Origin of the sequence: Micromonospora sp. C51 (genome assembly GCF_018070435.1) — a bacterium.
In the GTDB taxonomy this organism is placed as follows: domain Bacteria; phylum Actinomycetota; class Actinomycetes; order Mycobacteriales; family Micromonosporaceae; genus Micromonospora; species Micromonospora sediminimaris.
On sequence record NZ_JAGPXQ010000013.1, the window covers coordinates 57,114 to 113,629 of the forward strand.

General features: G+C 71.6%; 54 protein-coding genes and 1 pseudogene (2 of these 55 cut by a window edge). 39 read left to right on the forward strand and 16 right to left on the reverse strand.

What is annotated here, in order from left to right; translation table 11 throughout:
- Positions 1 to 499: the end of an ATP-binding protein gene (locus tag KBX50_RS15990; protein WP_210937815.1), read on the forward strand. 731 nt of this gene lie to the left of the window's left edge; only the last 499 of its 1,230 coding nucleotides appear in the window; its start codon lies beyond the left edge, outside the window; it ends in the stop codon at positions 497 to 499.
- 56 nt (positions 500 to 555) lie between these two features.
- Positions 556 to 1,239, forward strand: a complete 684-nt coding sequence (locus tag KBX50_RS15995; RefSeq protein ID WP_093403456.1) for a response regulator transcription factor — start codon at positions 556 to 558, stop codon at positions 1,237 to 1,239.
- Between the two features lie 109 nt (positions 1,240 to 1,348).
- On the opposite strand, the gene KBX50_RS16000 is transcribed toward KBX50_RS15995, so the two are convergent.
- Positions 1,349 to 2,158, reverse strand: a complete 810-nt coding sequence (locus tag KBX50_RS16000; protein WP_210937816.1) for a hypothetical protein — start codon at positions 2,156 to 2,158, stop codon at positions 1,349 to 1,351.
- Between the two features lie 72 nt (positions 2,159 to 2,230).
- Between KBX50_RS16000 and KBX50_RS16005 the strand changes: the two genes are divergently transcribed.
- Positions 2,231 to 3,175 carry a Ppx/GppA phosphatase family protein gene (locus tag KBX50_RS16005; RefSeq protein ID WP_210937817.1) on the forward strand — a complete coding sequence of 315 codons (945 nt, stop codon included), beginning with the start codon at positions 2,231 to 2,233 and terminating at the stop codon, positions 3,173 to 3,175.
- 75 nt (positions 3,176 to 3,250) lie between these two features.
- Entirely contained in the window at positions 3,251 to 4,057 is an 807-nt protein-coding gene (locus KBX50_RS16010; RefSeq protein ID WP_210937818.1) for a sugar phosphate isomerase/epimerase, read from the forward strand.
- 21 nt (positions 4,058 to 4,078) lie between these two features.
- Here the strand turns inward: KBX50_RS16010 and KBX50_RS16015 are convergent, their stop codons facing one another.
- Genes KBX50_RS16015 through KBX50_RS16025 form a run of 3 tightly spaced genes read right to left on the reverse strand, consistent with a single transcriptional unit; the run spans position 4,079 to position 6,105 of the window.
- Positions 4,079 to 4,636 (reverse strand): CGNR zinc finger domain-containing protein, encoded by a 558-nt coding sequence (locus KBX50_RS16015; RefSeq protein WP_210937819.1) that lies wholly within the window; start codon positions 4,634 to 4,636, stop codon positions 4,079 to 4,081.
- An 18-nt stretch (positions 4,637 to 4,654) separates the two neighbouring features.
- On the reverse strand, positions 4,655 to 5,821 hold the full coding sequence (locus KBX50_RS16020) for a glutathionylspermidine synthase family protein (protein ID WP_210937820.1): 1,167 nt from the start codon (positions 5,819 to 5,821) through the stop codon (positions 4,655 to 4,657).
- Between the two features lie 2 nt (positions 5,822 to 5,823).
- Positions 5,824 to 6,105, reverse strand: coding sequence for a hypothetical protein (locus tag KBX50_RS16025; protein WP_307870971.1), 282 nt, complete (start codon positions 6,103 to 6,105; stop codon positions 5,824 to 5,826).
- 96 nt (positions 6,106 to 6,201) lie between these two features.
- Between KBX50_RS16025 and KBX50_RS16030 the strand changes: the two genes are divergently transcribed.
- The 11 genes from KBX50_RS16030 to KBX50_RS16080 all read left to right on the forward strand — a co-directional run bounded on the left by KBX50_RS16030 (position 6,202) and on the right by KBX50_RS16080 (position 16,307).
- Positions 6,202 to 7,122, forward strand: coding sequence for a proline dehydrogenase family protein (locus KBX50_RS16030; protein ID WP_210937821.1), 921 nt, complete (start codon positions 6,202 to 6,204; stop codon positions 7,120 to 7,122).
- Between the two features lie 91 nt (positions 7,123 to 7,213).
- Positions 7,214 to 8,014 (forward strand): alpha/beta fold hydrolase, encoded by an 801-nt coding sequence (locus KBX50_RS16035; RefSeq protein ID WP_210937822.1) that lies wholly within the window; start codon positions 7,214 to 7,216, stop codon positions 8,012 to 8,014.
- Positions 8,007 to 8,585, forward strand: a complete 579-nt coding sequence (locus KBX50_RS16040; protein WP_210937823.1) for a TetR/AcrR family transcriptional regulator — start codon at positions 8,007 to 8,009, stop codon at positions 8,583 to 8,585. The genes KBX50_RS16035 and KBX50_RS16040 overlap by 8 nt, the downstream gene beginning before the upstream one ends.
- Positions 8,586 to 8,656: 71 nt before the next feature.
- Complete coding sequence (locus tag KBX50_RS16045) at positions 8,657 to 10,069, forward strand: hypothetical protein (protein ID WP_307870972.1); 1,413 nt, start codon at positions 8,657 to 8,659, stop codon at positions 10,067 to 10,069.
- A gap of 42 nt (positions 10,070 to 10,111) precedes the next feature.
- Positions 10,112 to 11,500, forward strand: coding sequence for an efflux RND transporter periplasmic adaptor subunit (locus tag KBX50_RS16050; protein ID WP_210937824.1), 1,389 nt, complete (start codon positions 10,112 to 10,114; stop codon positions 11,498 to 11,500).
- Positions 11,497 to 12,207, forward strand: a complete 711-nt coding sequence (locus KBX50_RS16055; protein WP_210937825.1) for an ABC transporter ATP-binding protein — start codon at positions 11,497 to 11,499, stop codon at positions 12,205 to 12,207. Before KBX50_RS16050 ends, KBX50_RS16055 begins: the two co-directional genes overlap by 4 nt.
- Entirely contained in the window at positions 12,204 to 13,388 is a 1,185-nt protein-coding gene (locus KBX50_RS16060) for an ABC transporter permease (protein ID WP_210937826.1), read from the forward strand. The genes KBX50_RS16055 and KBX50_RS16060 overlap by 4 nt, the downstream gene beginning before the upstream one ends.
- A 225-nt stretch (positions 13,389 to 13,613) precedes the next feature.
- Positions 13,614 to 13,823 carry a helix-turn-helix domain-containing protein gene (locus tag KBX50_RS16065; RefSeq protein ID WP_007465625.1) on the forward strand — a complete coding sequence of 70 codons (210 nt, stop codon included), beginning with the start codon at positions 13,614 to 13,616 and terminating at the stop codon, positions 13,821 to 13,823.
- 220 nt (positions 13,824 to 14,043) lie between these two features.
- Positions 14,044 to 14,145, forward strand: coding sequence for a 30S ribosomal protein bS22 (locus tag KBX50_RS16070; protein WP_007465623.1), 102 nt, complete (start codon positions 14,044 to 14,046; stop codon positions 14,143 to 14,145).
- A gap of 117 nt (positions 14,146 to 14,262) precedes the next feature.
- Positions 14,263 to 15,336, forward strand: a complete 1,074-nt coding sequence (locus KBX50_RS16075; protein WP_210937827.1) for an NAD-dependent epimerase/dehydratase family protein — start codon at positions 14,263 to 14,265, stop codon at positions 15,334 to 15,336.
- A gap of 161 nt (positions 15,337 to 15,497) precedes the next feature.
- Positions 15,498 to 16,307, forward strand: coding sequence for a lysophospholipid acyltransferase family protein (locus KBX50_RS16080; RefSeq protein WP_247673833.1), 810 nt, complete (start codon positions 15,498 to 15,500; stop codon positions 16,305 to 16,307).
- Between the two features lie 63 nt (positions 16,308 to 16,370).
- Here the strand turns inward: KBX50_RS16080 and KBX50_RS16085 are convergent, their stop codons facing one another.
- From KBX50_RS16085 to KBX50_RS16095, 3 genes are all read right to left on the reverse strand, one after another.
- Complete coding sequence (locus KBX50_RS16085; RefSeq protein WP_210937828.1) at positions 16,371 to 17,231, reverse strand: DUF5667 domain-containing protein; 861 nt, start codon at positions 17,229 to 17,231, stop codon at positions 16,371 to 16,373.
- 283 nt (positions 17,232 to 17,514) lie between these two features.
- The gene (locus KBX50_RS16090; protein WP_210937829.1) at positions 17,515 to 18,462 is read right to left on the reverse strand and encodes an ECF subfamily RNA polymerase sigma factor, BldN family; all 948 of its coding nucleotides are present in this window, start codon (positions 18,460 to 18,462) and stop codon (positions 17,515 to 17,517) included.
- On the reverse strand, positions 18,459 to 18,605 hold the full coding sequence (locus tag KBX50_RS16095; protein ID WP_210937830.1) for a hypothetical protein: 147 nt from the start codon (positions 18,603 to 18,605) through the stop codon (positions 18,459 to 18,461). Before KBX50_RS16095 ends, KBX50_RS16090 begins: the two co-directional genes overlap by 4 nt.
- Before the next feature lie 450 nt (positions 18,606 to 19,055).
- Between KBX50_RS16095 and KBX50_RS16100 the strand changes: the two genes are divergently transcribed.
- The 9 genes from KBX50_RS16100 (at position 19,056) to KBX50_RS16140 (ending at position 28,558) form a co-directional block, all read left to right on the forward strand.
- The gene (locus KBX50_RS16100) at positions 19,056 to 20,636 is read left to right on the forward strand and encodes an AMP-binding protein (RefSeq protein WP_307870973.1); all 1,581 of its coding nucleotides are present in this window, start codon (positions 19,056 to 19,058) and stop codon (positions 20,634 to 20,636) included.
- Complete coding sequence (locus KBX50_RS16105) at positions 20,629 to 20,880, forward strand: glutaredoxin family protein (protein ID WP_093403479.1); 252 nt, start codon at positions 20,629 to 20,631, stop codon at positions 20,878 to 20,880. Before KBX50_RS16100 ends, KBX50_RS16105 begins: the two co-directional genes overlap by 8 nt.
- 37 nt (positions 20,881 to 20,917) lie before the next feature.
- Positions 20,918 to 21,580, forward strand: coding sequence for an HAD family hydrolase (locus KBX50_RS16110; RefSeq protein ID WP_210937832.1), 663 nt, complete (start codon positions 20,918 to 20,920; stop codon positions 21,578 to 21,580).
- A 343-nt stretch (positions 21,581 to 21,923) separates the two neighbouring features.
- Positions 21,924 to 22,694, forward strand: a complete 771-nt coding sequence (locus tag KBX50_RS16115; RefSeq protein ID WP_093403720.1) for a redox-sensing transcriptional repressor Rex — start codon at positions 21,924 to 21,926, stop codon at positions 22,692 to 22,694.
- Positions 22,691 to 24,019, forward strand: coding sequence for a glutamyl-tRNA reductase (locus tag KBX50_RS16120; RefSeq protein ID WP_210937833.1), 1,329 nt, complete (start codon positions 22,691 to 22,693; stop codon positions 24,017 to 24,019). The genes KBX50_RS16115 and KBX50_RS16120 overlap by 4 nt, the downstream gene beginning before the upstream one ends.
- Positions 24,016 to 24,987: a hydroxymethylbilane synthase gene (hemC, locus tag KBX50_RS16125; protein ID WP_210937834.1), complete on the forward strand. Its 972-nt coding sequence runs from the start codon at positions 24,016 to 24,018 to the stop codon at positions 24,985 to 24,987. The genes KBX50_RS16120 and hemC overlap by 4 nt, the downstream gene beginning before the upstream one ends.
- The gene (locus tag KBX50_RS16130) at positions 24,984 to 26,564 is read left to right on the forward strand and encodes a uroporphyrinogen-III synthase (RefSeq protein ID WP_093403485.1); all 1,581 of its coding nucleotides are present in this window, start codon (positions 24,984 to 24,986) and stop codon (positions 26,562 to 26,564) included. Before hemC ends, KBX50_RS16130 begins: the two co-directional genes overlap by 4 nt.
- Before the next feature lie 35 nt (positions 26,565 to 26,599).
- The gene (hemB, locus tag KBX50_RS16135; RefSeq protein ID WP_210937835.1) at positions 26,600 to 27,583 is read left to right on the forward strand and encodes a porphobilinogen synthase; all 984 of its coding nucleotides are present in this window, start codon (positions 26,600 to 26,602) and stop codon (positions 27,581 to 27,583) included.
- 468 nt (positions 27,584 to 28,051) lie between these two features.
- Positions 28,052 to 28,558, forward strand: a complete 507-nt coding sequence (locus KBX50_RS16140) for a helix-turn-helix transcriptional regulator (protein ID WP_210937836.1) — start codon at positions 28,052 to 28,054, stop codon at positions 28,556 to 28,558.
- Positions 28,559 to 28,579: 21 nt separating this feature from the next.
- Here KBX50_RS16140 and KBX50_RS16145 read toward each other — a convergent pair whose 3' ends face one another.
- Both KBX50_RS16145 and KBX50_RS16150 read right to left on the reverse strand, forming a co-directional pair.
- Positions 28,580 to 29,596, reverse strand: a complete 1,017-nt coding sequence (locus KBX50_RS16145; RefSeq protein WP_210937880.1) for a GNAT family N-acetyltransferase — start codon at positions 29,594 to 29,596, stop codon at positions 28,580 to 28,582.
- A 72-nt stretch (positions 29,597 to 29,668) separates the two neighbouring features.
- Positions 29,669 to 30,883 carry a lytic transglycosylase domain-containing protein gene (locus KBX50_RS16150; protein WP_210937837.1) on the reverse strand — a complete coding sequence of 405 codons (1,215 nt, stop codon included), beginning with the start codon at positions 30,881 to 30,883 and terminating at the stop codon, positions 29,669 to 29,671.
- A 56-nt stretch (positions 30,884 to 30,939) separates the two neighbouring features.
- Here KBX50_RS16150 and KBX50_RS16155 point away from each other — a divergent pair, with 56 nt between their 5' ends.
- Both KBX50_RS16155 and KBX50_RS16160 read left to right on the forward strand, forming a co-directional pair.
- Positions 30,940 to 31,158: a zinc ribbon domain-containing protein gene (locus KBX50_RS16155; protein WP_210937838.1), complete on the forward strand. Its 219-nt coding sequence runs from the start codon at positions 30,940 to 30,942 to the stop codon at positions 31,156 to 31,158.
- A 165-nt stretch (positions 31,159 to 31,323) separates the two neighbouring features.
- Positions 31,324 to 34,143: an adenylate/guanylate cyclase domain-containing protein gene (locus KBX50_RS16160; protein WP_210937839.1), complete on the forward strand. Its 2,820-nt coding sequence runs from the start codon at positions 31,324 to 31,326 to the stop codon at positions 34,141 to 34,143.
- A gap of 90 nt (positions 34,144 to 34,233) precedes the next feature.
- Here the strand turns inward: KBX50_RS16160 and KBX50_RS16165 are convergent, their stop codons facing one another.
- The 4 genes and pseudogenes from KBX50_RS16165 to KBX50_RS16180 form a co-directional block, all read right to left on the reverse strand.
- The gene (locus tag KBX50_RS16165; protein ID WP_210937840.1) at positions 34,234 to 34,770 is read right to left on the reverse strand and encodes a phospholipase; all 537 of its coding nucleotides are present in this window, start codon (positions 34,768 to 34,770) and stop codon (positions 34,234 to 34,236) included.
- Between the two features lie 185 nt (positions 34,771 to 34,955).
- The gene (locus KBX50_RS16170) at positions 34,956 to 35,681 is read right to left on the reverse strand and encodes a methyltransferase domain-containing protein (protein WP_210937841.1); all 726 of its coding nucleotides are present in this window, start codon (positions 35,679 to 35,681) and stop codon (positions 34,956 to 34,958) included.
- Between the two features lie 142 nt (positions 35,682 to 35,823).
- Positions 35,824 to 36,069, reverse strand: a pseudogene (locus KBX50_RS16175) (hypothetical protein); the annotation flags it as partial.
- A gap of 37 nt (positions 36,070 to 36,106) precedes the next feature.
- A complete protein-coding gene (locus tag KBX50_RS16180) occupies positions 36,107 to 37,744 on the reverse strand; it encodes an ABC-F family ATP-binding cassette domain-containing protein (RefSeq protein WP_210937843.1) in 1,638 nt (545 codons plus the stop codon).
- A gap of 60 nt (positions 37,745 to 37,804) precedes the next feature.
- On the opposite strand from KBX50_RS16180, the gene KBX50_RS16185 reads away from it, so the two are divergent.
- The 3 genes from KBX50_RS16185 (at position 37,805) to KBX50_RS16195 (ending at position 39,416) form a co-directional block, all read left to right on the forward strand.
- Positions 37,805 to 38,557 (forward strand): ROK family protein, encoded by a 753-nt coding sequence (locus KBX50_RS16185; protein ID WP_093403500.1) that lies wholly within the window; start codon positions 37,805 to 37,807, stop codon positions 38,555 to 38,557.
- 91 nt (positions 38,558 to 38,648) lie between these two features.
- A complete protein-coding gene (locus tag KBX50_RS16190) occupies positions 38,649 to 39,014 on the forward strand; it encodes a M48 family metallopeptidase (protein WP_093403502.1) in 366 nt (121 codons plus the stop codon).
- Between the two features lie 147 nt (positions 39,015 to 39,161).
- Positions 39,162 to 39,416, forward strand: coding sequence for a Smr/MutS family protein (locus KBX50_RS16195; protein WP_013736060.1), 255 nt, complete (start codon positions 39,162 to 39,164; stop codon positions 39,414 to 39,416).
- 4 nt (positions 39,417 to 39,420) lie between these two features.
- On the opposite strand, the gene KBX50_RS16200 is transcribed toward KBX50_RS16195, so the two are convergent.
- A complete protein-coding gene (locus KBX50_RS16200; RefSeq protein ID WP_210937844.1) occupies positions 39,421 to 41,799 on the reverse strand; it encodes a M28 family peptidase in 2,379 nt (792 codons plus the stop codon).
- 157 nt (positions 41,800 to 41,956) lie between these two features.
- Between KBX50_RS16200 and KBX50_RS16205 the strand changes: the two genes are divergently transcribed.
- The 7 genes from KBX50_RS16205 to KBX50_RS16235 all read left to right on the forward strand — a co-directional run bounded on the left by KBX50_RS16205 (position 41,957) and on the right by KBX50_RS16235 (position 50,856).
- On the forward strand, positions 41,957 to 43,207 hold the full coding sequence (locus KBX50_RS16205; protein ID WP_210937845.1) for a PP2C family protein-serine/threonine phosphatase: 1,251 nt from the start codon (positions 41,957 to 41,959) through the stop codon (positions 43,205 to 43,207).
- Positions 43,204 to 44,979 carry a CHASE3 domain-containing protein gene (locus KBX50_RS16210; RefSeq protein WP_374224648.1) on the forward strand — a complete coding sequence of 592 codons (1,776 nt, stop codon included), beginning with the start codon at positions 43,204 to 43,206 and terminating at the stop codon, positions 44,977 to 44,979. The genes KBX50_RS16205 and KBX50_RS16210 overlap by 4 nt, the downstream gene beginning before the upstream one ends.
- Positions 44,976 to 45,428: a response regulator gene (locus KBX50_RS16215; RefSeq protein WP_210937846.1), complete on the forward strand. Its 453-nt coding sequence runs from the start codon at positions 44,976 to 44,978 to the stop codon at positions 45,426 to 45,428. The genes KBX50_RS16210 and KBX50_RS16215 overlap by 4 nt, the downstream gene beginning before the upstream one ends.
- Positions 45,421 to 46,230 carry an inositol monophosphatase family protein gene (locus KBX50_RS16220; RefSeq protein ID WP_210937847.1) on the forward strand — a complete coding sequence of 270 codons (810 nt, stop codon included), beginning with the start codon at positions 45,421 to 45,423 and terminating at the stop codon, positions 46,228 to 46,230. The genes KBX50_RS16215 and KBX50_RS16220 overlap by 8 nt, the downstream gene beginning before the upstream one ends.
- Before the next feature lie 298 nt (positions 46,231 to 46,528).
- Positions 46,529 to 47,533 (forward strand): hypothetical protein, encoded by a 1,005-nt coding sequence (locus KBX50_RS16225; RefSeq protein WP_210937882.1) that lies wholly within the window; start codon positions 46,529 to 46,531, stop codon positions 47,531 to 47,533.
- Between the two features lie 36 nt (positions 47,534 to 47,569).
- Positions 47,570 to 49,123: a fused MFS/spermidine synthase gene (locus KBX50_RS16230; protein ID WP_210937848.1), complete on the forward strand. Its 1,554-nt coding sequence runs from the start codon at positions 47,570 to 47,572 to the stop codon at positions 49,121 to 49,123.
- A 71-nt stretch (positions 49,124 to 49,194) separates the two neighbouring features.
- Positions 49,195 to 50,856 carry a serine/threonine-protein kinase gene (locus KBX50_RS16235; RefSeq protein WP_210937849.1) on the forward strand — a complete coding sequence of 554 codons (1,662 nt, stop codon included), beginning with the start codon at positions 49,195 to 49,197 and terminating at the stop codon, positions 50,854 to 50,856.
- 9 nt (positions 50,857 to 50,865) lie between these two features.
- On the opposite strand, the gene KBX50_RS16240 is transcribed toward KBX50_RS16235, so the two are convergent.
- Both KBX50_RS16240 and KBX50_RS16245 read right to left on the reverse strand, forming a co-directional pair.
- Positions 50,866 to 51,537, reverse strand: a complete 672-nt coding sequence (locus tag KBX50_RS16240; protein WP_210937850.1) for a TrkA family potassium uptake protein — start codon at positions 51,535 to 51,537, stop codon at positions 50,866 to 50,868.
- The gene (locus KBX50_RS16245; protein ID WP_210937851.1) at positions 51,527 to 52,861 is read right to left on the reverse strand and encodes a TrkH family potassium uptake protein; all 1,335 of its coding nucleotides are present in this window, start codon (positions 52,859 to 52,861) and stop codon (positions 51,527 to 51,529) included. Before KBX50_RS16245 ends, KBX50_RS16240 begins: the two co-directional genes overlap by 11 nt.
- A gap of 195 nt (positions 52,862 to 53,056) precedes the next feature.
- On the opposite strand from KBX50_RS16245, the gene KBX50_RS16250 reads away from it, so the two are divergent.
- The 3 genes from KBX50_RS16250 to KBX50_RS16260 form a co-directional block, all read left to right on the forward strand.
- Positions 53,057 to 54,178 carry a glycerophosphodiester phosphodiesterase gene (locus tag KBX50_RS16250; RefSeq protein ID WP_210937852.1) on the forward strand — a complete coding sequence of 374 codons (1,122 nt, stop codon included), beginning with the start codon at positions 53,057 to 53,059 and terminating at the stop codon, positions 54,176 to 54,178.
- 548 nt (positions 54,179 to 54,726) lie between these two features.
- Entirely contained in the window at positions 54,727 to 55,932 is a 1,206-nt protein-coding gene (locus tag KBX50_RS16255) for a substrate-binding domain-containing protein (RefSeq protein WP_210937853.1), read from the forward strand.
- Between the two features lie 7 nt (positions 55,933 to 55,939).
- On the forward strand, positions 55,940 to 56,516 hold the 5' portion of the coding sequence (locus tag KBX50_RS16260) for an ABC transporter ATP-binding protein (RefSeq protein WP_210937854.1). The gene runs 167 nt beyond the window's last position; the window shows 577 of its 744 coding nt (coding positions 1–577); its start codon is at positions 55,940 to 55,942; its stop codon lies off the right edge, out of view.

Here is a 56,516-nt window from a genome sequence, read left to right on the forward strand (position 1 = left end):
CTCCGAGGTGATCGATCGCACCCGGACCGCCGCCGCCGCCCGCCGGATCGAGGTGACCGTCGAAGCGGAGCGCGGCCTGACCGTGTACGGCAGCGACAACCAACTCGCCACCGCGGTGGCGAATCTGGTGGAGAACGCCCTCAACTACTCCGGCGAGGACACGACGGTACGCATCGCCGCCCGGGCCGCCGGAGAGCAGGTCGAGATCGCGGTCACCGACCAGGGCATCGGCATCGCCCCCACCGACGTCGACCGCATCTTCGAGCGGTTCTACCGGGCCGATCAGGCGCGCTCGCGGGCAACCGGCGGTACCGGCCTCGGGCTGGCGATCGTCAAGCACATCGCGAGCAACCATGGCGGTCGGGTGGAGGTGGCGAGCACTCTTGGTGGTGGGTCGACGTTCACTCTCCGGCTGCCCGCTCGCCCGCCGGACGACCTGCTGGCGACACTGCCGCCTGCTGGGATCGAGGCCGGTCCGGCCGAGCTCCGGCAGGTCTGAACCGCACCTGGATCAGACCGGGCGCCGCCCGGTCCGACCGATGAAAGGAAACGCCGTTGAGTCGCGTTCTGGTGGTCGAGGACGAGGAGTCGTTCTCGGACGCGCTGTCGTACATGCTCCGCAAGGAGGGGTTCGAGGTCTCCGTGGCCGCCACGGGGACGTCGGCTCTCACCGAGTTCGACCGGACCGGTGCCGACATCGTCCTGCTCGACCTGATGCTGCCGGAGATGTCCGGTACCGAGGTCTGCCGGCAGCTGCGCCAGCGCTCGCACGTGCCGATCATCATGGTCACCGCTCGGGACAGTGAGATCGACAAGGTGGTCGGCCTGGAGATCGGGGCCGACGACTACGTGACCAAGCCGTACTCCCCCCGGGAACTGGTCGCCCGGATCCGCGCGGTGCTGCGCCGGCAGAGCCCGGAGGCACCTGAGTCGGGCGCGCCGACGCTCGCCGCCGGGCCGGTCCGGATGGACATCGAGCGGCACGTGGTGACCGTGGACGGCGGCGCGGTGCAGTTGCCGCTCAAGGAGTTCGAGCTGCTTGAGCTGCTGCTGCGAAACGCGGGCCGGGTGCTCACCCGGGGGCAGCTGATCGACCGCGTCTGGGGTGCCGACTACGTCGGCGACACGAAGACGCTGGACGTGCACGTGAAGCGGCTGCGCTCCAAGATCGAGCCGGAGCCTTCCACCCCGCGCCACATCGTCACGGTGCGCGGTCTCGGCTACAAGTTCGAGCCCTGATCGGACCTGAGCCGCGCCGGCTCGTGACTGCCATCGTTGATGACGATCTGTCACGTGACGGCTTACTCCGACGCCCCGGTCAGCAACCGGCGGGCGGGCGGGCGCCGCGTCAGGCGCCGTCGGCCGGGTGCGGGGCGACAAGCCCCTGCCGGGTCCGCGCCGCGCACAGCTCGGCCAGTCTGGCGTACGCCGGCTCGCCGATGAGCGCGGTCAACTCCGGGGCGTACGACAGGTACATCGGGTCGGCCCCGACGTGCGCGTCGGTGGAGGAGGTGCACCACCAGTCGAGGTCGTGCCCACCAGCACCCCAGCCACGCCTGTCGAACTCGGCAAGCGTGGACACCAGCACCTTGGTGTTGTCCGGCCGCTTCACCCATTCCTGATCACGGCGGATCGGCAGCTGCCAGCACACGTCCGGCTTGTACTCCAGCGGATGCGCTCCGTCGCGCAGCGCCTGGGCGTGCAGCGCGCAGCCGCCGCCGCCCGGGAAGTCGGCGTCGTTGAGGAAGACGCAGGGCCCGTCCGCTTCCCGGGTGGCGGTCCGCCGGGCCGGGTTCTTACCGTCGACGGTGTCGTTCTCGGTCCAGTTCTTGAACCCACGCCGATAGTGCTGCCAGGTCTGCGGGGTCAACCGCTTCACCGCGGCCCGTACCCGCGACTCGTCGTCGGAGTCGGTGAAGAACGCGCCGTGCGAGCAGCAACCGTCGGCCGACCGGCCGGCGATGATGCCGTGGCAGCCCTGGCCGAAGATGCACGTCCACCGGGACAGCAACCAGGTGAGGTCGGCCCGGATCAGATGCCGCTCGTCCGCCGGGTCGACGAACTCGATCCACTCCCGGGGGAAGTCCAGCGGCACCTCCCGGCTGCGCGGGTCGGTCGGGTCGTCCACCAGCACGCGGAGTTCGATCTGCCCTGTCACCCGGCCAGCGTACGCGTGGTGCGGCGGGCAGGTCGCCGAGTGACGCGAACCGGGTGGGCCTAGGGTTCTTCCATGCGATTGGGTGTCCTCGACGTCGGTTCCAACACGGTGCACCTGCTGGTGGTCGACGCCCACCGCGGCGCGCACCCGTGGCCGGCGCATTCGGAGAAGTCCGTGCTGCGTCTCGCCGAGCAGATCGGCCCGGACGGCGCGCTCCGCGAGGCCGGCGCGGACGCCCTGGTCAAGGCGGTCGAGGCGGCGCGTACGTCGGCCGCCGGCCTGGAGGTGGACGACCTGATCGCCTTCGCCACCTCCGCGGTGCGTGACGCCACCAACGCGGCCGACGTCCTGACCCGGGTGCGGGACTCCACCGGCGTACGGCTGGAGGTGCTCTCCGGCGCCGACGAGGCCCGGATGACCTTCCTCGCGGTCCGGCGGTGGTTCGGTTGGTCCGCCGGGCGGCTGCTGGTGCTGGACATCGGTGGCGGCTCGCTGGAGATCGCGGCCGGTATCGACGAGGACCCGGACGTCGCGGTGTCGCTGCCCCTGGGCGCCGGTCGGCTGACCCGCGACCGGCTCGGGGTGGATCCGGAGAGCACCGTCCCGCCCGGACCGGAAACGGTGGAGGACCTGCGGCAGTACGTCGACGCCCACCTCGATCCGGTGGTCGAGCGGATGACCGAGGTGGGTTGGGAACGGCCGGTGGCTACCTCCAAAACCTTCCGTACGCTGGCCCGACTCGCCGGCGCGGCACCCAGCGGGGCCGGGCTCTGGGCCCGACGCCGACTCACCCGGTCCGGGCTGCGACAGGTGCTCGGCTTCATCCGGCACATCCCACCGGCGCAGCTCGTCGAGTTGGAAGGGGTCAGCGCCGGGCGCGCCCACCAGCTGCTGGCCGGTGCCGTGGTCGCCGAGTCGGTGATGCGTCGACTCGGCGTGGACTCCCTGGACGTGTGTCCGTGGGCACTGCGGGAGGGCCTGATCCTCAGCCGGATGGATCGACTGGCTCCGGTGTGATCCCCGTCGTCCTCGCTGTCCGGTTTACGTACTCTCGTCAGGGTGTCCGGACGCGCGGCGGCTACCCTCGGTGGTGTGACTTCCCGCGTCCCGGTGCTCCTGTCCAGTTCCTCGGTCTTCCCTGAGCGGACCGCGGCGGCGTTTCAGCTGGCCGCGACCCACGGCTACGACGGCCTTGAGGTGATGGTGTGGACCGATGCGGTCAGCCAGGACGCGGGCGCGCTGCGTGGACTTTCCGATCACTACGGGGTGCCGGTGCTCTCCGTGCACGCTCCGTGTCTGCTGGTCACGCAGCGGGTGTGGAGCCCTGATCCGTGGGAGCGGCTCCGCCGGGCGGCGGTGCTGGCCGAGACGCTGGAGGCGCCGACCGTCGTGGTGCACCCGCCGTTCACCTGGCAGCGGGATTACGCGCGAGGCTTCGCCGAGGGGCTCGACCGGGTGGCCGGCGAGTTCGGCGGCCTACGGTTCGCGGTGGAGAACATGTACCCGGTACGGATGGCCGGCCGCCAGTTCGTCCCGTACGTGCCCGGTTGGGATCCCACCGAAGCCGGTTACGTCTCGTACACCCTCGACCTGTCGCACTGCGCGGCCTCGCACACCGACGCGTTGGCGATGGCCGACCGGATGGGCGACGGTCTGGCGCACGTGCACCTCGGTGACGGCACCGGCGAGGGACGCGACGAGCACCTGGTGCCGGGACGCGGCAACCAACCCTGCGCCGAGCTGCTGCGTTCGCTGGCCGGGCGGGGCTTCACCGGCTCGGTGGCGGTGGAGGTGACCACCCGGGGCGCGAAAAGCCGACAGGTCCGCGAGGCGGATCTGCGCGAGGCGCTGGCGTTCGCCCGTCAGCACCTCAGCACGCCGTCCCCGGTCGACGCCTGAGCGTCGGTCGGTCACGCCAGGTCAGGAGACCGGTGTCAGCGGATCCGGCTGGCTGGGCACGGCGGCCCGCTTGCGGGCCCGGTGGGCGGCCACGTGTGAGCGGGTGGCGCAGCGCTCCGAGCAGAACCGCCGGCAGCAGTTCGATGAGGTGTCCAGGTAGACGTTGCCGCAGCGGTCGTCGGCACAGACGCCGAATCGGGCGCTGCCGTACTCGCACAGCCACACCGACAGGCCCCACACCGCGCCGGCCAGATACTCCGAACTGACCGAGGCACCCCGGCTGGTCACGTGCATGTGCCAGTCGCTGGAGTCGTGCCCCGAGATGCGCGGCTGCACCGGGAACGCCTCCAGCAGGGAGTTCAGCTCGCCGACCGCCTCGACGTCCCGTCCCGAGGTGCCGTACTCGAAGACATCACGCAGTCGCTTCTGCGCGCGCCGGAAGGTCGGCAGGTCCCGTTCCGCGACCTCGTCGCGCATCCACTCCTGGTCGTCGCAGAAGATGGCGCGCAGATCGTCGAGGCCGTCCAGGCGCGCGTTGACGAGGTCAACCCCGGTCCGGGCGTACGCGTCGAAGTTCACGCCCCAACGGTAGACGACTCAACCCGGGCGTGGCGCATCGATGTAGTGCGGCAGGAACCGCGCGTAGCCGTCGGTGATCAGGCTCGCGCTCTCCCGCAGCCCGGCTCCCGCCGACTCCCCGTCGACGATCCAACTGCCCAGCACGAGGTGGCTCCCGGCGAACTCGGGCAACGCCCGGAACTCCTGGTAGCAGAAGCCCTCGTCGCCGTAGTCACCCGGATTGCTGATCTCCTCGCCGGGGGTGACGATCCGCACCGCGGCCCCCTCCCGGCCGAGTAGCGGCTTGGCCACGTACTCGGGCATCCCGCGCGGCGAGTCCAGGTACGCCGGCAACAGCAGCTCGTGCCCCGGGTACAACTCCCAGAGCACGGCCAGCAGCGCCTTGTTGGACAACAGCAGCTTCCAGGCCGGCTCGATCCAGGTGGTCGGGGTTCCCGGCTCCAGCGCCAGCGGGCCGTACGGCTCGGCGAGCATCCACTCCCACGGATAGAGCTTGAAGCAGGTGGTGACCGGGCGGTCGGCGCTGTCGACGAAGCGTCGGCCGTCCCAACCGAGATCCTGAATCGGCAGCAGCTCGACGTCCAGCCCCGCCTGGCGGGCGGTCTCGGCCAGGTAGCCGGCGGTCATGTGGTCCTCGCCGGTCTCCTCCTCGTTCGACCAGACCACGTGCACCCGCCGGTCGTACAGCTCGGCGCCGATCTTCGCCCAGCTGCCCACGAGCCGTTCGTGCAGGCTGTTCCATTGGTCCAGCTCCGGTCGGGTGTGCTCCAGCCAGTACCACTGGATGATGCTCGCCTCGACCAGGGCGGTCGGGGTGTCGGCGTTGTACTCCAGCAGCTTTGGCGGCCAGCTGCCGTCGTACCAGAGGTCGAAGCGGCCGTAGAGGGTCGGCGGCCTCTCCCGTAGCGAACGGGCGACCGCCTCGGCCGCCCACTCGGGGATGCCGAACTCGGCGTACCGGTTGCGCGCCACCACGTGTTCGGCGGCGGCCACCGACATCCGGTGCAGCTCCTCGGTGGCCTCCTCCAGCCGCAGCACCTCGTCCAGCTCGAAGGCGTACGTGGCGGTCTCGTCCCAGTACGACATCACCCCGCCGTCGGGCAGTTCCGTGTCGACGTAGACCAGGCCCTGCTCCCGGATGGTGGTGTCCCAGTCGGGGCGGGGCGTCGTCGTCTCGCGACGCACGCTCAGCCGCCGCAGGAGGCGAGGTGGGTGCCGAAGCCGCCGCGCTCGGGCACGGCCGCACCGACCGGCTCGGGCGCGGCACGGCCGGCACCGGTCTCGGCGGCGGGGGCCGGCACCCGCAGGGCGAGAGCCACCGTCTCCCCGCCGCCGGCCGGGCCGAGGGCGCAGTCGTCATCGTCGTCGTCGGAGGTCATGTTGCAGCCGGAGAGGGCGAGCGCCAGTGCGGTGATGGCGCCGAGCTGCACGGAGGCCGATCGAAGTCGGCGGCGAGGGCGTTGTTCCACGACATGGTTGTAACCGATGAACGCCATCCCGTCCGCCCCGGGCCCGGGGCGGACGGGGAACGTACCTGGCGGTCGGGTGGGCGTTACGCTCGGCTCATGCTCCGTTCCGTCATCCTCGCCGCCTCCCGGTCATCCCGGGTCGAGCGGCTCGTCGCGACGGCCCCGTTCTCCCGGGACGTCGTCCGCCGGTTCGTCGCCGGCGCCAAGACCGACGACGCGTTGCGCGCGACCCGCGAACTCGTCGACGACGGTCTCGCGGTCACCCTCGACAATCTCGGCGAGGACACCGTCACCGGTGAACAGGCCAACGCCACCCGGGACGAGTACCTCACGCTGCTGCGAATGCTCGCCGAGGCGAAGCTGACGCCCGCCGCGGAGGTGAGTGTGAAGCTCTCCGCGCTCGGCCAGGCGTTCGACGAGCAACTCGCCTACGACAACGCCCGGGCGATCTGCGCCGCCGCCGAGGCGGCGGGTACCACGGTCACCCTCGACATGGAGGACCACACCACCACCGACTCGACCCTGGACATCCTGGCCAAGCTCCGGAAGGACCACCCGTCGACCGGGGCGGTGCTGCAGGCCTACCTGCGGCGTACCGAGTCCGACTGCCGCGAGTTGGCGTCGGCCGGGTCGCGGGTGCGGCTGTGCAAGGGCGCGTACCGGGAGCCGGAGTCGGTGGCGTACCAGTCGGCCCGCGAGGTTGACAAGTCGTACGTCCGGTGCCTCAACGTCCTGATGTCCGGTGCCGGCTACCCGATGCTGGCCACCCACGATCCGCGTCTGATCGCCATCGGTGAGGACCGGGCGCGCTGGTTCGACCGTGACCCCGACCGCTTCGAGTTCCAGATGCTCTACGGCATCCGACCGGAGGAGCAGGCTCGCCTGGTCGGCGAGGGCTACACGGTGCGCACCTACGTGCCCTACGGCGACGACTGGTACGGCTATCTGATGCGCCGTCTCGCCGAGCGCCCCGCCAACCTGGCCTTCTTCGCCCGCGCGCTCGCCTCCAAGAAGTAACCCTCGTCCGCACCCGTACCGCCGATCGACCCGGTCGGCGGTACGCGGCGCAGCCTTGACGCCGTCGGCTAATGGCATTAGCCTTTTGGCTATGACAACTAGCTTGGTGGAGCGTGCCGGCGGTCGGATCGCATACGAGGTGCACGGGCAGGGGCCGCTGGTGGTGCTCTCGCACGGCATGGGAGAGAACCGGCACTCCTACCGGCATCTGATCCCGCTGCTGGTGGCGGCGGGCTACCGGGTCGCCTCGATCGACGTACGCGGGCACGGCGACTCCAGCGCCGACTGGCCGTCGTACGCCCCGGCGGAGGTGGGTGGCGACCTGCTCGCGGTGGTTCGCGACCTGGGTGGTGGTCCGGCCGTCCTGGTCGGCAACTCGTCCAGCGGCGCGGCCGTGGTCTTCGCCGCCGCCGACGCACCGGACCTGGTCAACGGCATCGTGCTGGTCGGCGCGTTCGTCAACCAGCCGGAGAACAACCCCTTCATCCGGCTGGCCCAGAGCGTGGTGCTGCGCAGTCCACGGTTGTTCGGCCTGTTCCACCGCACGTTGTTTCCCGTGCACCGCCCGGCCGACGACGCGCAGTACCGCCGGCAGTTGGTGACGGCGCTGCGCCGCCCCGGCCGGATGGCGCCCGTGCGCGGCGTGATCCATCCGGTGCAGCCGCACTGGACCGCCCGTGCCCCGCAGGTGCGTCAGCCGGTGCTGGTACTGATGGGCACGAAGGACCCCGACTTCCGCGACCCGGGTGCCGAGGCGCGGGCCGCCCGGCGGCTCTTTCCGGTCGCCGAGGCGCGGATGCTCACCGACGCCGGGCACTACCCGCACGCCGACCGTCCAGAGGCGATGGCGAACGAACTGGTCGGCTTCCTGGCGGCTGCCAACCATGCCTAGGGCCGGGCTCAACGCGCAGGTCGTGGTGCGCGAGGCGGCCCGGCTGGTCGACGAGGTCGGGTATCACCGGCTCACCCTCGCCGCGCTGGCGAACCGGCTCGGCGTGGCGCTGCCCAGCCTCTACAAGCACATCAAGGGCGCCGAGGCGCTCGCGCAGCAACTGTCCGCGCTGGCCACCGCCGAGATCGCCGACGAGATGACCACCGCCGCCGCCGGCCGGAGCGGCGAAGACGCGCTGCGGTCCGTCGCCGCCGCCTACCGTTCGTACGCCCGGCGGCACCCCGGTCGCTATCCCGCCACCCAACGGGTACCGGATCCGGCCGACCCGGCGCACCTGGCTGCCGGGGAGCGGGCGGTCGGCGTCGTCTACGCAATCCTGCGGGGTTACGGCATCGACGGTGAATCCGCGGTGGACGGGGTCCGGATGTTCCGGGCAGCCGTGCACGGTTTCGTCTCGCTGGAGGCGGCCGGCGACTTCGGGCTGCCTCGCGAACTCGACCGTTCCTTCGACCAGATGATCGCCGCGCTGGGCGTCGCGTTCTCGTCCTGGCCCGCGCCCGGCCCTGCCTGAACGTACGAACCGTGGCAGCGGCCGGGTGATCACTCTTCCGTCGGCACCACCGCAGGCCTTACCCTGCGCCGGTGAATCACGGGGGCCCTGAGGGCGACGAACAGTTAGCGCCGACCGGTGCGACACCGGACGAGGTGACGGCGCAGCCGGCACATCTCCCGGCGGTGGGGCTGCCGCCCGTCAGCCCGATTCCCGACAGCCGGCCGCGTCGCCGATGGCCACTGTGGGCCGCAGTGGTCGCGGTGGTGCTGACGCTGAGCGTCGGCGTACCGGTGGTGCTGCTGACCGGCGGAGTGTCCGATGTCGAGGTCGGCGAGCCGGCGACCGCCGCCTCGCCGACGGAGAACCCGACCACCGTCGCCGCCCGACAGGTTGCCGAACGGATCACCGCACAACTCGACAAACAGTCCGCCGCGCTGCTCGGCGGCGACCGGTCAGGGTTCGCCGCGATCGCGTCCTCAGCCGTACGCCCGGACCTGCGCCGTCGGTTCGACGCGCTCAAGGCGCTGCGGGTCACGCACTGGCAGGGACGCCCGAGTGGCCTGCCCACCTCCGCGGGTCGGGCGGGCGAATGGCGGGTGTCGATCGAGTTCCAGTACTGCTTCGTCGTACCGAACTGCCAACCGAGCCCGATGGCGGTCGAGACCCGGTGGCGGGACGGCGCGGAACCCCAGCTGCTGACCTTTCCGAAGTCGAAGTCCTCGGCGTATGTCAACGGCCGCTACAACGGCCAGCCCGGCGCCCTGCCCTGGGAGGTCAGCAAGCTGGCCGTCCGGGTCGGCAAGCGTGTGATGGTGGCCAGTACCCCGGCTCACCGGGACCGGTTGCCGGGCCTGTTGAAGCGGGCCGAGGCGGCGGCGAAGGTGGCGGACAGCTACGTCGTGACCGGTGCGCCACCCGACCTGTACCGCGTCTTCTACGCCGGGCCGAAAGAGTGGGATCGTTGGTACGGCGGTGACCAACCGGAATGGGGCGCGGGGTACGCGGTGAACGTCGGCGGCGGTCACCACGAGGTGGTGCTGGCACCCGAGACACTCGGTTACGGTCCCGGGCTGGACGAGGTGCTTCGCCACGAGTTGGCCCACGCCGCCTCGCTGCCCGACAAGGGCTACTGGGACGACTCGGCGTGGTGGCTGGTCGAAGGGTTGGCCGAGCACGCGGGCGCGGATGGCCAGCCGGTCGCCCGGTACGAGGGACTGGTACCCACCCGAGGGCTGGTGAAAGGCGACTGGGACGGCAAGCTGGACAAACTCCTACCCGCCGACGACGCGCCAGACGAGGAGGTGGCAGGCACCTACGGGATCGCGTACCTCGCCTTCCGGCATCTGGTCGACCGCTTCGGCGAGGAACGGGCCTTCGCCTTCTTCAAAGCGGTGGTCCACGACCTGCGACTACCGGCGCAGACCACCGAGGAGATCTTCGGTGAGTCCTGGGCGAGCCTACGCAAGGAGTGCGTCAAGTACATCCGCAAGGCTGTGCGCTGACCTGGTGCCCTGGCCGGGTCGACATCGACAGGGGCTCGTAGCATGTGTCGCGTGCGCCGCCCCGACTCGCCGCGGCTGCCAGCCCCGCGGCTCCGCCTGCTCACCGTCCTGCTCGCCGTCACCGTCCTGACCCTCACCACCGCCGCCTCCTGCGGTGGCGACGAACCGTCGATCACGCTCGCCGCCGCGGCACGGGCCGCCGTGGCGGAGGAGATCGACGCCCCAGCCACGGTCGTGGCGCGGGCGGCGGCCACCCTGACCGCCCCGGCCGACGGCACGCTGGCCCGCCTCCGGGTGCAGCCGGGCCAGCGGGTCAAGCGGGGCCAGGTGCTCGCCGTGATCAGCTCACCGTCGGCCCGGGAGCGGCTCCGCCAGGCGCGCAGCGCCCTGGCCGCCGCGAAGCGCGCCGGTGCCGGTGGTGGCGGCGGCAACCTCGCCGGTTCCCTGCGTGTCACCGACCGCGCTGCTGACGAGACGCACGCCGCCGCCCGTGCCGCGGCGGCGAAGGTCAGCGATCCAAAGCTCCGGAAGGCGTTGCTCACCCAGGTCGAGGCGGCACAGCGGCGGTACGACTCGGCGGCCCGGGCCGCCGACCAGGCGGTACGGGAGGTGCAACGCGGCGTCCGGAACCTGAACTCCGCCGTCGGCGCGCTCGCCACCGCCCAGCGACTTCAGGCCCAGCAGGCGTACGACCTGGCCAAGGCGACCGTCGACGCGTTGACCCTGCGCGCGCCGATCGCCGGGGTGGTGCAACCGGGCGGAGTCAGCACCGGCGGTGGCTCGGCGGGGGCGCTCGCCGGGCTGCTGGAGTCGGGCGGGGTGCCGGCGGGGATCGACCCGGGGGCCCTCGGCACGCCGGCCGGCCCGCCGCCCGGGGTGGACACCGCGGTCACGGTGGGTGGCCGGGTCAGCGCCGGCACCCCGGTGCTGACCGTGGTGGACACCCGCGAATTGGGCCTGCTCGCCGAGGTCGACGAGACGGACGTGCTGCTGGTCCGGCCCGGGCTCACCGGGACCGTCGAACTGGACGCCGTCACCGGTGCCACCTACGAGGCGAAGGTCCGCTCGATCGACGTACTGCCCACCACGTCGGCGCGGGGCGGGGTGAGCTACCGGGTGCGACTCGCCCTCGGTGCCGGCCGCTACGGCGAGGCCGAGCCGGCGCCCGCCCCGCGGCCCGGGATGAACGCGGTGCTGCGGTTGCGGGTCCGGGAGGAGGCGGACGCGGTGACCGTGCCCGCGTCGGCGCTCTTCTCAGTCGACGGTCGGGACACCGTCTGGCTGGTCCGCGACGGTCGTGCCGACCGGGCGGTGGTCACCGTCGGCGTGCAGGGTCAGGACCTGGTGCAGATCGTCGACGGGGTGCAGGCCGGCGACCGGATCGTCGTCCGGGGTACCGACCAGATCCGCGAGGGCCAGGAGATCGGGTGAGCCGGGCGCCGGCGATCGAGGCCTTCGACGTGTCCCGCACGTACGAGTTGGACGGGGTCTCCGTACCCGCCCTGCGGGGTGTGTCGCTGACCGTCGCGGCCGGGGACTACGTGGCGCTGATCGGGCCCTCCGGATCCGGGAAGTCCACGCTGATGCACCTGCTCGGTGGTCTGGACCGGCCCAGCGGCGGCCGGCTGGTGATCGGTGGCCGGGAGGTGAGCACCCTCTCCGCCCCGGAACTGGCCCGGCTGCGCAACGAGACCATCGGCTTCGTGTTCCAGGCGTTCCATCTGCTGCCGCGTACCTCGGCCGTGGACAACGTGGCGTTGCCGCTGGTGTACCGGGGCGTTGGCGCGCGCCAACGGCGTGAGCGCGCCGCCGCGATGCTGGGACGGGTCGGCCTGGGGCACCGGTTGCACCACCGGCCCAACCAGCTCTCCGGCGGTGAGCAGCAGCGGGTCGCCATCGCCCGGGCGCTGGTCACGGACCCGACGGTGTTGCTGGCCGACGAGCCGACCGGCAACCTGGACAGCACCACCGGCGCCGCCGTGCTGGAACTGCTGGAACGGCTCAACGTCGAGTCCGGGGTCGCGCTGGTGATGGTCACCCACGACGCGGAGGTGGCGGCCCGGGCCCGGCGACGGGTCGCGATGCGGGACGGCGTGGTCGTCACCGACAGCGCGGCGGACGGCGGGGCCGGCGCGTGAGGTTGGCCGAGGCGTGGCGGGTGGCGTGGGACGCGCTGCGGGCGAACCGGATGCGCAGCGCCCTCACCATGCTCGGAGTGGTCATCGGGGTGGCCTCCGTGGTGCTGCTGGTGGCCATCGGGACCGGCACCAAGCAGCGGGTGGAACAGCAGGTGGAGGGGCTCGGCTCCAACCTGCTGCTGGTGGTGCCGGGGCGGCTGGACGTCGGCAGTGCGCCGGCGCTCTCCCCGCTCACCCTCCAGGACGTGGACGCCGTCGGCCGGGTGGTCGGTGATCCGAACCGGGTGGCCGTGACGGTTGCCTCGGGCGCGACCGTGCGGGCCGGCAACCGGGAGGACTTCACCACAGTCCAGGGGGTGTTGGAGACGACCCCCACCGTTTTCGCCCGGGAACTGGCCCGCGGGCGTTACCTGACCGGATCCGACGTGGACACCGGCCGGCGGGTCGCGGTGCTCGGCGACTCGGTGGCCCGGTCCCTCTTCCCGGACCGGGAGGCGGTCGGCCAGCAGATCAACGTGGCCGGCGTCCGCTTCCGGGTGATCGGCGTCTTCGTACCGCTCGGGCAGAGCCTCGGCGTCGACCGGGACGACGAGGTGCACGTACCGGTGACGGCGGCGCAACGGCTCTACGGCACCCAGCGGGTCGACGCCATCGCGGTGAAGGCGCCGGACCGGGAACGGATCGACGAACTGGGCGAGCGGATCGTGGCCGAGCTGAACGGTCGGCACCCGGGCACCGAGTTCAGTGCCGTCACTCAGGAACAGATCCTCGGTGTGCTGGGCGACATCCTCGGCATCCTGACCGGCGTACTGGCCGCCATCGCCGGCATCTCGCTGCTGGTCGGTGGGGTCGGCGTCTCCAACATCATGCTGGTCTCAGTTCGGGAACGAACCCGGGAGATCGGGCTGCGCAAGGCGGTCGGCGCCCGTCCCCGGGACATCGGCGTTCAGTTCCTGCTGGAGGCGGTGCTGCTGACCTCCGTCGGTGGACTCACCGGGATGGCCCTCGGGGTGGGCGGCGCACTGCTGGTGGCCGCCCTCTCACCCATCCCGGCGGCGGTGACCTGGTGGTCGCTGGCACTGGCGTTCGGCGTCTCGGCAGCGGTCGGCATCGTCTTCGGGGTGGTACCCGCGCAGCGGGCCGGTCGGCTCGACCCGGTGGTGGCCCTGCGCACCGAGTGACATCCCCGTACCCGCGGCCGAGGTTGATCGTTGCCGAAATCCCGGGTACGGCACCCGACCAGGGGTTTTTCGTCACCGGGCCGGGCCCGATCCATGATCAGTTGCAGGAAGGGATCGCGCCGGTCACAGCCGTCCCGCTACCGTACTGGTAACACGCGCGTCGCCGGCCGCGCGGGAGGACCCGTGTGGCGGCACGCGCCGGGCATGGGATGGGTCGGGTGAGCCATGGCCGGGTCGCAGTCCGACGGTCGGCTGTCGGAGGTCAAGTTCCTGACTGTCGCGGAGGTGGCGACGGTCATGCGGGTGTCGAAGATGACGGTCTACCGCCTGGTGCACAGCGGTGAGCTGACCGCCGTACGGGTGGGCAGGTCGTTCCGGGTGCCGGAGCACGCGGTGCACGAGTACCTGCGCGGCGCCTTCCAGGAGACCGCCTGACCCTGATGCGGCCGGGTCAGGCGGCCCGGCGGAACGGGCATCGAGCGGGGGCGCGTTGGTCCTGCTGACGCAGTCCCGCTACGCTGGACTCCGATCGTGACCGCTGGTGCGCTCCGCCGCCCTTCCCGCCGGTCCGATCCCTGTCCGCAAGCGGTCGCTGACGCCACGGGTTCGTGGTGTCCTCCCGGTCGCGCCGCACGTTGCATCGAAAGGCTGTCGTATGGGCTCGGTGGTCAAGAAGCGCCGCAAGCGCATGGCTAAGAAGAAGCACCGCAAGCTGCTGCGCAAGACCCGCGTCCAGCGTCGCCGTCTCGGCAAGTGACCGATGCCGGGCCTGGTCCCGGCATCCGTCCCTCGCCAACTGTCGACCCTCGGAGGCTCAGGTGATCAGGCCGTGGCTGCCCCGGCTCGGTCCCATCTGCCGGGGTAGGTGCGAGACATGACCCCCGGTGGCTCACAGAGCCCTCCGGGGGTCGTCGTCGTGACCGGGGTCAGCCGCTATCTCGGCGCGCACGTCGCCGCAAGGCTCGCCGATGATCCGCGAATCGACCGGGTCATCGGCATCGACCTGCCGGAGCCGGGGCCCGACATCGACGTACTGCTCGACCGGGTGGAACGGATCCGGGTCGACGCCGGCTCGGTCGGTGGCCTCCTCGCCGACCTCGACGTGGACACCGTGGTGCATCTTGCCCTGGTCAGCTCTCCGGATCCGCAGCACGGTGGCCGGGCGGCGATGAAGGAGCAGAACGTCATCGGCACCATGCAACTGCTCGCCGCATGCCAGCGCGCACCACGGTTGCGCAAGATCGTGATCCGCTCCTCCACTGCGGCGTACGGTGCCTCGTTCCGTGATCCGGCCGTCTTCACCGAGGAGACCGAGCCGCGCGAGGTGCCGCGGGGCGGCTTCGGTCGCGACATCCTCGACATCGAGGGGTACGTCCGAGGCTTCCGTCGTCGGCGCGGTGACGTCACCGCCACCGTGCTGCGCTTCGCGCCGTTCATCGGCTCGACGGCGGACACCACGCTCACCCGCTACTTCGCGCAACCGGTGGTGCCTACCATCTTCGGCCGGGACGCTCGACTGCAGTTCCTGCACTTCGAGGACGCGCTGGAGGTGCTGCACCGGTCCGTGGTCGAGGATCATTCCGGCACCTTCAACGTCGCGGGGCCGGGGGTGCTCGCGTTGTCGCAGGCGATCCGCCGAGCCGGGCGGGTCGCCGTGCCGGTGCTGGAGCCGGGTCTGTCCGGCGCGGTCGCGCTCGCCCGGGTGATGGGGTTCGGCCGCTACGGTCTCGACCAGGTCGACCTCTTCGTGCACGGCCGGGTGGTGGACATCTCGCGGCTGGAACGGGAGTTTGCCTTCACGCCCCGCTCGACCGCCGCCGCCTTCGACGATTTCATCCGGGCGCACCACGGGCGTGCCGTGGTGACCCGGGACCAGTTGGCCGCCGCCGAGCAGCTGGTGCTGAACAACATCCGGCAGGTGCGCGCCGCCGTCCGGGAGCGGTCGTGACCGAGCCCGAGGAACGGCATGACGAGGGACGCCTCGACGACCGGTACGTCGTGCCGGCGCCGGTGAACCCCGATGCGGACCCGGCGCGGCGCAACGGGCACCGCCCGGACGTACCGGACCAGGCGGGCGGCGACGTCTGGGACCGCCGGGTCGCCAGCGGACTGGCCTTCCTACGGCGACGGCTGGCCGGCGACTACGAGGTGGACGAGTTCGGCTTCGACCGTGACCTGACTTCGGCGGTCTTCCATCCGCCGCTGCGCCGGCTCTACCGCGACTGGTTCCGCACCGAGGTCACCGGCCTGGAGAACGTGCCGACGGAGGGGGCGGGGCTCATCGTCGGCAACCACTCCGGCACCGTGGCCCTGGACGCGTTGATGCTCTCCACCGCGCTGCACCACGAGCATCCCGAGCACCGCTACCTGCGGCTGCTCGCTGCGGATCTGGTCTTCCGGATGCCGGTGGTATCCGAGATCGCCCGTAAGACCGGCGGCACCGTGGCCTGCAACCCGGACGCCGAGCGGCTCATGCGCCACGGCGAGCTGGTGGGTGTCTTCCCGGAGGGTTTCAAGGGCATCGGCAAGCTGTACGCGGAACGCTACAAACTGCAACGCTTCGGGCGGGGTGGTTTTGTCTCGGCGGCGCTGCGCACCGGCACGCCGATCATCCCGGCGGCGATCGTCGGCGGCGAGGAGATCTATCCGATGCTCGCCGACATCAAGCCACTGGCCCGGCTGCTCAAGCTCCCGTACTTTCCCGTGACACCCACCTTCCCCTGGCTCGGGCCGCTGGGCATGGTGCCGTTGCCGAGCAAGTGGCTGATCGAGTTCTGCCCGCCGATCCCGACGGACCACCTGATGGATTCGGCGGACGATCCGCTGGTCGTGTTCAACCTTGCCGACCAGGTACGGGAGACCATTCAGCAGACCCTGCACCAGCTGCTCAAGCGTCGACCCGACCCGTTCGGTCCGTGACCGACCGCGACCGTGACCGGCTGCTCGGCACCGTTTTTCGGCAGGATCGCGGTGCCCGCCCGGTCAGGAGCAGACGGCGGGAATCGGGCCGAGCGTGTCGCTGGTGACGGTGAGCTCCTGACCACAGGCGATGGCGGCGCGCATGGCGTCGGCCCGCTCAGCGACGGACTCGAGCAGTGCCAGCGATTCGCTGGTGCGCACCCGGTCGGTCCGGGAGCCCCGGCCCTCCAGCGCGTTGAGCGAACGCCGCTGGTCGGTGAGGAAGGCGTCGACCGCAGCCAGCGCCGCAGCGTCCGAGCGCTGGGCGGCCGCTCCGGTGAGCAGGCGTACGCCCTGTCGGGTGTCCGCGTCCATGTCGTCCAACACGGCGCTGTATCCGCTCGGGTTGCCCCGCAACGTGGCCGCCTCGGCCAGTCGGGTGCGGGCGAAGTCGAGGAAGAGCTGACCCCGGCTGATCTCGGAACTGGTGAGCGCGAGTTGGGCCCGTTCGGTGCCTCGCTTCATGCCGTACAGCGCGTCACCGGGCACCGCGTTCTCGCTGGCCGCCGAGATGCCGGAAACGGCCACCGCACCGGCGGCGATGCCGATCAGGATCGCACCGCGGGCGCGGGCCCGGCGGGCAGTCACCGCGGGCAGTAGCGACCCACGACTGGAAGCCGCCTTCTCGGCCGGCCGGACCGCGGCAGGCGTCCCGATGCCCTCGCGAGCAGCGGTGGCCAGCAACATCGCCCGCAGGCCAGTGCGGAATTCCGGGTCGACCTCGGCCGCCGGCGGGTTGACGCCGAGGTGACGACCGAGCGTCACGAGCGGCGCGAGCCGGTCGTCGTCCCTGGATCGAACGTGATGACGTCGGCCGCCGTTGGCTTCGTCGAGAAGCTGCGCGAAGCGCTCGGCGCGCCGACGGGAGAAGAGGGCGTTGTCCACCGTGGCACCTCCTCTCGCTGGTCACGGCCGGTCGGCCGCGTTCACCGCCAGCGACCGATGATCCCGTGACATCACGGTGGAGGGCCGTCGTCGGCTCCGTCGCAGATCATCCGAGGACCCCGTGGGTTCCCGACCTGTCACCGGTCGCACCCGGAGAAACGCGCCGTGCCGGGGGCGGGTTACGGCCCGGCCGGTGCCGAAATTACGCAAAGTGATCGCTGTCAGGTCGAGAAAGCTCGGGATTCGGCCGGTCCGGACTGCCGTCGTCGCGGTGCCGGGGAGATCACGGCTGGAATCCGTCCGGAAGCAGCCGGGCCAGGGCCCGGACCGCCCGGTACTGCAACGCCTTGATCGCGCCCTCGTTCTTGCCCATCGCCCGGGCGGTCTCGGCAACCGAGAAGCCCTGGAGAAAGCGGAGCACGATGCACTCCTGTTGCTCGGGGTTGAGGCGTTTCACCGCACTCAACAGGGCGACGTTTGTGATGTGCTCCACCACCGCCGCCTCCGGGCTGCCCTCGGGACCACGATCCTCCCGATCGGCGTCGAGGACATCGCCGGTGGTCACCTCCAGCCGGTACCGGCCGGACTTGAAGTGGTCGGCGACCAGGTTGCGCGCGATGGTGACCAGCCAGGCACCGAGGTCGCGGCCCTGCCAGGTGAAGCTGCCGATCCGCTTGAGGGCGCGCAGGAAGGTGTCCGAGGTGAGGTCCTCGGCGAGTTGTCGATTGCCGACCCGGAAGTAGACGAAGCGGAACACGGTGTCCACGTAGCGGTCGTAGATCAGCCCGAACGCCTCGGCCTCACCGGCCTGGGCGCGTTCGACGAGGGCCCAGACCTCGGTCGCCGGATCGGAGGGATCCGGGCGGCTCGGGAACCCGGTCGAGGTGCCGGTCGTCTCGGGTACCGCCGGAAGTATCGCTGTCTCGGTGGTGGACACCTCGGTGACCGGCGCGTCCCCGCTGCGCCGGGCCTGAGCCGGCATCGTCGGCCGGTTCGGGGAGGCGACCCGCCCACCGGCGGGTTTGACGTTCCCGCCGGGCACGGGTGGTCGATGCGGCGGCTCGTTCTGATGGGGCCGGCTGCCCACCCGACGCGCGGTACCGTCGCCCCGGACGGCGAGGTTGGCCGACGCGTCCGGTGCACTGTGAGCGCCGCCGCGTTCGTTGATCGGAGTGCGGGCGGCCGGACCGGTCAGGCCGACCGGACGTTCGGCGAAGCCGAAGGTGGTCATCGCGCCGCCTCCGTTCCGCCGGGTGCCGGCGGGCTGGCGACGACCGGTCGCCCGGTCGTCGCCCCGTCGGGCAGGTTGGCTCCGGGGTGTGCCGGCGGGCGGCAGATCCCCTTGAGGTGCTGGTCCAATGCGCTCAACGGCACGGGGGCCTCCTCGGGCTGAGGGGTGTCGACTCACGGCAAATGGGGTGAGCCGACCCGAGTGATGATAGGGCCAACGTCACCCGCGCGTGGCAAGTCCGTTACACAGGGCCGAAGTATTTCCCGCCGTGTCGCCGACCTGGCGGACCGGTTGTCCGTCGGGTGTGGTTGACAACCGGCGGTCCGGCTGATCCCCAGTGGAGCCGCTGTTCGTGCTGGTGAGGGGCCGGATCGGCGGTCGGCGTTCCGGGCCGGTGGAGGCTGGTGCCGGAACCGGAGCGGGAGACCTGCGGTGCGTTGTCGTCGCGGCCGTGCCGCACCGTCGGTGACGTGGTCCGGTTCCGTGCACGGGACTCACCGGGCGCTGCGGGACGGCTGACGCGTTCATTCCGGGTACGGCCGGTGGTTCGCGGGCGTGGCCGTGCGGATCCGGCTGTGCCAGACTCAGCCACCGTGCAGGATCCTGACTCGGTTTCTGGTCCCAACCTCGCCGACCGCCTCCGCCGGGCGGCGGAGCTGTACGCCGGCAGGCCCGCACTGCACTGGCAGGATCGGACGATCACCTGGTCCGAACTGGACGAGGCGGTGAGTGGTACGGCCCGGGCGCTGGCCGACGCGCTGCCGAGGGTCGATGCGGGCGGGCCGGGCGCGCGAGTCGCCGTGGCGCTGCCCAACGTGCCGGATTTCGTGATCAGCCTGCTAGGTGCGTTGCGGGCCGGCATGACGGCGGTGCCCGTGAACCCCGGCCTGACCGCACGCGAGCTGCAACACGTCCTGGCGGACTCGGGAGCGTCGGTGCTGATCGCTACCGAGCGGATCCGGGCTCTGGTCGGGGAGTTGGACCTGCCCGCGCTGGTGGCGGTGCACACCAGCGCGCCGACGGCCGGTGGCGACCAGAGGTTTCCGGTCCGGGGTGCCGACGACCTGGCGGTGCTGCTCTACACCTCGGGCACTTCGGGCTGGCCGAAGGGCGCCATGCTCTCGCACGGGGCGTTGGCGGCCAACCACGAGCAGGTCGACCGGATCGAGCCGCCGGTGGTCGGCCCCGACGACAGGGTGCTGCTGGCCCTACCGCTCTTCCACGCCTACGGGCTGAATGCCGGGCTGGGCGCGGTGATCCACCACGGTGCGACCGGGGTGCTCGTCGACGATCCGGGCTCCGACGCGGCGCTCACCGAGATCGCCCGGCACCGGGTGAGCGTGCTGGTGGGCGTACCGTCGATGGTGCAGACCTGGTCCCGGGCGGACGCCGACAGTCTCGCCGCGGCGATGGCCGCGGTGCGGATCGTGGTCTGTGGCGCGGCGCCGCTGGAGCCGGCCGACGCGGCCCGCTTCACCGAGGCCGCCGGCCGTCCGGTGCACGTCGGGTATGGCCTGACCGAGACCGCGCCGGTGCTCACCTCGACCCTGGTCGGCGGTGAACCCCGGCCCGGATCGATCGGCCGACCGTTGCCCGGCGTGCAGGTGCGGCTGGTCGGGGCGGACGGTACGGAGTTGTGGCGCGACGGAGTCGCCGCGCCGGACGACGACCCGGACGAGATGGATCTCACCGATCCGACTGCGGGCACCGATCCGGGTCAAATCGTGGTCCGCGGCGCAAATCTGTTCTCCGGATACTGGCCGGACGGCACGGGCGGACCGGACGCCGACGGTTGGTGGGCGACCGGCGACGTCGCCTACGCCGATGCCGATGGCGATCTCTTCCTGGTCGACCGGGTCGGTGAGCTGATCCTGGTCAACGGCTTCAACGTGTACCCGCACGAGGTGGAACTGGTGTTGTCGGCGCATCCGGCGGTGGCGGAGTCCGCCGTAGTGGGCGTGCCGCACCCGAGGACCGGGGAGACTGTCCGGGCGTACGTGGTGCCGGTGCCGCAGGCCACGGTGGCCGGTACCGAGCTGATCGCTCACTGCACGCGTAATCTGGCCAGATTCAAGTGCCCGACCGAGGTCGAGTTCGTCGATGTGCTGCCGCGCTCGGTGATCGGGAAGGTACGCAAGACCCTGCTCGGTACGACGGAGGAGACCGATGCGTGAACCCCGCCTGACGCTGATCACCCGTCCCGGCTGTCACCTCTGCGAGGACGCCAAGGCGGCGCTCGACCGGGTGGTCGCGGTCACCGGCGACCGGTGGACCGAACGGGACGTCAGCGGTGACGTGGAACTGGAACGGGAGTACGGCGACCGACTGCCGGTGGTGCTCCTCGACGGCAGGGAGCACGGCTACTGGCGGGTCGAGGAGGAACGGCTGCTGCGCGACCTGACCACCCCGCAGCTCTGAGCCCTCGCGCCCTCCTACGGCCGGATAGGGTGCGGCGATGACCCCTGCGAGCCCTCATCTGGTGTGGGACTGGAACGGCACCCTGCTCAATGATCTCAGCCTCGTGGTGGCCTGCACCAACGCGGTGTTCGCCAGCGAGGGCGGGCCGAGCGTCACTCCCGACGAGCACCGGGTCCGGTTTCGCCGGCCGATCGCCGACTACTACGCGGAGGTGCTCGGTCGGGCGGTGGACGACGACGCCTTCGGCCGGCTGGACAAGATCTTCCACGAGGCGTACCGGGTGGGTCTGACCACCTGTGAGCTGGCGCACGACGCCGTGGAGGCGATGGCGGCCTGGTCGGGCAGCCAGTCCCTGTTGTCGATGTGGTTTCACGACGAGTTGGTACCCGCCGTCGAGACGTACGGTCTGACCGGCCGGTTCGCCCGGGTCGACGGGCTGCGGGCGCAGGTGGGCGGCGACCGCAAGGCAGAGTCACTGGCACGGCATCTGGACGCGTTGGGCGTCGACGGCCGGTCGGTGGTGCTGATCGGCGACTCGCTGGACGACGCCGACGCGGCCCGGGCCGTCGGTGGCCGAGCCGTCCTCTACACCGGCGGATTCACCGACCGTGCCCGACTGCTCGCCTCCGGCCATCCCGTGGCCGACACCCTCACCGAGGCCGTGACCCTCGCCACCGATCCCACCGCCAAACCGCGCTGATCATGCACTTGTAGCCCGCAAAATCGGCGTGTCGGGGCGATAACTTCATGATCGGCCAATTGGAATGGGAGCCAGGGGCTGCGTGTGATTGGTCAGAGAAGTCGGGATTGAGCGATAATCGCGCGGGCGCCTATGGCGAGGTGGTGATCGATCTTGTGGGATGGAGGGGCCGGTGGGGGCGCGGGCCGTGCCAGCAAGATCGCGATTTGTGCACGTCTTCACAAGCGCCTACTCTGTAATTCCGACGCGCCCTGCTAGCACAGCCGGCAACATCGGTCGCCAGCGGGAGTCCCGAAACGGCCGGCCGGTGGAGCTGGTCGAGGATCGCACCGCACGGAGTCTCATGAGTCAGCACCGTCACCCTGGCGCGCCCGGTCGCGCAGGTGCCGTACCGGCGCTCCCGGATCTGCCGGAGGCGACGGTGGCCCGGCTCCCCGAATATCTTCGTGCCCTGCACAACCTCGCCGAAACCGGTCACGAGACGGTTTCCAGCGAAGGGCTGGCCAACGCCGCCGGAGTCAACTCGGCCAAGCTCCGCAAGGACCTCTCCCAACTCGGCTCGTACGGCACCCGGGGCGTCGGCTACGACGTCGGGCTGCTGATCGACCAGATCGAGTACGTGCTCGGGCTCACCCAGCGTCGGGCCGTCGCCCTGGTAGGGGTGGGTAACCTCGGTCACGCCCTGGCCGGCTACGACGGCTTCGCCAGCCGTGGGTTCCGGATCGCCGCCCTCTTCGACGCCGATCAGGAGCGGGTCGGCGAGGAGATCAACGGCCTGGTCGTGCAGCACATCGACGAGCTGCCCCGGGTCGCCGCCGAGGAATCAATCGCGATCGGTGTCATCGCCACCCCGGCCACCGCCGCGCAACGGGTGGCGGATCAGTTGGTCGCGGTCGGCGTGACGAGCATCCTGAATTTCGCACCGTGCGTACTCTCGGTCCCCGAAGGGGTCGACGTGCGCAAGGTCGACCTGGCCATCGAGTTGCAGATCCTGTCGTTCCACGAGCACCGTAAGGCATCCCTGACCGCGCTTCCCGCCGCCGGTGGGTCCGCCCTCACCGCCCTGCCCGGTGGTCTCGCGGTCACCGAGAGCCAGGAGGCGATCGGCACGTGAAACTCCTCGTCGTCGGCGCGTCGTACCGCACCGCACCGGTCGCCACCCTGGAACGACTCGCGGTGTCACCCAGCGGGCTCGACCGCACCCTGGAGCGCCTGGTCGCGCAGCCGTACGTGAGCGAGGCCGTCCTCGTTTCCACCTGCAATCGGGTGGAGGTCTACGCGGCGGTGTCCGGCTTCCACGGCGGCCTCGGCGACATCTGTGCCATCCTCGCCGAGCAGGCGGGCTGCCAGCCATCCGCGCTGGCGAACCACCTCTACGTGCACTTCGACTCGGCCGCGGTGGATCACGTCTTCCGGGTCGCCGCCGGGCTGGACTCGATGGTGATCGGCGAAGCGCAGATTCTCGGGCAGCTCCGGGACGCCTACCACTGGGCAAGTGCGGCCGACACCGCCGGGCGCCTGCTGCACGAGCTGATGCAGCAGGCGCTGCGGGTCGGCAAGCGGGCCCACTCGGAGACCGGCATCGACCGCGCCGGCCAGAGTGTGGTCACCGCCGCGCTGGGGCTCGCCGCCGGCCACCTCGACGACGACCTCACCGGCCGGCCCGCGCTGATCGTCGGTGCCGGGGCGATGGGCTCGCTGGGCGTGGCGACGCTGTCCCGGCTCGGTGCCGGGCCGCTGACCGTGGCGAACCGCAGCACCGACCGCGCCGTCCGGTTGGCCGAGTCGTACGGTGCCGGTGCGCGACCGATGGCCGAGCTGGCCGAAACGCTCTCCACGGTGGACATCGTGGTGGCCGCCACCGCCTCCACCGAGCCGGTCCTCACCCGCGAGGTGGTCGCTGCCGCGGCGGCCGATCGGGATCCCGGGCGTGGCCCGCTGGTCCTGCTCGACCTCGCGGTGCCGCGCGACGTCGGCCCCGGCGTCGCCGAGCTGCCCGGCGTCGAGGTGATCGACATCGACCGGATGGCGGCACTGCTCGCCGACGGTCCGGTCGCCGCGGACGCCGCCGCCGTCGAGCGGATCGTGGCCGGCGAGGTCGAGTCCTTCCTCAGTTGGCTGCGCGGCGCCGACGTCGCCCCGACCGTCGCTGCCCTGCGCGGGCGGGCCGACGACGTGGTCACCGCCGAACTGCGCCGGCTCGCGCAACGCCGTCCCGACCTCAGCGACGACCAGCGCGCCGAGGTGGCCCGTACCGTGCACCGAGTGGTCCAGCGGCTGCTGCACCAGCCGACCGTCCGGGTCCGTCAGCTCGCCGCCGAACCCGGCGGTGACCAGTACACCGCCCTGCTGCGGGAACTGTTCGATCTCCAGGTCCCGCAGACCTCGCCGGTGGACACCGTGCCCGACATCACCCCACCCACCGGAGGCGAGCGATGAACGAGCCCCCGCTGCGCCTCGGTACCCGGGGCAGCAAGCTGGCGATGGCCCAGTCGGGCCACGTCGCCGAGGCACTGACGGCCCGTACCGGACGCCCCGTCGAACTGGTCGAGGTGGTCACCGCCGGCGACCGGTCCAGCGCGCCGGTGCACCGGCTCGGGGTCGGCGTCTTCGTCTCCGCGCTGCGTGACGCACTGGTCGCCGGGACGATCGACTTCGCGGTGCACTCGTACAAGGACCTGCCCACCGCGACCGCGGCGGGGCTGCACATCGCTGCGGTGCCGCCACGACAGGATCCGCGCGACGCGTTGATCGCCCGCGACGGCAGGACGCTTGCCGAACTTCCACCCGGCGCGGTCGTCGGCACCGGTGCGCTGCGCCGGATCGCCCAGCTGCACGCGCTGGGCATGCCCCTGTCGGTCACCCCGATCCGGGGCAACATCGACACCCGGCTTGCCCGGGTGCTGGGCCCGGAGGCCGACCTCGACGCCGTCGTCCTGGCCCGCGCGGGCCTGGCCCGCATCGACCGGAGCGACGTCATCACCGAGACGCTCGACCCGATGCTGATGCTGCCGGCGCCCGCGCAGGGTGCCCTGGCGGTCGAATGTCGGGTCGACGACCCGGATCTGGTCGAACTGCTCGCCCTGCTCGACCATGCGCCGTCCCGCGCCGCGGTCACCGCGGAACGGGCGATGCTGGCCACCCTGGAGGCCGGATGCTCCGCTCCGGTCGCCGCCTACGCCGAACTCGCCGAAGGCGAGAACGGCGATGAGATCTACCTGCGCGGAGCGGTGATCAGCCCGGACGGTACCCACGAGGTCCGGCTGTCCCGCACCGGTACGCCCGCCGACGCGGCGGAGATCGGTAAGGCACTCGCCGCCGAACTCCTCGACCTCGGCGCCGACTCGATCCTCGGCCCGCAAGGACACGACGGCCCGGGGACCCAGCAATTTGGGAGCACAGAATGACCCGCACCCGTAAGCCCGTAGGCCGTATCGCGTTCGTCGGGGCAGGACCCGGCGACCCGGGCCTGCTGACCCGCCGGGCGCACGACGCCCTGGTCGACGCCGACCAGGTGGTGTACGACCGGGGAGTCCCCGAGTCGCTGCTCGACGTCGTCCGGGCCGAGGCCAGCTCCGACGCCCAGTTCACCCCGGCCGAGGGCGCGCCGGGCGACGTGGCCAAGATTCTGATCTCGGCGGCCCGTTCCGGGCAGAACGCGGTGCACCTGGTGGCCGGCGACCCGTTCGGCCACGACTCGGTGGTCAAGGAGGTGCAGGCGGTGGCACGTACCGCCGCGCACTTCGAGGTGGTTCCCGGCGTCGGCCAGGCCGAGGGGGTGGCCACCTACGCGGGCGTGCCGCTGCCGGGCGTACGCACCGCCGCCGACGTCGAGGACGTCAGTGCCCTGGACTTCGACGCGCTGGCAGCGGCCGTGCAGCGCGGCTCGCTGGCGCTGGCGGTCGACGCCGGCGACCTGGCTGCGATCCGTGACGGGCTGCTCGCCGCCGGCGTGGACGGCGGCACCGACGTCGGGGTGACCGGGGACGGCACCGGGGAGACGCAGTACACCACCACGTCGACCGTGGACTCCTTCGTCGCGGCGGCACTCGGCTTCACCGGCCGGGTCGTGCTGACCGTCGGCGACGGTGTGGGCCAGCGGGACAAGCTCAGCTGGTGGGAGAACCGCCCGCTGTACGGGTGGAAGGTGCTGGTGCCCCGCACCAAGGAGCAGGCCGGCGCGATGAGCGCCCGGCTGCGTGCGTACGGGGCGATTCCCTGTGAGGTGCCGACCATCGCGGTCGAGCCGCCGCGTACCCCCGCCCAGATGGAGCGGGCGGTCAAGGGCCTGGTCGACGGCAGGTACGCCTGGGTGATCTTCACGTCGGTCAACGCGGTGCGGGCGGTCTGGGAGAAGTTCGCCGAGCACGGCCTGGACGCCCGGCACTTCGGCGGTGTCAAGATCGCCTGTATCGGCGACGCCACCGCCGACGCTGTCCGCGCCTTCGGTATCCAGCCGGAGTTGATCCCCTCCGGTGAGCAGTCCTCCGAGGGGCTGCTGGCCGAGTTCTCGCCGCACGACGAGGTGCTCGATCCGGTCGGCCGAGTGCTGCTGCCGCGTGCCGACATCGCCACCGAGACGCTCGCCGCCGGGCTCACCGAGCGCGGCTGGGAGGTCGACGACGTGACCGCGTACCGGACGGTCCGGGCCGCTCCGCCGCCTGCCGAGATCCGGGACGCGATCAAGTCGGGTGGGTTCGACGCGGTGCTGTTCACCTCGTCCTCCACGGTGCGGAACCTGGTCGGCATCGCCGGCAAGCCGCACACGCGTACCGTTGTTGCTGTCATCGGGCCCAAGACGGCGGAGACCGCGACGGAGTTCGGCCTGCGGGTCGACGTCCAGCCCCCGCACGCCTCGGTGCCCGATCTGGTGGAGGCGCTCGCCGGCTACGCCGTCGAGCTGCGGGAGAAGCTCGCCGCGATGCCGGCGAAGCAGCGCCGTGGTTCGAAGGTCCAGGGGCCGACCGCGCTGAGGTTCCGGTAGCCGTCGCGGCTCCGGCTGGTCGTCAGGGAGGGTTCGTGCCGTACCCAGAGATCCGGCCCCGCCGGCTGCGCCGCACCGCGGCGATGCGTCGGCTGGTCTCCGAGACCCGCGTCGACCCGGCCGAGCTGGTCGTGCCGATGTTCGTCAAGGAGGGGCTGACCGAGCCGCGCGCCATCGCCTCGCTGCCGGGTGTGCTCCAACACTCGCGCGACTCGCTGCGCAAGGCGGCGGTGGAGGCGGTGCAGGCCGGCGTCGGCGGGATCATGCTGTTCGGTGTGCCGGCGTCACGCGACGAACGCGGCTCCGGTGGCATCGACCCGAACGGCATCCTCAACGTCGCCATCCGTGACGTGGTCGCCGAGGTGGGCGACGCCACGGTGGTGATGAGCGACCTCTGCCTGGACGAGTTCACCTCGCACGGGCACTGCGGGCTGCTCACCCCGGCCGGTGAGGTGGACAACGACGCCACCCTCGCCGCGTACGCCGAGATGGCGGTGGCCCAGGCCGCCGCCGGGGTCGGGGTGGTCGGCCCGTCCGGGATGATGGACGGCCAGGTCGGGGTGGTACGCCGGGCACTCGACGCGGCCGGTCACACCGACGTGGCCGTGCTCGCGTACGCCGTGAAGTACGCCTCGGCCTTCTTCGGCCCCTTCCGTGACGCGGTGGAGTCGGCGCTGGAGGGGGACCGACGGGCCTACCAGCAGGATCCGGCCAACCTGCGCGAGTCGCTGCGCGAGGTCGCGCTGGACGTCGCCGAGGGCGCCGACATGGTGATGGTCAAGCCTGCGCTGCCGTACCTCGACGTGGTGTCGGCGGTCCGCGCCGCCGTGGACGTACCCGTGGCGGCCTACCAGGTCTCCGGCGAGTACGCGATGGTCGAGGCGGCTGCCGCGAACGGCTGGATCGACCGGGAGCGGGTGATGCTGGAGACCCTCACCTCGATCCGCCGCGCCGGTGCCCAGATCATCCTCACCTACTGGGCCGTCGAGGCTGCCCAACTGCTCCGCCAGCGCTACTGACCCTGCTCGACACCCCTGCTCGCCTCCCCGCACGCCGCAATGCTGACGGCTGAGGCGGCGGCCTGTACACGCCGACACCCGTCAGCACTGGTCGACCAGCGCCTCGGCCACAGCTGTCACTCTGAGTGTTTCTCCTCCACCCCCACGGTTGTCCCTGCCCATCCTTTGCTCTGCTTCAACCCACGCACAGCTTGCGGAGGGTAGTCGTCGGCGGATGGCGCGTTGAGGACTCGGCCTCGCTCAGCTGCTGGTCAGAGAGGGTTGCGTGGGTTGAAGCAGAGCAAAGGGCGTGGAGGTGCTAGTAGGAAGGTCGGAGGGAGAAGGCCTCTCGGTCACTCAAGGTGATCGTCGCTCACGGTGGCGGTCGTCCGCCTGGTGTGGGGTCAGCGGATGCCGCGGCGGCCGGATATCCACAGGTTTTTCCACAGGGGTTGCTGCTCTGGTTAGTGCAGCGGCAAGGTCGGGGGCATGTCCACCGTCTTCGAGCCGCCGGACCTCGGCCCCACCGTCGGTCCCTTTCCCATTGCCGGTCTGGTGCGACGTGCCCGCCGGATCGTCGGGCTCAGCCAGTTGCGGATGGCCCGGTTCGCCAAGGTCGCCCCGTCGACCGTCGCGCGGGTCGAGGCGGGCAGCCTGACACCGAGCCTGGCGGTGCTGGAGCGGCTGCTGGGTGCGGCCGGGCTCTACCTCGTGGCCGTCGACCAGGAGGGGCGGGTCGTGCTGCCGATGGAGGTCTGGGACGACACCCGGGACGGGGCCGATCGTCGCTACCCGGCTCACCTGAACACCATTCTCGACCCGGAACCGGGCGAATGGTGGGCGGACATCTACGGGCTGGCCCGACCACCGGAGACCTACCACCGCTCCCGGGCCGATCGGGAGGCGCGGCGACGCCGCAGTCAGTGGGAGGTCCGGGTGGCCAAGTACCGAAACGTGCCACCGCCGCCGGACCCACGGAGCTGGTACCAGGACTGACCGCTGGGGGAGCCGACCCGGTCAGCGCGTGTTGTCCATCCGGTGGACCAGCTCGGCGACGTCGATGCTGTATTCGCACCAGTCGCGGTCGGTGCGGTAACCCAACTCCGCATTGACCTTGAGCATGGCCTCGTTGGCCTGCGCGTTCCAGGTCTGCACCTCGGTCAGCTGCGGCTCGGCCGAGCGCAGCTCCAACAGCATCCGAGCCTTGATCGCGCGGTCGATGCCGTAGCCCTGGTGATCCTGCACCACGATCGTGTCGTACTGGTCGGCGCGGGTCGGATGCTGAGCCGGCACGACCACCTCGGTCAGGCCGGCCACCTCACCGGTCTGCTCGTGCAGCGCCAGCACGATGTACGGCTTCATGCCCCGTCGGTGCAGGCAGTCGAGGCTGTCCCGGAGCCGCTGCGGATCGTACGAACTGGGTCGCAGCTCGCCGTCCTCGATGTCCCGGATCTCGGCCTTGGCCCGCGCGTACGCCTCGATCAGCTCGTCCGGCGGACCGCCGGGGTGGAACTGGACCTGGTAACCCGCACCGAGCCCGGTGGACATCTCCGCCAACTCGGCCCAGTCGACGCTGGAGAGGTCCAGGACGCTTCGGGTCTCGACGTACTCCCGGCTGAAGCCGAGCGATTCGTAGAAGGCGACGGCAGGAGTGTCGCCGACCACCTCCACCCCGATCGACTCGAAGCCCTCCTGGTAGACGCGACGGGCCGCGCGTAGGACGAGATCACGGCCCAACCCACTGCGCCGCGCGCTCGGGTGGACCAGAACCTCAAGCACGCCGATGTTGCCGAGCAGCAGCACGTGCACCTGCCCGAGGATGGCCCCAGGGCTGCCGTCAGCAGCTGGATCCTCCTCGGCGATCCAGGAGATCCGCCGTTCGCCCGGCATCACCTCGGCGAGGTACTCCCGCAGGGAACTCTCCCGCCACGGCGGATCCTGCGGGAGATCGGCCGCCAGGACCGCGTTCAGCGTGTCCAGCAGCGACGCGATCTCGGCGGACGACGCGGTCCTGGGGTCCCACTCGCGCACCATCACCCGTCTAGCTTGCCGTTAACCGCAGCCCGGGGGAAGTGTCCAGTTCTCCAATGTATGCGGACGATCACTTCACGTGCGGCTGGCCTGTCCGTACCGGTTGGCGGCGTCGAAGACATCCTGGGCGTACCTTCGGACGTCGTTGTACGACAGAATCGCGTTCCACCAGTCACCCGGAATGGTGAGGTTCCGGCCGCCCTTGCACAGGTACATTCCGGCCGCGAGCGCGGCGTCGTGGATGTTGTGCGGGTCCTCACGGCCGTCGTTGTCCGCGTCGGCGCCGATCTCCTCCCAGGTGGTCGGAATGAACTGCATCGGCCCGATCGCCCGGTCATAGGTGGTGTCGCGGTCCAACTCGCCCCGGTCGGTGTCGGCGATCCGCATCCGGTTGCCCTGACCGTCCAACGGCAGACCGATGATCTCCGGGACCGCCCGGCCGTCCGCGCCGAGCTGGGCGTTGTTGGCCTGGCCGTGGCGGGACTCGACCAGCCCGATCGCGGCCAACGTGGTCCAGCTCAGGCCGCAGGCGCGATCGGTCTCGCCGAGCACCAGCTCGGCGTAGCCGTACGCCTGCATGGCGATCGGGTCGATGCCGACCTTGGCGCCCGTGTCGCGGGCCCAGCCGGCCAGGGCGTCGGACGGGCGTCCGCCGGCCGGCGCGGCGGTGCCGGGCGGGGTCACGCCCGGCGGAAGGGTCGCGGTGGGTGGCGGGAACTGCCCCGGTGGCGGCACCGCGCCGGACGGTGGCAGGTCGCTGGGCAGCGCGTCGGGCCCGTCGGCGGTGGCGTCGACTGCCACCGGACGCGGGGCACCGAGGGTGGCCGGCACCAGCAGTGCGCCGGCCGTGGCGGTCGCGGCGATCAAGGCCAGCAGGAACACGCCGGGCAGGGTCAGCCGCCCACTGGGCCGGCGCGACCAGTCGCGGGTCGCCCGGGCCGCGACCCGCGGCCCGGGCAGACGTACGGCGTGCACGAAGCGCACCCGGCGACGCCGGGCTGCCGGTGCGCCGGACTCCGGAGTGGACTCCTCGACAGTGGTCTTCGGCGTCGATTCGGGAGCCGCAGCGCCGGTCGAGGTGCCTGCGGCGTTGTCGATGGCCGCTGCCGGAACCGACTCGGTGGTTGGTGAGTCCGGTGCCGCGTCGTCGGCCGGCTTGCCGGAACTCAGCCAGGGTCGGCGGGGCCGGGGCAGCCTGGTCGCCGGCCCGTCCGGGCCGGCACCGGAGCCGGCGCGCGGCGTGGCCGGTCGGAGGGGCCGAAGGGTGCTGCGCTCTTCGCCGTCTGCCACCCGTCGAGTATCACCCATGTCTCCGCCGACGTCAGGTCCGGTCGTAGGCTGATGGCATGCCCCGGTACGAGTTCCGTTGCCGCGCCTGCGGCGCCACCTTCGAGGTCAACCGTCCGATGGCGCGGGCCGGTGAGCCGGCGCCCTGCCCGCAGGGACACGCCGACACGGTGAAACTGCTCTCCACGGTCGCGGTCACCGGTCGCGGCGGTGGCGGGTCCGGTGCCGCGTCCGCTGCCGGCGGCGGCGGTTGCTGTGGTGGCGGCTGCGGCTGCTGACCGCGCCGGCAATGTTCGTGGATGGGTGGTACGGGTGATGCCGGCCTTGCCCGGATGCCGGGTCCGATGGCACCTTGGGTCGGAGTCTTGGCCGGCCGTTCTCACGATGCGTGATGATCTGGTCTCGGGAAGTATGGTGCCGAGACCAGGGGGGAGGTTCCACGCATGCCGCCACGGATCCACCTCCCCACCGGCTGGGTGACCTTCGTTTTCACCGACATCGAGGGCTCCACCCGGCTGGCGCAGCTGCTGGGGTCGGGCTATCGGCCGGTGCTGGCCGAGCATCGACGGTTGCTCCGCCGCACGATCGCGGCGACCGAGGGCGCGGAGTTGCTGACCGAGGGCGACTCGTTCTTTCTCGCCTTCGACGACGCCGGAGCGGCGTTGACCGCCTGTCTGACCGCCCAGCGGGCGCTCGGTGAACACGACTGGCCGACCCCCGAGGCGGCCCCCCGGGTCCGGATGGGACTGCACACCGGTTGGGCGGAGCCACGCGACGGCGAGTACGCCAGTCCCGAGGTGCACCGGGCGGCCCGCGTCGCCGCCGCGGCGCACGGTGGACAGATCCTCTGTTCCGGTGCCACGGCGCGGCGCGCCCGTCCACTGCCGGCCGGTGCCTCGCTACTGGACCTCGGGCTGCACCGGCTACGCGGCTTCGATGACCGGGAACGGCTCTTTCAGCTCGTCGCACCCGGCCTGGAACGGCAGTTTCCGCGACCGCGCACCGCCGACGCGGTGGCGCACAACCTGCCGATCCAGGTCACCACGTTCGTCGGCCGGCAGACCGAGCGCGCCGAGCTGAGGCGACTCGTGGCCCGGCACCGGCTGGTCACCGTGCTGGGCGCGGGCGGCAGCGGCAAGACGCGGCTGGCCGTGGAGTTCGCCACCGACCTGGTGGACGAGTACCCGGACGGCGTCTGGTTCGTCGACATCGCCGCAGTCACCGATCCCGGGCTGGTCGCCTTCGCGGTCGCCGCCGTGCTCGGGCTGCGTCCGGAGCCGGGCCGCCCGATGGTCGACACGCTCGTGGAGTACGCCGCTGCCCGCCGGATGCTGATCGTGCTCGACACCTGCGACGCGCAGCCGGCGTCCTGCGCCGAGGCGGTATCCCGGTTGCTGGCCGGTGGCGGTGGCGTGCGGGTGCTGGCGACGACCCGGGAACCGCTCGGGCTGCCGGGCGAGGTGGTGTGGCGAATCCCGCCGTTGTCCGTCGACCCGGCACCCGACGGCACCGAGAGCGACGCGGTGGCGCTGCTGCTGGACCGGACGGCGGCGGCCCGAGGCGGGCGGCAGCCCGATCCGTCCGAGTCGGCCGACATCCGCCGGGTGGTGCGCCGCCTGGACGGGTTGCCGCTCGCCATCGAGCTGGCCGCGGCGCGGCTGCGGGTGCTCTCGGTCGGTCAGCTCGCCGAGCGTCTCGACGATGTGCTCGGCACGCTCGACGCCGGCCGCGACGATCCGCTGCCGCCACCGGCCGATCGGGGCAACACCGGCAACCAGCGGGACACGGTCGACCTGGCCGCAGCGGCCACCGGCGTCAACCCGGCGACCCGGGCGGCGGCCCGCTCGGCGGTCGAACGACACCTGACCATGCAGGCGACGGTGACCTGGTCCTACCGGACCCTCGGGCCACGGGCCGCGCGACTGCTGCGCTGGCTGGCGGTCTTCGCCGGCCCGGTCGACCTGCCGACGGTGGAGTGGCTGCTCGACGATGACCCGCTCGACCCGCTGTCGGTGCTGGTCGACAAGTCCATGGTGCTGGCGGAGCCGCACGCGGCCGGCTGCACCTACCGGATGCTCGACCCGATCCGGGCGTACGCGGCGCGCCGGCTCGCCGAGGCCGGCGAGGAACAGGCGGCCCGTGACCGGCATGTGGCCTGGTCGGCGCATGCCCTGGAGCGGGCACACCTCGGCCCGGACGGGCAGCCGGTGACGCTGTCGCTGTACGCGCTGGATCCACTCGCCGGTGAGATGCGTGCCGCGCTGCGCTGGTGCGCCACAGGTGGCAGTGCCCGGACCGGACTGCGGCTGGCCGGCGGGCTGGACCAGTGGTGGCGTGAGCGCGGACTGGCCCGGGAAGGCCGGCTCTGGTTGTTCCGGCTCTACGGCCGCCTCGCCGAGACCGGCGAGATGATCCCGGAGGACGAGCTGGCGGCGGCCTACCACATGCATTCGCTGCACGCCGGTGGCGACGGCGAGTTCGGCGAGGAGCTGCGCTACTCGCAGCGGGCCGAGGCGGCGGCCCGCCAGGCGGGGGATGCTGGTCTGCTGGCCCGGGTGCTCGCCGGCCGCGCCGCCCCTCTCGTCGACATGGGACAGTTCGCCGAGGCGGAGCGGGTCTGCCGGGAGGTCATCGACTGGGCGCAGGACCAGGGGGTCGAGTCGGAGGCGTTGTTCGCCGTCTTCCGCCTGGCCGAGTTGCTGTGGCGGCGGGGCGCACTGGGCGAGGCGGCGGAACTGCTCGGTGCGGCTCGTCCGGTGGAGGCGTCCCGGCCGGTCGACCGGGGACGCCGCTCGGTGGACATGCTGCTCGGCATGGTCGCACTGGCGCGGGGTGACCTGGTTGCCGCACACGAGCACCTGCTGGTGGCGCTTCGTTCGCGGATGAATCACGGCTTCCACGGGCGGGCCTGCGACACGTTGAACGCGGTCGCGGTGCGTTGCGCGGTCGGTGACCAGCCGCTGACCGGCGCCCAACTCTTCGGCGCCGCCCAGGCGACCCGGGCGGGCCTGCGGTCGACGCCGGGCATCTTCGAGGCGTACTGGACGGAGCAGCAGGCGGCGCTGCGGCGGATGTTGGGCGACACGGCCTTCGACGAGGCGTACGGCGAGGGCGCCGAACTGGGGCTGGACGAGGCGGTCGCGTTGGCGCTCGGTGTCGAGCATCCCGACCTGGCGGCTGATTCGGGGCGGTTCGCCTCGGGCGCGGGTCGCTCCGCTCCACCTCGGCCCAGCACGGTCGACCGGCACACCGAGCACGCCTGAGACCGTCGGGCAACCGCACGCGGCTTCCCGACGGTCCCTGAGCGGCGGGACGCCCGACCACAGTTGCTGCCGGGCGTCCGTCACTGTTCGTCAGGCACGAGCGCGGCGCTCGGCGTCTGCCTTCATCCGGGCGGCCCGGTCGATGTCGGACTGCTGGACGGCGGCTACCGACCCGAAGATGGAGACGGCCTGGTAGTAGGTCCACGCCAGGCTCAGGCAGGCCGGCCGGACGACGGAGTTGTAGGTGGCGCAGGACCGCTTCAGATCCGCGTAGAAGGCGCTGTCGAGGCGCGGCTTGTTGGCGCTGAACTGGCCGACCGCCTTGTAGTTGCGGTAGCCGAAGTCGTGGCGGGCACAGGAGAGGCTGAACTTGAACCCGAGCGGGTTGTCCGGGCTGGACGAGCAGTAGTCGGTGGACCAGTCGAAGTTGTACTCGGCCCAGGGCGCGCGGTTCTGGCGGGCGGAGTACCAGGCGTTGTAGCTGCTGGCGCTGGTCTGGGTCCAGCTGGACAGGACCGACAACTTCTGCTGTGGAGTGACAGCCGCCGTGGCGGGGGAGGCCACGGCGAAGGCGGCAAGCAGCGCGAGTACGCCTGAGGTCAGGATGGTGGCGAGACGTCTGGGCATGGTCGTACCTCCGCGGGGGTGTGCGGTGGAGCCAGTTGTTACCGGCGAGTTACCGGGGTTAGATCAGTGTCGATCAATGGCGCGGCCTGCCGGTGTTACCCGCGAGAAATATTGGTGACCTGTGCCGAAACAGACGAATGTCCTGGACACCGGCGGTGTCCAGGACATTCGTCGAGCGGACCTGCCTAGTCGAAGAAGCGGGCCAGGTGGGTGGCGGTGGGGCCGTCGTCCTCCGGTCCCAGCGGCGTGAGGTCGGCGAAGATGGACGCACCGTCGCTGCCGGCGTGCAGGGGGTACCAGCGCGGCGTGCCCGGGGGCCGCATGACGCAGATGCCCTTGATCGTCTGCACGTCCAGCAGCCGCACGTGGGTCGGGTCGGCCACCGCGTTCACATGACCCCACCATGGGCTCATCACGTGCAGCACACCCCCGGGGCGGAGCACCCGGTGACACTCGTCCAGCAGTGGCAGGAAGTCGATCAGGTGCTCCAGGATGTGCACCGCGAACAGCACGTCGACCGAGTCGTCGGCCAGTGGCAGGGAGCCGGAGAGATCGGCGACCGCGTCCACCCCGGGGGCGGGGAAGATGTCCAGGCCAAGATTGCCCGGCCACTGCTTGGTGGCGCCGCAGCCCAGGTCGACCACCACCGGGTCGCGTCCGGCGACCCGTACCCGGCACCAGACGCCGAAGACGCCGGCCAGCCGGCTGACCTGCTCGCGTACCAGTCGCAGCTGTGCCGGCTCGTCGACCTCACCGGTCAGGTGGGCGACGCCCCGGTCGAAACGGACCTCGACACCGAGCGGGCGCAATCGCTCGTCGTGGCGGACCTGGTCCAGCCACGCCTCGGTGAGGAACCCGTCCACCGCCCGCAGCCGCTCGGCGGAGGACGGGGTGTGTGCCAACGCGACCATACCGGCCACCTCCGGCCGGCCCGTTACCCGGATAGTTGCCCGGTATGCGCCGGTTGTCCCTGAAATTCGTGCCAGGTCAACGCGCGATGGGCCGTCGAGGACGTCCGGTACGCATCCGCTGCCGCGGTGCGGCCGCCGTCCGGGGCCGTTTCAGGTGATAGCGGTGCAACTCGTTGTTCCCCGGCAGGGACGGGTCCTCGCTCATCGCGACCAACTCCCAGCCCTGGTCGCCGGCCCGGTTGAGATGAGCCAGCGCGGTGTCGCCGTACGGCGTGACGTCGATCATGGAACCGTCGGGGCCGTACCAGGAGAAGACCACCTCGAAGCCGAGGTCGTTGGTGGCGGCCTGGCGGCGGCGCACCAGTAGGGCGTACTCCCACCTGAGCATGGGCTTATTGTCGCCCCGCCGTCCGGATTCCGCCGGATCAAAACTCGGTGATCCGCCCGGCGTCCACCCGCAACCGCCGGTCGAGGCGTACCGCCTCCAGCATCCGCCGGTCATGGGTCACCAGCAGCAGCGTGCCCGGGAAGCTGGCCAGTGCGGACTCCAGTTGCTCGATCGCCGGCAGATCGAGGTGGTTCGTCGGCTCGTCCAGCACCAGCAGATTGACGCCGCGCCCCTGCAACAGGGCCAACGCGGCCCGGGTCCGTTCGCCCGGGGAGAGCGTCGCGGCCGGTCGCAGCACGTGCTGCGCGCGCAGGCCGAACTTGGCAAGCAGCGTACGCGCGTCCGCCGGAGACACGTCCGGCACCGCGGCCCGGAACGCGTCCAGCAGCGGCGCGTCACCCAGGAACAGTCCCCGGGCCTGGTCCACCTCGCCGACCACCACGCCCGGCCCCAGCGCGGCCTGGCCGGCGTCCAGCGGCAACCGGCCGAGCAGGGCGGCCAGCAGGGTCGACTTGCCGGAGCCGTTCGCCCCGGTCACCGCCACCCGGTCCGCCCAGTCGATCTGAAGGTTCACCGGGCCGAGGGTGAAATCGCCCCGGCGTACCACGGCGTCGCGGAGCGTGGCCACGACGGCGCCGGCGCGCGGCGCGGCGGCGATCTCCATCCGCAGCTCCCACTCCTTGCGTGGCTCCTCCACCACCTCCAGGCGTTCGATCAGCCGCTCGGTCTGTCGGGCCTTCGCCGCCTGCTTCTCAGACGCCTCGGACCGGAACTTGCGGCCGATCTTGTCGTTGTCGGTGGCCTTACGCCGGGCGTTGCGGACCCCCTTCTCCATCCAGGCCCGCTGGGTACGCGCCCGTGCCTGGAGTCCGGCCCGTGTGTCGGCGTACTCCTCGTAGTCGGCGCGCGCCTGGCGGCGGGCCACCTCCCGCTCCTCCAGGTACGCCGCGTAGCCACCGCCGAAGTGGTTCACCTGCTGCTGGTGCAGGTCCAACTCCAGCACCGAGGTCACCGTGCGGGCCAGGAACTCCCGGTCGTGACTGACCAGGACCGTGCCGGCGCGCAGCCCGGTCACGAAGGTCTCCAGCCGGTCCAGCCCGGCCAGGTCGAGATCGTTCGTGGGCTCGTCGAGCAGGAAGATGTCGTACCGGCTGAGCAGCAGCGACGCCAGGCCGGCCCGGGCGGCCTGGCCGCCGGAGAGGCTTGTCATCTCCTGGTCGAGATCGACGGCGAGGCCCAGCTCGGCGGCCACCTCCTCGGCCCGCTCGTCCAGGTCGGCGCCGCCGAGCCCGAGCCAGCTCTCCAGCGCGGCGGCGTACGCGTCGTCCGCGCCCGGGGTGCCGGCGGTAAGCGCCTCCGTCGCCGCGTCGAGCGCAGCCTGCGCCCCGGTCACGCCGGTGCGGCGGGCCAGGAACGCCCGGACCGTCTCGCCGGGGCGGCGCTCCGGCTCCTGGGGCAGGTGCCCGACGCTCGCGCCGGGCGGGCTCACCGCGACGCTGCCGGCCTCGACCGGCAACAGACCGGCGAGCGTACGCAGCAGCGTCGACTTGCCGGCCCCGTTGGCCCCGACCAGGCCGACCACATCGCCGGGCGCGACCACGAGGTCCAGGCCGGTGAAGAGGGTGCGTTCCCCGTGCCCGGCGGCGAGGTCCCTGGCGATCAGCGTGGCGCTCACAAGCAGCCGAGCCTACCCGTCGCCGCGCGGCGGACCCTGCGACGAGGCAGACTCACGTGCGTGTTGACCACTCTGGCGATCGACTGCGGGGGCGGCGGAATCAAGGCCTCCGTCCTCGACGGCGCGGGCACGATGCGGGCCCAGCCGATGCGGGTGCCGACGCCGTACCCCCTGCCGCCGGATCTGTTCGTCCGCACGCTCGTGGAACTCGGCGGTCGGTTGCCGGCGGCCGGTCGGGTGACGGTCGGGATGCCCGGCATGATCCGGCACGGCGTGGTGGTGGCCACCCCGCACTACGTGACCCGTTCGGGCCCACGTAGCCGGGTCGACCCGGCGCTGCTCGCCGAGTGGTCCGGGTTCGACGCCCGCAGCGCGCTCTCGGCCGCGTTCGGCCTGCCGGCGCTGGTGCTCAACGACGCCGAGGTGCACGGTGCCGGGGTGGTCGCGGGCACCGGCTGCGAACTCGTGCTGACCCTCGGCACCGGGCTGGGCAGCGCCCTCTTCGACGGTGGGGTGCTCGCCCCGCACCTCGAACTGTCCCACGCCCCGGTGCGTTGGGGCACCACCTACGACACGTACGTCGGTGAGCCTGAGCGCCGCCGGCTGGGCGACGCCTTCTGGTCCCGACGGATCCGGCAGGTGGTGGAGGGGCTGCGTCCGGTGTTCCGCTGGGACCGGCTCTACCTGGGCGGCGGTAACTCGCGGCGGATCCGCCCCGAGCAGCTCACCCGGATGGGTGACGACGTGGTGGTGGTCCCGAACAGCGCCGGCATCGTCGGCGGCGTCCGCGCCTGGGACCTCGCCACCGTGTGAGGCAGGCAGGAAAAGCCACCGGGAACAGTCGCGGTACGGCCGGTGTTGTGCCAGCGTCGGAGCAGTGGTGCGACACGGAGGGGGTGGCGGCATGGATCTTCTGGCCGAGTACCGACGGGCGACCCTGTTTTTCGAGGCGGGCGACCCCAGCAGCGCTGCCCGGCTGCTCGAACCGATCATCGAGGCGGAGCCGGACAACGCCTCCGTGCGCCAGTTGCTGGCCCGGGCCTACTTCCAGTCGGCACAGCTCAACCGGGCCGAGGAGCAGCTGCGGGAACTGGTCGACCGCAACCCCAGCGACCACTACGCCCACCACGTGCTGGGCCGGACGCTGGAGCGGCTCAACCGCTACACCGACGCGCTGCGTCACCTGCGCATCGCGGCGGCCATGCACTCGTCGAACGACGACTACACGACCGCCCTGCGCCGGGTCGAGACCCGGGTCGGCGGTCGCTGATCCCGGACACGTGTCGAGAGGGCAGCCCGAGCGGGCTGCCCTCTCGACGTCCGGGGGCCCGGCAGCCGGCGTGCCCACGATGGCCTGGCCGGCGCCCGGCGTGCCTACCATGAGCCGGATGAGAGCCGACCGGACGGTGGACGTGGCATGAAGCTGAAGCTGGACCTGCACGACATCTTCAACAAGGGCCACGACATCGACCGGGCGCTGCGCGGGATCATGGACGAGGCGGTGGCCAAGAAGGCCACCCTCGTCGAGATCATCCCGGGTAAGGGCTCCGGTCAGCTCAAGAAGCGGGTGCTGCGCTTCCTCGACCAGAAGGACGTCAAGCAGCTCTACCACCGGGTCGAGAAGGACTCCAAGAACTTCGGCCGCCTCTTCGTCCACTTCCGGTGGAAGTAGCCCCTCACAACGGGTAGGTGCGGGCGACGGCGAGCATCTCGGAGCTGTGCGATCCGGCGACGCCGACGTCCGGTGGGCGGGGGCGGAAGCCGGGCAGCGTGTCGAGGCCGTCGCTGGCGTCCATCGCGCGCAGCGCGATCCGGTCCGCTTTCGGCGTGACGGTAAGCGTGACCTCGATCCCGTCGGGCGGTGGGGCGTGGAAGACCACCCCGAATCCCCAGCGGCCGTCGCGGGTCTCCACCGGAACCTGGCGGCCGGCGACCTCGACCCGCCGCACGTCAGCGGTGTTCGTGTCGACGTGCAGGGTGGTCAGGCGTACCTGACGCTGCGGGGTGAGCCGGAGCGTCAGTGTGCGTTCGCCTGCGGTGGTGGTGTCGGTAAGCACGTCCAACCGGGGCGCGGGTAGGTCCGCCGGCTGTGCTGGGCCACCGAGCAACTCGTCGCCGCCGATGCCGGGGAACTCGTCGGCGACCTCGACCGGGCCGTCCACGTACTCGTCGGTCCAGGGCTGCGGATCGCTCTCGTGGCTGAGCCAGCGGGCCTGGCCGGTGCCGGCGTCCAGCGCGTACATCAAATGGGTGGGCACGGGGTGTGTGGCGTCGAACCGGTCGACGGCGATGCCGATCCCGGCGAGGACCACCGCGGCCAGTGCGGCGGCCCCGGCCGGCAGGGCACCGAGTCGGCGGGCCCGCAGCGCCATCATGCCCCGCTGACCGCCGGCCTGTGGGTGCAGCAGGTCGATCACGGGCAGCGCGGCGAGACCGAGCAGCACCGCGAAGAGCGCCGCGACGCCGCCCATCGCCATGCCCAGCGCCGGGAAGAGCAGTACGACGGTGGGGAGCAGCAGGAGCACCGCGACCGCGGCCGCGACGGTCACCGCGATCACCGGTACCGGGCCGTCGAGGCGGGTGGCCAGCGCCACCAGGCCGCCGAGCGCCCCGGCCAGGGCGGGCAGGGTCGCCAGGTACGCCCCACCGGGGGCCAGGAACGCCAGCAGCACGCCGAGCAGCGCCAGCCAGCCGAGCCCGCCGATCGCCAGCGCGGCCGGGCCGACTCGCCGTCGGCTCAGCGCGTACCAGGCGAACACGACGGCGGCGGCGAGCGACAGTACGGCCAGCCGGTACCAGGTGGGCCGGTACGGGTCGAGCAGTTCGGCGTAGCCCGGCCGGAGCGCGACGATCGCCGCCCAGAGGAGTTGGGCGCCCAGTGGGGCCACCACGATCGGCACCAGGGCCAGGCCGAAGCCGGCGGCCAGCCGACCGGTGGTGACCCGGTTCCGGCGGCGGGCCAGCCAGCCGAGCCCGACCACGCCGCTCAGCGCCAGCAGCGCCAACGGCAGCACCAGCCAGCCGGGGTAGCGGGCGAGCCCGCCGGGCACGGGGAAGTAGGTGGCGTCGTGACCGGCGCGCAGGTCGCCGAGGTCGATCCGGCCGAACTCCCGGGCGAGCCCGAGGGTGTTGTCACCGTGGTGCTGGAGGCTGGCCCGGTCCATCGAGGCGGGGGTGTCCAACGGCGTGTGGTAGATCGCAGCGCCATCCAGGTACGCCGAGTTCAGCCCGAGGAACCCCTCGTCGAGGAAGGCCGTGAAGTCGGTGTCGTTGGGCAACGCGCGGTACACCTCCACCGCGAACGAGGTGCCCACCGGGTGCGGTGCGGCCCGGCCGAAGACCTCGACCAGAGGCGCGTTCTCCGGCGACGTCTCGAACATGATCACCGGACCGGTGCGACCCCTTGCCTCCAAGTTGAGCACCACCCCCTTGTCGGCGGCGAGCGGGTGCTCGGCGGCGAACGTCGAGGCTCCGCAGAGGCACGCCTCCTCGGCGTCGGTGAGCACGAAGACGACGTCGTTGCGGGGTGCCGGGCCATCGGTCAGCGCACGGGCCACCTCCAGGATGGTCGCCACCCCTGCGGCGTCGTCGTTGCCGCCCGGCCCGGTCTGTACCGCGTCGTAGTGCGCGACCAGGAACACCGTGCCGGTGGGGGCGGTGCCGGGCAGCCGCGCCACCAGGTTGCGGACCCGGGCCAGCGTGGCCCCGCCCGCCGCGCCGCTGAGCTGCCCGGCCTCCTCGGCGACGGTGTCCTGCACCTGCGTCTCCAACCCGAGGTCGCGCAGCACGCCTTCCAGGTAGCCGCGGACCTCCTCGTTGGCTGGGCTGCCCGCGACGTGTGGCCGCCCGGCGACCTGCGTCACGTGTGGGTACGCGCGCCCGGCGCTGAACTCGCCGGTCGGCGTGTCGGCCGGCCGGGGCGCCGGAGGACGCAGGTCGAGCAGAGCGCCCGCGCCGACGGCGACGAGCGCGACGAGGGCCGCCAGCGCGGCGAGGGGACGTCGACGCGGCCTGGTGAGGGCGCGGTCGGCGGCGGGGGTGGGGGGTGCGCCCACGGGTGGCTCCTTGCGAGGGGGGTCCTGGGGTGGACATCATCCTCCATGCCACCTGAGGGTGCCCCGTCGTGTTGTGTGCGAACGTTGTCTAATACAGGATCAGCAGGGCACTCGGAAGGAGCCCGACATCACCAGCGATCAGCCGCCAGTCGCGGCGGTGACCCGGCCGGCCCGGGGGACCGGGATGACCGGTCCCTCCGTCGTGTCGTGGCCGTACCCGCAGGGAGGGCTGGGTGGCAACCCGAACCTGCCACCCGGGGAGCGGCTGAGCGTGCTGCTGGTGGAGGACGACGAGGGGGACGCCTTCCTGGTCGGCGAGTTGCTGGCCGAGACGAACTCCGGGATCGACCTGCTGGTGGCGACCAGCCTGAGCGAGGCCCGCCAACGGATCGCGGGGGTCGACTGCGTACTGCTCGACCTGGGTCTGCCCGACGCGCAGGGGCTGGACGGGCTGCGGCAGGTGCTGGAGATGTCCGGCAGCGCGGCCGTCTGTGTGCTCACCGGTCGCACCGACGAGCACCTGGGTATCGTCGCGGTTGCCGAGGGGGCGCAGGACTACCTGGTCAAGGGCCAGGTCGACGGGATTCTGCTGACCCGGGCGCTGCGTTACGCGGTGGAGCGCAAACGGGCCGACGAGAACGCCCGCCGGCTGCGTGAGGTGGAGCTGCGCCAGGCCGAGTCGGCCCGGTTGGAGCGCGGCCTGCTGCCCCAGCCGCTGATGTCGACCGACCAGATCGCCGTGCACACCTTCTACCGGCCCGGCCGGCACGCCGCCCTGATCGGTGGGGACTTCTACGACGTGGTGCAGACCCGTCCCGACCGGGTGGATCTGATCATCGGCGACGTCTGTGGACACGGCGTGGACGAGGCGGCCCTCGGCGTCGAGCTGCGGGTGGCCTGGCGGGCGCTGATCCTCGCCGGGGTACCGGACGACGAGGTGCTCCCCGCGCTGGAACAGGTGCTGATGAGCGAGCGCCGGCTTCAGGAGATCTTCGCGACCGTGGCGACGGCCCGGCTGGACCTCCACGCCGGCCGGGCGACGGTGCGGCTGGCCGGCCACCCGCCACCGGTGCTGCTCGCCGGTGGGCGGGTGGCTCCGGTGCCCGCCCCGGGTGGGCTGCTGCTCGGCGTACGGCCGCGCCGGCCCGTCGCCTTCGACCTGAAGTTCGACACCGAGGACTGGTCTCTGCTGATGTACACCGATGGTCTGATCGAGGGCCGGGTGGGCGCGGGCGACGAACGTCTCGACGTGCCCGGCCTGACTCGCCTGCTGACCGAGCCGGCCAGTCGGGCGGTTGCGCTGCCCGATCTGCCGGCCTGGCTGGTCGGGCGGGCCGAGCAGCTCAACGGCGGCCCGTTCGCCGACGATGTGGCGATGCTGCTGGTCACGCGGGGTGGTGGCCGGTGACGGCCATGGGTGCCGGCTGGAGCCTGCGCGGTCGGCTGGCCGTGCTCGTCGCCGTTGTCGGGTTGCTGCTGCTCGGGGTGGCCGTCGCGGAGGCGGTGGTCGCCACCCGTAGCCGGGCGCACATCGACGCGGTGCTCAATGAGACAGGTCCGTTGCGGGCCCAGTCCCAGGAACTGCTCGCGGTCCTGGTCGACCAGGAGACCGCGATCCGGGGGTACGCGCTGACCGGCGAGCGGGAGGATCTCGTCCCGTTCGACACCGGCCGGCAGCGGGAGCAGGAACTGGCCGCCTCGATGGACCGGCTGTTGGCCAGCTACCCGGAGCTGCGTGACGAGTTCGGCACGGTGCAGCAGCGGGCGGAGCAGTGGCGGCAGGCGGTTGCCGTGCCGGTCATCGCCGCCATCGAGACCGGTGGCGCCGCCGCCGGCCAGCAGTTGCTCACCGACCAGTCGCGGCAGCAGTTCGACCAGATCCGGGTCGCCGTCGACGTGTTGCAGAACGGCATCCTCGAGCTTCGCGACGAGGCCGCCGCGAACGTACGCAGCACCAGCAACCTGCTGGTGCTGCTGCTGGTCATCGCGGCGCTCGTGGTGCTGGTCACCGGGGTGGTGCTGCTCACCTCGCTGGAGCGGATGGTGATCCGTCCGCTGACCAGCCTGGCCGGGCAGGTTCGGGAGGTCGCCGTCGGCGACTACGGCCACCGCATCGCCGGCACCGGTCCGCCGGAGTTCCAGCGCCTCGGCGAGGACGTGGACGCCATGCGCCAGAAGATCGCCGCGGACCTGGCCGAGGTGCGTGAGGCCCGGGAGCGCATCGAGTGGGTCAACACCCAGTTGCAGAAGCAGGCCGAGGAGCTGACCCGGTCCAACCGTGACCTGGAGCAGTTCGCCTACGTCGCCTCGCACGACCTGCAGGAGCCGTTGCGCAAGGTGGCGAGTTTCTGCCAGCTGCTCCAGCGGCGTTATGCCGGGCGGCTCGACGAGCGGGCCGACCAGTACATCGCCTTCGCGGTGGACGGCGCGCAGCGGATGCAGCGGCTGATCAACGACCTGCTGGCCTTCTCCCGGATCGGCCGGCTCACCACGGGCTTCACCGATGTCGACCTGAACCGCCTGATGGCCGAGGTGGCGGCGCAGACCGAGCCGGCCCGGCAGTACGCCGACGCGGAGTTGACCTGGGGCGAGCTGCCGGTGATCCGCGGCGAGGAGCCGCTGCTGACCAACCTGCTGGTCAACCTGGTCAGCAACTCGGTGAAGTTCCGTCGGGCGGATGTTCCGCCGAAGGTGCACGTCTCGGCCCGGCTGATCGGCGAGGATTGGGAGATCACCTGCCAGGACAACGGCATCGGGATCGAGCCGGAGTTCGCCGACAAGATCTTCGTCATCTTCCAGCGGCTGCACGCCAAGGACGCGTACCCGGGTACCGGAATCGGGCTGGCGATCGTCAAGAAGATCGTGGAGTACCACGGCGGCCGGGTCTGGGTGGACACCGACGTGCCCGAGGGGACGGCGATCCGTTTCACCCTGCCCGCGCTTCCCGCCGACGTGGCGGATGCGACGAGCGCCACCGGTGCGGACGGGTCTGCGGCGGACGGGTCCGATCCGGCGGAGGTCGGCACGGACGCGGCGGCAGGCCGGGCCGATGACGAGGTCCCGGCGGGTGACGGTACCGTCGGCGCCGAGGCCGGCGGCGACTCGGAACGCCCCTCGGCCGTCGCTGGCCTGCCACAGGCCGGCGGTGGGACAGGTGGCATGAAGGAGGCGGTGGGATGACCGCGCCGGCGGACGGTAACAGCCCGATCGAGGTGCTCCTGGTCGAGGACGACCCGGGCGATGTGTTGATGACCCAGGAAGCGTTCGAGGAGCACAAGCTGCGCAACCGGCTCAACGTCGTATCCGACGGTGCCGAGGCGCTGGCCTACCTGCGTCGCGAGGGCCAGTACGCGGACGCGCAGCTGCCGGACCTGATCCTGCTCGACCTGAACCTGCCCCGGCGGGACGGCCGGGAGGTGCTGGAGGAGATCAAGAAGGACGAGCAGCTCTGCCGGATCCCGGTGGTGGTGCTGACCACCTCCCAGGCCGACGAGGACATCCTGCGCAGCTACCAGCTGCACGCGAACGCGTACGTGACCAAGCCGGTCGACTTCGACCAGTTCATCGCGGTGGTCCGGCAGATCGACGAGTTCTTCGTCAGCGTGGTGAAGCTGCCGCCGCGTGGTTGACACCCTGCTCGACGACGTCGCCGGGCTGCTGCGGGAGACTGCCGACCGCGTCGTGCTGCCCTTGTTCCGCCACCTCGACGTCGCCGACGTGAGCGAGAAGGCCCCCGGTGAGCTGGTCACGGTCGCCGACCGGCGGGCCGAGGAAATGATCAGCGCCCGGTTGCTCCGGCTGCGCCCCGATTCGGTGGTGGTCGGCGAGGAGGCGGTGGCCGACGATCCCGACCTGCTGCGTCACCTGCGTGCCTCGGGGGACGTGTGGCTCGTCGACCCGGTCGACGGCACCGCGAACTTCGCAGCGGGCCGCCGCCCGTTCGCGTTGATGGTTTCCCTGCTCACCGATGGCGAGCCGGTGGCCGCCTGGGTTTTCGACCCGTTGGCCGACGCGCTGGCGACCGGCCGTACCGGCGAGGGCACGTACCTGGACGGTCGGCCGTTGCAGCTGCCCGACGGGGCACCGCCAACGGGTGAGCTGCGGGGCACCGCGATGACGAAGTTCCTGCCGGGACCCTCACGGCGCACGGTGGAGGCGGGCGGTGCGCGGCTCGGCGAGCTGCTACCGGGGCAGCACTGCGCCGGCCGCGAGTATCTCGACGTGCTCACCGGCCAGCAGCAGTTCGTGCTGTTCTGGCGGACCCTGCCCTGGGACCACGGCCCCGGCACCCTCCTGGTGCGGGCCGCGGGCGGCGTCGCCCGCCGGCTCGACGGCACGGACTACCACCCCGCCGACACCGAACACGGCCTGCTGGTAGCCGCCAACCAAGAGGTCTGGACCAAAGTCCACACCACCCTCCTCCCCACCTAGACCCCTCCCCTTCTTTGCGTTGATCATGAGGTTGACGGCAAGTTTGATCTCTGACACTGCCGCTAACCTCATGATCAACGCGGGTGGTCGGGTGCGGTGGGTGAGGGGGTGGTTGCGGGGGGTTGATGGTTGTGCGGGGTTGGGGGTCGGCGGGCTGGTTGGGAGGGATGGTTCCGGTATCCTGACCGGCGGCCTTCCGCCAGCAGGCCGCCGACCGGCGCCGGCGGGGGCCGCCGCCGCGCAGTGGAACTCATCGGGGGCCGGCGGCCGACGAAAGGATGCTTTCGTGCGCAGCTCCATGCCCGTCCGGCGGTACGCCCACCGGCCGCTGATCGCCCTGCTCGCCGCCGTGGCGCTGCTGCTCGGCGTGGGTGCCGTGCCGGCGTACGCCGAGCCCAACGAGGGTGGCAGCAAGAAGCTGCGGGACGCCCTGGAAGCCACCGCCAAGGCGCACATCGACGCCAAGCGCAAGCTGGACGGCTCCAAGAAGCGGCAGAAGCAGATGGCCAAGGAGTTGTCCGCGATGGAGGGCCGGCTGGACGAGCTGACCGCCATGGTCGGCGAGGTGGCCGCACAGTCCTACCGGGTCGGGCGGCTCAGCCCGGCAGCCGTACTGCTGGACAGCGCGACGCCGGAGGCGTTCGTGCAGCGCGCCGCCAACCTCGACATGATGGCCCAGCGGGACAGCCGCCGGATCCGGGAGCTGACCGAGGCGCGTGAGCAGGCCCGGCAGGCCAAGCTGGCGATCAACGCCGAGGTACGCGAGCAGACCAAGCAGTTGGCCGTGATGGCGAAGAAGAAGAAGGAGGCCGAGGCGGCCCTGGCCGCGGTCAGCTCGGGTAGCGGCGGCGGGTTCAGCGGTGGCAGTTCCATCTCGGCGAAGCCGGCACCGCGTAACTCCGACGGTTCCTGGCCCGGTGAGTCGTGCTCGGTGGACGACCCGACCACCTCGGGCTGCATCACGCCCCGCACGCTGCACGCGCTGAAGCAGACCCAGGCCGCCGGATACAAGCGGCACGTCTCCTGCTACCGCAGCGGCGGCTCCGGCGAGCACCCCAAGGGTCGGGCCTGCGACTTCGCCGCCGCCACGAACGGCTTTGAGGACCGCACGGCCACCGGTGGCGACAAGTCGTACGGTGACAGCCTGGCCGCCTGGCACGTCCGCAACGCCGACCGGCTCGGCGTGCTGTACGTCATCTGGTATCGCCAGATCTGGCACCCGGGCACCGGCTGGCGGGCGTACAGCGGTAGCGGCAGCCCGGCCGCCGACCACACGAACCACGTTCATCTCTCGATGTACTGACCCGCCGGCCCGGGGCCGCTGCGTACCATCGCCACGATGAACTCTCCATCGCCTGACGTGGCGGCCCCATCCGCGCCCTCCTCGCCGGAGGTGCCGCGGGCCCTGCCCAACGGGCTCGCCGCGTTCCTGGTCTTCTACTCCAGTGGTGCCGTCCTGGTCCTGGAGACCGCCGCGCTGCGCCTGGTCGGGCCGTACGTCGGGGTCACCCTCCAGGTGACCAGCTCGGTCATCGGCATCGCGTTGGCGGCGATCGCGTACGGGGCGTGGGCGGGTGGCTGGCTGGCCGACCGGCGCAACCCGCGTACGCTGCTGGCCCCGGCGCTGGTGCTCTCCGGCATCGCCACCGCGATCACCCTGCCGGCGGTGCGGTACGCCGGAGAGGTGCTGCGCGGCGGTGCGGCCAGCGCGGTCCTGCTGCTGGTCGCGGTCGCCGTGTTCGCGCCCGCGATGCTGCTCTCGGCGGTCAGCCCACTGGTGATCAAACTCCAGCTCGCCGACCTGCGCCGTACCGGCCAGGTCGTCGGCCGGCTCTCCGGCATCGGCACCCTCGGCGCCGTCACGGCCACCCTGGTCACCGGCTTCGTGCTGGTGGCGGCCCTGCCCAGCACCGTCATCCTGTTCGGGTTGGCCGCCTCCCTCGGCATCACCGGCATCGCGCTCGGGGTGTACCTGCACCGGCAGGACCGGGCCGCCCTGCCCGGGCCGGCCCGGGTCAAGGCCGCCCTGGCGGTGCTGGGCCTGGCCGGGGCCGGGCTGACCATGGTCGCCCCGAACCCGTGCGACGTCGAGACGGCGTACCACTGTGCCCGGGTACAGGCCGACCCGGGTCGGTCCAGCGGGCGGACGCTGCTGCTCAACTCGGCCCAGCACTCGTACGTGGACCTGAACGACCCGACCCACCTGGAGTACGCGTACACCAGGTGGATCGGGGCGGTGGCCGACGTGCTCGCCCCGTCGGGCCAGCGGCTCGACGCGCTGCACCTGGGTGGGGGCGGGTTCACCGTGCCGCGTTACCTGACCGCCACCCGGCCCGGCACCGACAACCTGGTGTTCGAGATCGACGGTGGGCTCGTCGCGCTGGGGGAGCGGCGACTCGGCGTACGCCAGGGACCGGACCTGCGGGCGGTGGTGGGGGACGCCCGGATGCTGGTGGCCGACGAGGCGACCGACAGCCGGGACTTTGTGGTGGGCGACGCCTTCGGGCACCTGGTGGTGCCCTGGCACCTGGCCACGAGGGAAATGGCCGCCGAGATCGGCCGGGTGACCCGCCCCGGGGGCGTGTACGTGCAGAACGTCATCGACTACCCGCCGCTGCGGTTCATCCGCAGCGAAGTGGCCACCGTCGCCGCCGAGTTCGGGCATGTCGCGCTGATCGCCCCGCCGGAGGCACTGGCCGGCGAGCGGGGTGCCAACTTCCTCATCATGGCCTCCGACGCGCCGTTACCGCTGGCCGCGGTCCGGGCCCGGCTCGACGACGCCAACGAGCCGGCCAGTCTGCTCAGCGGCGGTGACCTGACGGACTTCGTCGGCGACGCGTTGGTGCTCACCGACGACTACGCTCCGGTGGACCAACTGCTCGCCACCGCCTGATCGGGTGACATCCGTGACCGAATCAGACCAGAAAGGTGTAGGCGGCCTCACGTCGGGCAACAACGCCGACCATGGGTGGTGCGGTGAGCAGAGGCGCGCAACTGCTCGGTGAGCGGTACCGGCTCATCGAACAGCTCGGCGCGGGCGGCATGTCGGTGGTCTGGCGCGGCTACGACGAGGTGCTCGGCCGGCAGGTGGCGGTCAAGGTGCTCGCGTCCCGGCTGGCCAGCGACCGGGCGTTCCGGCACCGGATCCGGATCGAGGCCCAGGCCGCCGCCCGGCTCTGCCACCCCAACATCACAAACGTGTACGACTACGGCGAGTCCGTACAGGTCGGGTTGACCGTGCCGTACGTGGTGATGGAACTGATCGACGGCGGTCCGCTGACCGCGCGGCTGGCCCGGGACGGACGCCTGCCGTGGCGGGATGCGGTGACGGTGGCGGCCGAGGTCGCCTCCGCGCTGGCCACCGCGCACGCCCGGGGTGTGGTGCACCGCGACGTCACCCCGGGCAACGTGATGCTCACCGCGACCGGGGTGAAGGTGGTCGACTTCGGCATCTCCGCGCTGGTCGGTGAGAGCGAGAAGGGGCCCGACGGCAACCTGCTCGGCACCCCGGCGTATCTCGCGCCGGAACGACTCGACAACGGCCAGGTCAGCCCGGCCACCGACGTGTACGCGGTCGGGCTGCTGCTGTACCGGATGCTCACCGGTCGGCTGCCCTGGCAGGCCGACACCACCACCCAGATGCTGCGCGCCCACATGTACCGCGAGCCGGAGCCGATGCCCGACGTGCCGGGCCTGCCCGGTGCCGTCGCCGACCTCGTGCGGCGCTGCCTGGCGAAGCGGCCGGCGGATCGTCCGGCCACCGCCGAACTGGCCCGGGTCCTCGCGGAGGCGGCCGGCAAGGTGCCGACGGTGCCGGTGGGCACCGGCGTGGGTGACATCGGACCGTCGTCGCTGGCCGACGCCGGTACCACGATCCTGCCCTGGTCCGCGGCGACCGACGCGTTGCCCTTGGCCGGCCTGCGCACCCGTCGCCGGCTGAACCGCCGGCGCCGGATCGAGGCGATGACGGCCGCCGCCGGGCTGATGGCCGTCACGGCGGCGGTCTGGGGGGTCACGTCGCACAGCCCCGCCAGCGGCGGAATCGATCAGCCGACCCAGGCACGCATCGGCGGCGAACAGGAAATTCCCTGCCAGGTGACGTACGCGCTGCGCAAGGATTCCGGCAAGGACTTCACCGCGGAACTGAGCCTGACCAACACCGGCGATCGTGAACTGCGCGACTGGACCATGAGCTTCGCGTTCCCCGGCGAGCAGCAGGTGACCGACGCGACACCGGTGCCGGTACGCCAACAGGGCCGGTCGGTGGCGGTGCAACCGGTCCCTCAGCGGCCGGCACTGGCACCGGGTGCCACCGAGAAGGTGAATCTGACCGGGCGGTACTCCGGGACGAATCCGCTGCCGGTGGAGTTCCGGATCGGCTCGGCGGTGTGCGGGGTCCAGGTCTCCGGGGTGGCTGGCACCGCGCCCACCACCAAACCGGCACCCGCCAAGTCGGCCACGGCCAAGACGGTGAAGGCGACCGCCGGCAAGGCCGGGTCCGGCGGCTCCAAACCGAAGGCGAAGGAGCCCAAGCCCGAAAAGGCAAAGCCGGACGACGGCAAGGCAAAGGGCAAGGGCGGGGGTAAGCCGCAGCCGGGTAAGCCCGGCAAGGGCCCCGGCCGGTGAGCCGACCGGTCAGGACAGCGTGGCGAAGCGCTGAATCTGTTCGATGGTCCCCTCCACGATGAGAATCGTGTCATCGGTGAGTTGCATGTCGTCCGAGACGTACCGGTACCGCTGCTCGCCGGACCGCTTGATGCCGATCACCCGCACGCCGTAGCGGTCCAGCAACTGGATCTCGTTGGCCGGGCGGCCTGCGAGCGACCGCGGAACGCGGACCCGCGCCACCGCGAAGGCCTCATCGAATTCCACGAAATCGAGCGTCCGACTGATGATCAGGTGGGCTAGCCGCTCGCCGGTCTCCGCCTCGGGGAAGATCACGCGGTGCGCGCCCACCGAGGAGAGGATCTTCGCGTGCTGCCCCGAGGTCGCCCGCGCCCAGATCTGCGGAACGCCCAGCTCCACCAGGGCGAGCACGGTGAGCACGCTGGCCTCGACGGAGGCACCGATGGCCACCACCACCCGGGGAAGGTCGGTCAAACCGAGCTGGCGCAGCGCACCCTCGTCGGTGGCGTCGGCCTGTGCCACCTGGTCGAGCATCGACGACCACTTCTGCACCTGCTGGGCGTCCCGGTCGACGGCCAGCACCTCGCGGCCGAGGGCGGAGAGCGATTCAGCCAGATGGCTGCCGAACCGGCCGAGGCCGATCACGGCGATGCCGCCCGGGTCCGATTTCCTATCCGACAATGGGTTGCTCCTCTGGGTAGCGGTAGAGCCGGCGTCGGGTGTTCAGGGCGATCGCCGAGCCGAAGGTGAGCGGCCCGACCCGGCCGACGTACATGAGCACGGTCAGCAGGAACTGGCCGCCGTCGGACAGCGAGGACAGGACGCCCACCGATAGCCCGGTGGTGCTGAACGCCGACGTGACCTCGAACAACGCGGCGTAGAACGGAAGCTTGTCGGTCATCGCGATCAGCGCGGCGGTCCCGGCGGCCACGATCGCGACGCTGAGCAGCGCGACGGTGAGAGCCTGCCGCTGGCTGGCGGTGGCGATCCGGCGGTGCCCGACCGTGACGTCCGGCTCGCCGCGGACCTCCGCCCAGATGACGAAGGCGAGCAGGAAGAAGGTGGAGACCTTGATTCCACCGGCCGTGCTGGCGCTGCCGCCACCGATGAACATCAGCCCGATCAACAGGGTGTAGCTCTCCTCCCGCAGCAGCTCGGTCGGCACCACCTCGAAACCGCCGGTGCGGGCCAACGCGATCTGCGCGAACGCGGCGACCACCTTGCCGGGTACGTCGTACTGGCCGACGGTCCACGGGTTGGCCCACTCGGCGGCCAGGAACGCGACCGCACCGAAGGCGACAAGCGCCGCGCTGCCCCAGATGGTCAGCTTGGTGGCGACCGCCCAGCGGGCCGGCTGCCGCCATTCCCGGACCGCCTCGAACATGGCCGGGAACCCGAGACCGCCGACGATCGCGCCGAGGGCCAACGGCAGGCTGACCCACGGGTCACGGGAGAAGGCCAGCAGCCCGTCGGGGTAGAGCGAGAATCCGCAGTTGTTGAAAGCCTGGATGGAGTGGAACGCGGCGGACCAGAGAGACTCCCAGAATGGCTGGTCGTAGCGCAGCCAGAGCCGGCCGGTGACGATGACGGTCATCGCCAGCTCGCAGGCGAAGACCGTGGTGGCGATGCGCAGCAGCAGCCGGCGTACGTCGCCGATCCCGTACTCCGCGGTCTCGGCCTGCACCAGCAGCCGATTGTGCAGCCCGAGCCGCCGGGACACGGTGAGGATCACCAGTGCGGCACCGGTCAGGATGCCGAGCCCGCCCAGCTGGGTGAGGACGGTGATGAGCGCCAGCCCGGAGCCGGACCAGTAGTTCGGGGTGTCGGTGACGGTGAGGCCGGTCACCGAGATGGCCGACGTGGCGGTGAACAGCGCGGTCATGAACGAGGTGTGCTGGTACTCGATGGTCATCGGCCGCAGCATCAACAGGCCGGTGCCGATCAGGATCGCCACCAGGAAGACCAGCGGCACGAGCCGCACCGGGTGACGAAGAAACCGACGCACCAGACAATCTTCCGATTCTGCGCACCGTTCCGGGCCTGAACCGACATCCCGACGCCCCGCACCCCGGACCGCCCCTTGCTCTGCTTCACCGGACGCAACGGCGGAGGATTCACCGGATGGTCAGGCGCGGACCAACTGCCGGTCAGCCCGGGCAGGTCTGCTGAGGCGGTTCCCCGACAAGTCAAGGAGACCGCGTTGCGACGTACCCTTTCCGCCCTCGGTGTGTCGGTGACCCTGCTCGCCGCCGCCGTGGCCACGCCCATGGTCGCCACGGCGAAGCCGGCCGGCGGCCCGGACCCGGCCCGCGTCGGTGACCAGCCCATCGTCATCGGTCACCGGGGCGCCAGCGGCTACCGGCCGGAGCACACCCTGGAGGCGTACCGGCTGGCGATCCGGATGGGTGCCGACTACATCGAACCGGATCTGGTCGCGACCGCCGACGGCGTGCTGGTGGCCCGGCACGAGAACGAGATCAGCGGTACGACCGACGTGGCGACCAGGCCGGAGTTCGTCGACCGCCGGACCACGAAGACCATCGACGGGGCGTCGGTGACCGGCTGGTTCACCGAGGACTTCACCCTCGCCGAACTGCGGACGTTGCGGGCCAAGGAGCGGCTGCCCCAGGTACGGGTGACAAACACCGCGTTCGACGGCCAGTTCCAGGTGCCCACCTTCCAGGAGGTGATCGACCTGGCCCGGGTGGAGGGCCGGGCGCGTGGCCGGGTGATCGGCGTCTACCCGGAGACCAAGCACCCGACGTACTTCGCCTCGATCGGCCTGCCGTTGGAGGAGCCGCTGGTCGAGACGCTGCGCCGGAACAGGATGACCAAGCGGAACGCTCCGGTGATCATCCAGTCCTTCGAGACGGCCAACCTGCGCCGGCTGGACCGGATGATCGACGTACGGCTGGCGCAGCTGCTCAACGCCGCCGGCCAGCCCTACGACTTCACCGTGGCCGGGGACACCCGCACGTACCGCGACCTGGCCACCCCCGCCGGCCTGCGCTGGATCTCCCGCTACGCCGACGGCATCGGAGTGCACAAGGACCTGATCGTGCCGCGGAACTCCGCCGGTGGCCTGCTCACCCCGACCACCCTGGTCCGGGACGCGCACCGGGAGAAGCTGATCGTGCACGCCTGGACCTTCCGGGCGGAGAACCAGTTCCTCCCGGCCGACTTCCGGATCGGTACCGACCCGAACGCCCGCGGCGACATCCAGTCCGAGTACGAACTGTTCTACCGACTCGGCCTCGACGGCGTCTTCACCGACCACCCCGACACCGCAGTCGCCGCCCGCGCCGCCCTACCCCGCCCCTGACCCCCCGCCCCCGCCCCACCCCGAGCGCCCAGCAACTTCGGGGATGTTGCCGCATCCGCTGCGGGTCGACGCAGCAACATCCCCGAAGTTGTCGAACAGTCAGCGCAGGTTGAGGGTGACCACAAGGGCGGATGGTCGCGCTCGTTGACGACGGCTACGGGCAGTTGATCAAAAGTGGCCTGGACCGGCTTGCCGAGCAGCTGCCTGCCGAGTAGGAAACAGGCCGCCGTCCCACGGGACACCGCAACCTGTGCCTTCGGCTGGCCCGGACGCCCCGACATGCCGCAACTCGTCGTCGTCAGAGAGCGGCCGCGTTCGCGAGTGGGCGCCGGAGCGTGGCGGGAGGCGACACATGACGGCCGCGAACCGTGGCAGCGGGCGACCGCTGCTGCGCTGGGCCGGTGCGCCCAGGCTCCGGCCTTGTAAGGGCTGGCCATCCCAACCCTGTTACTTGTGTGTTTCCGCCACATAGCCCGTGGGTGACGTCACTTCTAGCGTGAGCCGACACATAAGGTTTTCCTCCCTCTGAGTCCTCACGTGGAGTCGCAATGACGGTCCGGACGACACGGCGGGTGTTCATCTCCGCCGCCACGATGATGGCCGCGGCGATCGCCGCCACGGCCTGTGGCAGCCCCCAGGACACCGCCAACGGCGGCGGCGACAGCGCCGCGCCGGTGAAGGTTGGTCTGGTCTACTCCCAGTCGGGAGCGCTGGCCAGTTACGGAAAGCAGTACATCGAGGGGTTCAGGGCCGGCCTGGACTTCGCCACCAACGGCACCAACAAGGTGGGCGACCGAACGATCGAGATCACCGAGGTCGACGACGCCGGTGACCCGGCGAAGGCGGTCTCCGCGGCCAAGGATCTGATCGGCAAGGGCAACAAGATCATCGCTGGTTCGACGGCCTCGGGCGTGGCGCTCCAGGTCGCCCCGATCGCCGCGCAGAACAAGGTGCTGTTCATCTCCGGCCCGGCCGCCACCGACGCGGTGACCGGCGCGAACAAGTACACGTTCCGCTCCGGCCGGCAGTCGTACCAGGACGTGGTGACCGCGAAGTCGTTCATCGGTGACCCGGCCGGCAAGAAGGTGGTGGTCTTCGCCCAGGACGGGGCCTTCGGCGACGCCAACGAGGCGGCGGTCAAGGCCGTCATCGGTGGAGCCGGCGCGAGCGTCAGCGCCGTCCGGGCACCGGCCAGCGCGACCGAGTTCACCCCGTTCGCCAGCCAGATCAAGTCCGCCAAGCCGGACCTGCTCTTCGTGGCCTGGGCCGGCACCACCGCCCCGGCCATGTGGCAGACCCTGGACCAGCAGGGCGTACTCACCTCCACCACGGTCGTCACGGGCCTGGACATCCGCGCCTCCTGGCCGACCTTCGGCGCCGCCGGCAGCAAGATCTCCTTCCTGTCGCACTACTTCGACGGGGCCAGCGACACCGAGGCGGCCAAGGCCGCGAAGGCCAAGGTCCCCGGCGGCACGCTCGACCTGTTCCACCCGGACGGGTTCGCCGCCGCGCAGATGGTGGTCCGCGCCGTGACCGAGGGCGGCGACGACGTCGAGAAGATGGTCACCGCGCTGGAGGGCTGGAGCTTCGAGAGCGTGAAGGGCAGCATGACCATCCGTGCCGAAGACCACGCGCTGCTTCAGCCGATGTACCAGGCGAGCCTGACCGGCAGCGGCGACACGTTCACCGCGACCGCTCAGAAGGCGCTCACCGGTGACGAGACCGCGCCGCCGGTCCAGGCAATGAAGGGCTGAGGCGGAGATGCTCGCCACCCGCGGTCTGACCTGGCGGATCGGTGAGGTCTCCATCGTCGACTCCGTCTATCTGGACCTGGCACCCGGGGAGTTCCTCGGCGTGATCGGTCCCAACGGCGCCGGCAAGACCTCACTGTTCAACCTGATCACCGGCCTGCGCCGGGCCACCGAAGGCCGGGTGACCCTGGACGGGCAGGACATCTCCGACCTGCCGCCGTACCGGCGGGCCCGGCTGGGCCTGGGCCGTACCTTCCAGGCGTCCTCGGTGTTCGGTTCGTTGAGCGTGCGGGAGAACGTCCGGCTCGCCGTGCAGGCACACCGCGGGGGTTCGCTGAAGCTGTGGCGGCGGGCGGCGGCCGACCGGGAGGTCGCCGCCGCCGCCGACGCGGCGCTCGACCGGGTCGGCCTGGCCCACCGGGGTACGGCGTTGGCCGGCACCCTCGCCCACGGCGAGAAGCGGAAGCTGGAGATCGCCCTGCTGCTGGCCGGCGAGCCACGGGTGATGCTGCTCGACGAGCCGATGGCCGGGGTCAGCGCCGAGGACGTGCCGGAACTGGTCCAGGTGATCCGTGCGTTGACCGGGG

Excerpts from the sequence above, each read along its gene's own strand:
- KBX50_RS16005 (WP_210937817.1), top strand. The coding sequence starts at position 2,231 with ATGCGATTGGGTGTCCTCGACGTCGGTTCCAACACGGTGCACCTGCTG.
- KBX50_RS16030 (WP_210937821.1), top strand. The coding sequence starts at position 6,202 with ATGCTCCGTTCCGTCATCCTCGCCGCCTCCCGGTCATCCCGGGTCGAG.
- KBX50_RS16035 (WP_210937822.1), top strand. The coding sequence starts at position 7,214 with ATGACAACTAGCTTGGTGGAGCGTGCCGGCGGTCGGATCGCATACGAG.
- KBX50_RS16040 (WP_210937823.1), top strand. The coding sequence starts at position 8,007 with ATGCCTAGGGCCGGGCTCAACGCGCAGGTCGTGGTGCGCGAGGCGGCC.
- KBX50_RS16050 (WP_210937824.1), top strand. The coding sequence starts at position 10,112 with ATGTGTCGCGTGCGCCGCCCCGACTCGCCGCGGCTGCCAGCCCCGCGG.
- KBX50_RS16065 (WP_007465625.1), top strand. The coding sequence starts at position 13,614 with ATGGCCGGGTCGCAGTCCGACGGTCGGCTGTCGGAGGTCAAGTTCCTG.
- KBX50_RS16070 (WP_007465623.1), top strand. The coding sequence starts at position 14,044 with ATGGGCTCGGTGGTCAAGAAGCGCCGCAAGCGCATGGCTAAGAAGAAG.
- KBX50_RS16075 (WP_210937827.1), top strand. The coding sequence starts at position 14,263 with ATGACCCCCGGTGGCTCACAGAGCCCTCCGGGGGTCGTCGTCGTGACC.
- KBX50_RS16090 (WP_210937829.1), bottom strand. The coding sequence starts at position 18,462 with ATGACCACCTTCGGCTTCGCCGAACGTCCGGTCGGCCTGACCGGTCCG.
- KBX50_RS16105 (WP_093403479.1), top strand. The coding sequence starts at position 20,629 with ATGCGTGAACCCCGCCTGACGCTGATCACCCGTCCCGGCTGTCACCTC.
- KBX50_RS16110 (WP_210937832.1), top strand. The coding sequence starts at position 20,918 with ATGACCCCTGCGAGCCCTCATCTGGTGTGGGACTGGAACGGCACCCTG.
- KBX50_RS16115 (WP_093403720.1), top strand. The coding sequence starts at position 21,924 with ATGAGTCAGCACCGTCACCCTGGCGCGCCCGGTCGCGCAGGTGCCGTA.
- hemC (WP_210937834.1), top strand. The coding sequence starts at position 24,016 with ATGAACGAGCCCCCGCTGCGCCTCGGTACCCGGGGCAGCAAGCTGGCG.
- KBX50_RS16130 (WP_093403485.1), top strand. The coding sequence starts at position 24,984 with ATGACCCGCACCCGTAAGCCCGTAGGCCGTATCGCGTTCGTCGGGGCA.
- KBX50_RS16140 (WP_210937836.1), top strand. The coding sequence starts at position 28,052 with ATGTCCACCGTCTTCGAGCCGCCGGACCTCGGCCCCACCGTCGGTCCC.
- KBX50_RS16145 (WP_210937880.1), bottom strand. The coding sequence starts at position 29,596 with ATGGTGCGCGAGTGGGACCCCAGGACCGCGTCGTCCGCCGAGATCGCG.
- KBX50_RS16155 (WP_210937838.1), top strand. The coding sequence starts at position 30,940 with ATGCCCCGGTACGAGTTCCGTTGCCGCGCCTGCGGCGCCACCTTCGAG.
- KBX50_RS16160 (WP_210937839.1), top strand. The coding sequence starts at position 31,324 with ATGCCGCCACGGATCCACCTCCCCACCGGCTGGGTGACCTTCGTTTTC.
- KBX50_RS16165 (WP_210937840.1), bottom strand. The coding sequence starts at position 34,770 with ATGCCCAGACGTCTCGCCACCATCCTGACCTCAGGCGTACTCGCGCTG.
- KBX50_RS16170 (WP_210937841.1), bottom strand. The coding sequence starts at position 35,681 with ATGGTCGCGTTGGCACACACCCCGTCCTCCGCCGAGCGGCTGCGGGCG.
- KBX50_RS16190 (WP_093403502.1), top strand. The coding sequence starts at position 38,649 with ATGGATCTTCTGGCCGAGTACCGACGGGCGACCCTGTTTTTCGAGGCG.
- KBX50_RS16195 (WP_013736060.1), top strand. The coding sequence starts at position 39,162 with ATGAAGCTGAAGCTGGACCTGCACGACATCTTCAACAAGGGCCACGAC.
- KBX50_RS16215 (WP_210937846.1), top strand. The coding sequence starts at position 44,976 with ATGACCGCGCCGGCGGACGGTAACAGCCCGATCGAGGTGCTCCTGGTC.
- KBX50_RS16225 (WP_210937882.1), top strand. The coding sequence starts at position 46,529 with ATGCCCGTCCGGCGGTACGCCCACCGGCCGCTGATCGCCCTGCTCGCC.
- KBX50_RS16230 (WP_210937848.1), top strand. The coding sequence starts at position 47,570 with ATGAACTCTCCATCGCCTGACGTGGCGGCCCCATCCGCGCCCTCCTCG.
- KBX50_RS16235 (WP_210937849.1), top strand. The coding sequence starts at position 49,195 with ATGGGTGGTGCGGTGAGCAGAGGCGCGCAACTGCTCGGTGAGCGGTAC.
- KBX50_RS16255 (WP_210937853.1), top strand. The coding sequence starts at position 54,727 with ATGACGGTCCGGACGACACGGCGGGTGTTCATCTCCGCCGCCACGATG.